This is a genomic window from uncultured Thiodictyon sp. (assembly GCF_903946935.1).
Classification (GTDB): Bacteria; Pseudomonadota; Gammaproteobacteria; order Chromatiales; family Chromatiaceae; genus Thiodictyon.
In genome coordinates this window covers 1-49,176 of sequence record NZ_CAJAXH010000256.1, presented here as the reverse complement: position 1 = coordinate 49,176, position 49,176 = coordinate 1, and the positions used below count along the sequence as shown (strand labels likewise).

Below are 49,176 nucleotides of genomic sequence, written 5' to 3'. Positions count from 1 at the left end.
TTGAAGATTAAGTTGCAGGCCGCCTTACAGGCACTGCAACAGAATACTGATCGTGTGAAATCTTTCTTTTATCTGCCAGATACATTATATGCTGCATAATTAATAGTTAGTCGTGATAACTCATTAGGCCGCTATAATATGGGGCGATTCTCACGCTGCTTCTTTGTATCGAGGATTGCTAAAGCAGAGTCTAGAATCTGGGTTTAATTTGGCGCAATATAACGCATCGGGCTGCCCTCCCGTTTTCGACTTCGACGTGGATAATCGTAAAAACTGCAAGGCTCTTAATGCATTTACTCTAAGAAAAATTATAATGAAAAAACCAGACATTGTTATATTGGCAGCATACTGGCTTTTGTATGACGGAAAACATGACGAGTCTAAAAAGCCATGGGGTTATTTGTCCGCCGAAAAACTAAGCAATACACTATCAATCCTTAAATCGTTAGGAATAAGAAAGATTATTATTGTGGGCCAGCTGCCAACCTATCGTCAGTCACAAACAAAGATTGGAGCAAGGGTTTTTGTTCCCAAAAGAACCAGGAGAACGTACTCGGGTTACGTTTATGAATCAAACAGCACAGACAATCGCATTCGCCAAGTGGCAGCGAATGATAATATTGATTTTATTTCTCCGATTGATGTTCTTTGCAATGAATCCGGCTGTTTGGTTTCGACGTCGACAGACGTGTTTAAGCCTTTAGCCTGGGACTATGGACACCTTACAACAGATGGTTCTGAGTATTTGATTGAGTCCTGTTTGCGAAGCCATTTAATTGAATTTCCGACCGACCAAGAGTAACTGAAGTTTCCGGCTTTGCCAGGGGGGGCGCAGAGCGGAAATAGGCGACGTACCACGGAATCGTTCGCGGGAAAACACTCGCTACCCGCCTGCCGCTATTTAAGAAATGGTAACTGTTCAGCCCAACCCTAACCATAACCCTAAAAAGAGAAGGGGGCTGGCTAAATTAAATTAGCTGGCAATCTGGGGTCTAGCCCGCATCGCTCACGAACCGGAAGCGCATACACATAATGGATGCATGAGGGGCCTGCCACCGCGACAGCAGGGGGTGCCGGCGACACGGCGCGGGCTATATCGATAGGGAATGGATCATCTTGGGTGCCAAGCCCGTGCGATAATGGTGGATATTGGGCCGTTTTGTCCGCGTTCGGGCATAGCCGCCCGTCAGCGCCGCCAAGCGGCACTGTCGCGGGCGATCAGGGCAGGGCGAGCGGTCGCTCAGGTGGCGATCACCCCCGGCGGCCCACCGCGGAGGTTGTGCAACGCCTGGCGAAACAACTCGACACCGGGGAAGCTCTCGGAGAACGAGACCCGTACCCGGCGCACGCTGATACGCACCTGCGCACCGATCTTCAGCAGCTTCAAGCGAATGGTGCCGCATTGGGCGCGGGCGAGTTCCGTTCCCTGTAAGCCGAGCCGGCGTACCGCACACAGCAGCACATAGGCGAAGGAGGAGAAATACAGGCGGTTCTGGTTGGCCCTCATGGTATGGCTGCTGGTACGGTCGGCGAACAGGTCCAGCTGCTGCTCCTTGATGCGGTTCTCCATGTCGCCGCGGGCGCAATAGAGGTCCTCGTAGAGGGTGCGGGCGTCGGCCCGCGTGGCAGGCAAGGAGGTGACGACGAAGCGCGGATTGGCGCCTTTGGCAAGGTGTTCGGCCTTGGCGACCACGCGTCGCTCTTGGCTCCAGCTATCGACGGTGCGGTAGCGCAAATCATCAAAGACCCGGCTGGCCTGCCCGTGTTCTTGATAGAGGCGCTCCGCCTCGCCCATGGCTTCCGCTATCTGCTTGAGCAAGCGTTTGTTTTTAGCCAGGCCAAGGACAAACTGGACGTCATTGGCCTCGCACCATGCCATGATGTCGTCGCGACAGAACCCGGAATCGCCACGGATGATGATTTCCACCTGCCCCCAGCGGGCGCGAATCCGGGCCACGATCCGCGTCAATTCCTCGACGCTGCCGGCCGCCGCATCAATGTCGGAGGCGCGCAGCCGTGCGCATAGCAGATGCTCGCCGCTGAAGATGTAGAGCGGCAGGTAGCAGTAGTGGCCATAGTAGCCATGGAAGAAACGCCCTTCCTGATTGCCATGCAGGGGGTCATCGGTGGCATCCAGGTCAATCCAGATCGAACGCGGCGCCGTCGGGTGCGCGTCGAGGAAGCAATCGACCAACAACGCGTCCATCCCCGCCGGGTGGGCGACGATCTTCTTATACCGCGCATCCGCCTTGGCGTCCTCGGGCGTCAACTCCAAGCGATTGAGCGTGCTGGAACTGGCCAACGCCTTACCCCGATCACGGGGGTGAAGCCGATCGGCGCCACTGGGGTCCGCCTTGCCGACCACCGCCGCCAGCAATGGATCCAGCCGTAACCGATCATGATCGTTGAGGTCTTCGTAACCCAATGCCAGCGCATACACCCGCTGCCCAACCAAATCCAGTACGGTGTGTTCGATGGCGTCCGGGTCACGATCGTCCGTGAACTGCTCGGTGAGCCGCGCGAGGATGCCGGTGCGCACCTCGGCCTCGCGCAGCAGCAGCCCGCCGCCGCCGGAACTGATCATGCCCCCATCGAACGCCGCGACCACTGGGCGCTTGCCCAGCGCGTGAAATTCCAGCTGTTCAGGTTTACACTCTGTCATCGAAGGGCCGCCCTCTCGCCGGCAAATAACATGTTGTTCGCACAACCGTTATGCCAGAGTTGGCGGCCCTTTTTCAACCCCACGGTGAGATATCCGGGCTAAGGCGGATGCCCGCAGGGCAATTCGCCATTGCCATGATCGCATACGTCAGCAGTGCCTGGGGCGTTCCCCCCTATACCCCGGAGGCAGGGTTACCGGGTTACGCCAAGCCACCGGCCTCCATTTGACGCTTGCCGGATGAGTCGCCGTGTTCGGGTGGCCACTACTCGCGTCAGCGTAGGATGGAAGAGCAAAATTAAATGGGTGATTGCTGCAGTGCGCGGCGCACCCCGTCAGGATCGCGGGCAATGACGGTTAAGTATGCCCGCGCCGGTTGATCCGGTTGCGTGCGGCCTTGTTCCCAATCGCGCAACGTCCCAAGAGGCACATGATAACGTGCCGCAAACTCTTCTTGTGTAAGACACAAGGCGCGGCGCAACGTCTTGATTCGGGGAATACGCCGGGCCTTTCGTAATTCGTCCTCGGCCATCGGTCGCGCGTCGGGGTCGGCCATGGCCGCCGCCTCAATCTCCGCCGCTGTCATGGGACGCATAGGCGTTTGCGCAAACCGGCGCTCGCGGCCATCTTCCAGCACTTCAACGACGTTGCCGTCAGATTGAATTTTCGCTGTAGTAGTAGTCTTGTTCATGTTTTTCCGCTCTTCTGGCTGCAATCACGCGGGTTCGATTATGGCGCTCGGTATAGGTCACATGGAGAAGAACGCCGTCGCACATGCCAAGCAGATTGATACGCTCTTCCACGTAACTCTCGCGGTCGTCTATCCACTCGACCGCAAAGTGATCGAGAAAAACCTTAATCGCGTAATCGAACGCTACGCCATGGTTGCGCCAGTTTATTGCGGCTTTGGCGTCATCCCACTCAAAAATATCATCTTGCATGACGCTACTGCTTACCCGTAGTTTTGTCAAGTGGCAGAGATCGACCTCGGTACGCTGGAAATCTCCAAGTATGCCCTGCACGACATCTGCGCGCGGACCAACGCGCAGATCAAGGGCGAGGTACTGACCCGCTTGGTGCAGTTGGCGTTGCGCCATATATACAGCCAGGAGCGCACCGCGACGCTGCGCGAGCACTTGGCCCTGATGCGGCAGATCGGCGACCAGACCACCGCGTCAGGCTGGGATCCGGTGGGAGCGGCTTCAGCCGCGACGCGAGCTCGCAGGCGGGCGTGGGCTCGTCGCGGCTGAAGCCGCTCCCACTCCGGGGCAGTTTACGAGCGATCCAAGAGCAATCAGTGACGTCTGCGCGCCGGACCGGCTAAAGCCTCGACCTCCAGTGGCCGGAACGACGATCAAGGCCCCGCTGATCAACCGCGTTTGCTTCACCACTGGGGTACCTCAATGAGCCGTTTTCGGTTTCTTACTGCCTTTATCTTCTGCTTGGTGTGGAGTCATGTCATGGCCATCGAAGAGCCCCCGTACACCGTGGACCGCGTGGACGATAGCGTGGAGGTGCGCCACTATGCGCCGTATCTGGTGGCGGAAACCCGCGTCAATGCGCCTGTCGATGAGGCCGCAAATCAGGGCTTTCGCATTCTGGCGGGGTACATTTTCGGCAAGAATAAAGGGTCTCGCAGCATCGCGATGACCGCACCGGTCGCGATGACGCCGACGAAGATCGCGATGACGGCGCCGGTGTCGCAGAGTGCCGGCGTCGACGGGTACCTGATTGCCTTCGCGATGCCCAAAGAATGGACCCTGGAGACCCTTCCAGAGCCAACCGACCCGCGCGTGACGTTGCGCGCGATCCCGGCGAGAACAGTCGCCGTCATTCGCTACTCCGGCACCTGGACACAGAGTCGCTATAACGATCACTTGAAGACGCTGCAAGGCATCCTCACGCAACGTGGCCTCAAGTGGCATGGCGAGCCGGTGTGGGCGCGCTATGACCCGCCGTGGAAGCCCTGGTTCTTGCGCCGCAATGAGATCTGGCTTGAGCTTGATTGAGGGCCGAGCGGGTGCCGTGTCGGCCGCTCCGACCGGGGCCTGTCGTCCTTGGTCATCATGCTGGCCACCGCGCTAACGCCGATGCCGTTGGTCCGCGCAGCGGACCCTAGCAGCCTGTCGGACTTGATGGCGTAACCGATTGATTAAACAGGAAAACGACTTTTTGGCGCAAAAGAGGAAACTCTTTGCATTCAATCGGTTGCATCACTAAGTCCGACAGCCTGCTAGGGCTGAATGAGCAGACACCGCGCTGGGGCTTCCAGGTGTACCGCGATCTTCGCCTGGGCCAGGTCGCACAGGCCGCACTGACGGCAGGCGGCGCTGCCGTGGGGGCTTAAGGGGAGCAAGGCGCGCAGGCGCCGCCCACTCGCGGCACTGAGGTCGCTGTCGGCCGGGTGGGCTTCAAGCAACTGCTGCGCCTCGGCGCTGAACTGGGCGATGACATCCTCCAACTCCTGGCAATGTTCGCGCTGTCCGGCGGCGTCGATCAGGCTGTTCAGGCAATCGACGAAGGCGCGGTTGCGGCGGTCGGTCTCTGCATCACCGCTGCGATAGCGGCTGATCCAGCGGATGGGGCGCATGCTCCGGCTCCATTGTGGTTTTCAGGTTTCCGGTGCGGCCAGACCCCATCAGGGCGTCCCACTCGCGTCGCCCCCGTCTGGGGTGCCAACGGCGCAAAATACGCCGGCCCCGATCCAGAAGTCCAGGTTCTTTTCCAGGAACTCGTCCCAGCGCATGTAGTGTGAGCCGTCGCAAGAGAAGATGAGCGAGACGATACCGTTCATGACGTTGAGCGAGCCGGCGCGCAGGTAGATGTTCTCGTCCATGAAGCGCAGGTCGCGAAAGGCGCGCAAGATTCCGAACACCTGCGCGGCCGGTATCATGGCGTCGTCCGCATAGTCTCGGCGTGGATAGGCGAGACAGATGCCGGGGTTGTTCAGGTCCTCGAAGTCGAGCACCCGGTAGCGATAGGGGTCGTCGAAGAGCCAGAGCGTGGCCCTGGAGCTTGAGAAATGCAGCTTGGCATGGAACACGCCGTGGGCCAGTACCAGCTCGGTGACGAGGTCGAGCACTGCGTCGATGCGGCTATCCATCAGGCTTTCGACGCGCTGCTGGTAGAACAGCCCGCCGCGGATGGCCGGGTCCCCCTTCATCTGGAGCCATTGGTCCGGTTGGCGGTAGAGCTCGCGGGTGAGCGGCAGGTCGCGCAGGTCGAAGTCCGCCCCCAGGAACCCGAGCAGGGTGCCATCGGCGTTGGTCAGGCGCTCGACCGCGGTCAGTGAGGGTCGGCGCTGGTTGCGGCTCAGATAGGCCGCGGACAGTGAGAAGGGCGCGCCGGCCAGGGCCTCGGCCAGATAGGGGCGCTGGCTGCGGTCGCGGCCAAGGTTCTCGGGCAGGACCCCCTCGTGGGAGAGGTTGGCAGTCACCTGATGCGCCTGGCGATCCAGCAGGTAAAGATACTTGCAGTAAGGGAGCGTCCGCAAGGCTTCTCCGAGCAGGCGCTCCAAGGCCCCCCGGTCGCCCCAGTCAGCGCGACAGGAGGTCCCCAAGCGAGCCAGGACGCCGGCCAGGCGCCCATGCAGCAGCATGCGTTGACGTGCAACCGCGGCCTGTAATGCATCGCTCATGACAATCGTGTTCCCGATGTATTCGCTAACCTGGTGCGGTGCGCCGGCACCACACCAGCGTCCGGTTGTTGACGGGCATGGGGTGGTCGGCCCGCAGTTCCAGACCCGCATGATCCGCCAGCGTTCGCAGGGCGTCCAGATCCCGCACCCCCATCCGCACATCCCGGGCCTTGAGCGACGCATCGAAGCGGGCATTGCTGTCGCTGGTATGGCGCCCGCCATCGCTGAACGGTCCATAGAGTGCGAAGGGCGCTCCAGGTGCCAAGCATCGACCGACGCCCTGGAACATCAGGCCAACCTCGGGAAATCCCATAATGTGGGCGGTATTGGCACTGAAGATGCCGTCGAACGGACCAGCGGGCCAGTCGCCGGTCACATCCAGGCTCAGGGGCTCCGGCAGGTTGGGCAGTTGTGCCTCCGCCAACCATTGCCGTATCCCTGGGAGATGGGCCGGGACATCGCTGGTCTGCCATATCAGGTGGGGCAGCCGGGCGGCGAAGTACACGGCATGCTGGCCAGTGCCGCTGCCGATCTCCAATACCCGGCTGGCCTTGGCGAAGAGGGGGGCGATGATGTCAAAAATAGGCGCCTGGTTCTCCTCGCACGCCAGCGAGAAGGGTTTTTCTTGAAGCGAGTCGGTTGCCATGGTTTTATCCGCGCGGCGGATCAATTGCCCCCGTCCACGAAGGTCAGGACAAAACTCACCGGCACGGCGTTGCTGATGGCCGCGAGCCCGGCGACCTCCCGCAGCTTCTCGACCCCCTCGGTCATACCGAATTTGGCCGCATCCACCACCACCGGCTTGACGCTCGCCACCATCAGGGTGTTGCTTGCGACCTTCGCGGCCTGCACGACGAGTGTGACGGGTTGCGTCTGTCCGTGCAGGGACAAGGTGCCCTCGGCGGTGATGTCGGCGATCTCACCGACCGCCATCGCCTTGATCCGCTCCGGATCGATCTTAGCGGTGAACACGGCGTCCTTGTAGTCGGCCGTATCGAACAGGATCTCCCGCATCCGCTGGTTGCGGATGGGGACCAGGGTCTCGACGCTGTCCAGCATCAGGGCGATATCGGCCTTCCCATCGGGGGCGATGCGGCCCTTGATCTCGTTGAAGGTGTGGACCTCGGCCACGTCCTTGGCCTTGATGGAGACAAAGGCCAGGTGCGAGCGGGCCGGGTCAAGCGTCCAGTCCGCCCAGGCGGGTGCGGCGGCCACGGCAGAGGCGAGTGCGGCGACGATGGCGAGGCGTAGGGCGGAACGGTTCATGAGGCTACTCCGGTGTCAATGTAATGCCGGAAATGGCACGTCGGGCGCGGATTGCAAGGGTCTGCTGGATGAGTCTGCTTTGGGCGGTTTGCTGACGGATAATTGATTTGTAAAATTATTTTTTCTGGCGCGAGGACGCTGGGCGCGGGGGGGGTTAACGAGGCGTGTTATAGCATCTCGCGGCTCCGTGGTGGGGCCGCGCAGGTCGTGATGTTGAAAGTGAAAGTCGCGCCGGGATCGCGGTCCCATTCACCCTATCCCTCTGGGGGAGGGCGGGGTGGGGGAATGGCCAAGGCGCCCGCCACTTTCATCTTGCGGGGTGATGCGGGCGCCATGGCAATTAGTCGGCGTGCGATAAGCCGTTACCCGACCGAGCCCCCCAGTGCGTAGGGCACCAGCGGAACCAACATGATGCCGATGGCCAGCCACATCGCATGGTTGCTACGGGTAGTGAGTTCTTTGTCACTCATGATCTTCACCTTACTTGAGTATTGGTTTACCGTTATCCTGTAGCACATCGGGCAGTCTGTTGTACCTGTGGGAGCGATCCAACGACGCCTTGGTGTGCCTACGGTTGCGAAGATACAGACCGCGCCGACCAAGCTGAAATGGGTATTTCCGACTGCAACGATAGGTTTCCGCCTCATCTTGCAACAGCAACGAATTTTTCCCAGTGTAGGAGGTGAGACATGACGGCGGTTGATGGAGATCCGCGGCTTGGCCGCACAAGCCCAACCAACCTTGGGGCATCCACGCAGCAGGAGGGCGCTGGTATGCGCCAAACCCTGATCGCCGCGTTCATTTCGGCGTCCGCCTGCGCGCTCTTCGCGCTGGTGCTCTGGGTCTTGGCGATGCGTGAGCCGGGTCTGGTCCTGATCGTCGGCGCGGCCCTCACCACGAGTCGGGCCATCACCGCTGCCCTCATTGTCGCCGGGGTCCGTCTCGCACGCCACCATACGGCGGACTTCCCGGAGGGCCTGTACAAACTTGAGAACCTGCTGGCGCTGGCCATCGGCTGCTTGATCGTGTTGGGCGCCTACGAGCTCGGTCGTGTTGCGCTCGTGGCCGCCATGACGGGCCGCGATCTGATTGCGGACCCGCGTCAGTCGCTCGTCTTCATGGCGGTCGCCAGCGTCCTCGCACTCGGGCTGGGCATCTACAAACAGGTTACGGCGCGGCGCACCGGCAGTGTGGCGCTGCGTGCAGACGCGACTCACTCGTTCGTCGATTTCGTGGCTGGGGTGGCACTCTGCGGCGGTCTTGCACTCGACCTTGCCGGTGTTCCGGCCGCTGATTCCTTCGCCGCCCTGGTGGCGTCGCTCTTTGTCCTATGGGCTGGCGCCACCATCAGCTATCAAGCCGTTCGGGTATTGCTCGATGCATCCCTGGAGCGCGAGCTGCTGGACGAGGTCGCCGTCATCGCGGCGGGGGCGCCCATGGTGAGCAAGGTACTGGCGGTCGCTGGGCGCAACTCAGGCAGTTTCCGTTTTCTCAACTTGCGTCTTGCGATCGCCGCGGACGATCTCAATCAGGCCGAAGCGGCCACGGCGGCGCTCAAGGCCGCGATCCGTGCGCGCATCACCAATGTCGATGCCATCATTGTTGAGCTCGTCAATGCATCGGCTGCTGAACCGGCGGTGGTGCTGGCGGCGACCGCGAGCCCAGCCGCAGGGGTGGGAACCTTGGTTGGCCCACCGATCCATGCGCACGGGCCCCTATACCTGTCTGCGACCGAGCGGGCGGAGGCCGTCTCGGCGCTCGTGTCGGTCGTCATGGCGGCGGCGATGCTGATCGTGGCCAACATGACCGGCAGTCTCTCCATCCTGGCGGAAGGCATCGACACCGTCGTCGACGTCGTTGCCGCCTTGGCCGTGCTCGCGGGTATCAGGCTCGCCGCGCGGCGCACCGACGGCTTCCCGCTCGGGCTCTACAAATTGGAAAACCTGGTCGCGACCGGTATCGGTGTACTGATCCTGTTCAGCGGCTATGAGCTTGCCCGCGAGGCCATCGGTCGCATGGTCTCAGGGGCGGGCGTCGTCGACAATCCGTTGTTAATCATCGTCGTGATGGCCGCGGTGACGGCGACCACCGCGGGTCTGGCCGCCTATAAGTTCCGGGTCGGTCGGGTCCATGGCTCGCCCGGTCTCCAGGCCGATGCCCGTCACGCTTGGATCGACGCCTGCGCCAGTGCCGGGGTGGCACTTGGCGTCGGTCTTCAGTGGGCCGGCATCCCCTATATGGACAGTGTCACCGCCTTGGTGGTGGTGGCGCTGTTGGTGTGGGGCGGCGCCGAGTTGACGCGCGACGGCTTGCGCGTCCTCCTCGATGCCTCGCTGGAGGAGGATGTTTTGCAAGCAGTCAGAGGTGAGGCGCAGGCCCAGCCTGGCGTGAATCGCGTGGTTGCGGTGACCGGACGGAACTCGGGGAGCTATCGCTTCGTGACCGTGCAGATTGTACCGGCGAGCGGTCGCCTGGCCGCGGCCGAGTCCACCGCCGGGCGCGTCGCGGCCGCGGTGCGTGAGCGGATCGAGCGTATCGACCAAGTGTCAGTGGAATTGCTGGCCGCTTAGGTCGTTAATCAGAGGTCTAAACGCATGGACTCACAGCGGGAACTTAAGATTTTAGGACTGCTGGATAGTCTGCTGGCAGACGAACAGCGGGTTATTCAGAGGCAGACCAAAAAGCGGGCCGCCATCTATCTTGCTGGGTGGATTGGACTGGTCGTCGCGTTTTCCATCGTTATCTTGAAGGGGGATCTGGCTGGCATGGTTGCTGCGGTCATTGCCGCAATCTCAGGGGCCTTGGGGGGGATTGCGCTATTTGCCAAGGACGCGGCTAAACAATGGCCGGTAATAAAACCGCATATCGACCAAAAGAGTATTGCGGACCGCATTAAGAAATTAGAGTCGTAACGATTGGGCGGCGGCACATCGGGGTACAGGGTAATAGGGATCGGCCACGTTTTATTTGATGTCACCGGTCGAGTAGACGGGCGACGATCCCGCGCAGGGTCGCGACCACCTGCTCCTGGCCCGATGCGCCGCAGACCCCCACCAACTCAGTCACTGGCCGCAACTGGGCGGCGGCGGCGACCAACAGGGCGGCCTCGCCCGGGTCAATCTGGCGGCCGATCAGTGCGGGGCCGAGTCGGCGCCGGGCCAGGGCGGCGAGGGCGGGTAGGGCGGCCTCCAGGGTGCGGTGCCCGGCGGCAAATGAGTTCAACTCCAATCGAGCCCAAGGGTCTTGGGCGGTCGGCGCGCCGTATCGGCCCAGCGCGGCGATGACCGCCGCGGCCACCGCCGGGTCGAGTCGGCGCAGCGGCCCGGGCAGCAGCACCCCCAGCCGCTCGGCGAACCGGGACGCGGCGGCGGCCCGGAAGGCCCAGCCGCGCGGGCTGGCCGGGCGCAGCATCGCCAGCGCGCGCTCGCCGCTGGCGGCGTTGCGGCTGGTGCCGAGCTGCACCGGGCGATAGCCGGCGGCACGCCAGAAGGCGATCAGGCCGGGTGTGCCGCCAAAGCTCGAGCCCAGCAGGTCGATCCCCTCGCCCCTGGCCTCCACGAACAGCGTGCGCAGCAGCCGGCGGCCCAGGCCGCGGCGGGCGAGTGTTGGGTGGATGGCGATGCGGATCACCCGCAGATACTTGAGACGCGGCGCATCCGGGAGCCCGGCATGGGCGGAGAGTGTGAGCGGGAGCAGGTGCCCGCGCGGTCGGCGCCGCCCGTCATAGATCGCCTGCAACAGGTCCGGGTCGGTCATGCCCCCTTCGGCCACCGCGATTAGGGTGCCGACGATGAGTCCGCCCGCGCGCAGGACCAGGACGCGAACGGCGGGTGCATCGAGCAGCAGGCGCAGATCGAGCGGCCGGGTCTGGTAGTGGGCCAGGACCAGTAACCCGAAGACCTGGCCCAGGGTGGCGTCGTCGCCCGCTAAGGCGTCGCGGTCCAGTCGCTCGACTCGGCAGGTGGCCGGATCGAGGCCCTGCAACGCGTCGGCCGTGGCCGGCGCGGCGTCCAATAAGAGTGCGCGAAAGACCAGCGCCTCCAGTGGGTCGTCGGCCATCCAGCGGATGGGGGTCGCCAGGGTGAGTCCCCGCCATAGCGGCGTGCGGCGGTCCAGGGTCGCGCGAAAGCGCAGATCGAAGCCGCGTCCGGTGCCCTCATAGCCGTGGACCGTGGTCGCAAAGATCACGCGCGGATAGTGCTCCAGCAGTTGCGCCAGCAGCGGGGCAGGGATGCCGGCCGCCTCGTCCACCAAAAGTAAGTCGGCTTCCGGGTGGTCCTGGCAGAGCGCGTCCGGGGCCATGAACTCGATGCGCTGTTCACCGGCGGCGAGCCCGCTGCCGACGGCCCGCGCCCCCGGCCAGGCCAGGGCGGCGTGTGCAAAGAGTGCGGCGACGGCGGCGCGGCGCGGCGCGGTCACCAGACAGCGGTAGGGGGCGTCGGCCGCGGCGAGCAGGCGGGCGGCGGCGATCCCCAGGGCGGCGCTCTTGCCCCGCCCGCGGTGGGCGGTGAGCACCAGCGGGCGCCGGGCGCGGCCGCGGGCGTGGCGCAGGATGGCCGCGATGGCGCGCTCCTGATCGGGGGTGGCGGCTTGGCTGGGGTGGCGGGTGTCGTTCGGGTCGCCGCCCAGACCTTCCGCACTGGAGGTCGAGGCTTTAGCCGGACCAGCGCAGTGCAGATGCGATGTCGACCGGCTAAAGCCTCGACCTCCTGTCTCCTTGCCAAGGTCAGCGTGGTCGGGGGCGGCCGGGTGCGGTTGCACGGCCCCGTCGTCGACCGCCTCTTGGGTGAGGATACAGGTCCCGGGCTGCCCGCGCAGCACCCGCACGAGCCGCGCGATAAAGCGCCCCCGCACGGCCGCGGCAGCCCCCGGCCAGGGGGCGATACGCCCGGCCTGGGGGTCGGGCAGGTCCGGCCAGTCCGCGAGCGGCGGGCAGAGCAGGATCAGCAGCCCGCCACCGCGCAGCGTCCCGGTGGCCGCCCCGAAGCCGTCGGGGTCGAACCCGGACCAGGCGTCATAGACCAGCAGGTCGCACTCCCCGCCCAGCAGTTGGGTGGCGGTGGCGAGTGGGCGGGCAGCGGCAAGCGGCCGGTCGCTGAGCCATACCGGGGTGCCCGCACCGCAGTCCCGGGCGGCGGTGCGCGCCGCCTCCAAAGTCCAGTCCGGGGCGCCGGCGAGGACCAGGGTGAGGCGATGGTGAGCGGTCCGCGCCGCGGTGAGCAACCGACGGGCCAGGCGCTGGACGCGCTGGACGCGCTGGTCCGGGTCCAACATGGTGGGCTGCATCGGCATTGACTGACGTGATGGACGTGGTGCCGGTCAACGCTAGCACAACACGCACTGTCGTCGCCAGTCGGGCATCTTTCTTGATCTCGGGCGCCACCAGGATATCCCGCTTTGTGGTTCGTCGCACCCGATCTGTGGCCTTGACGGGTTGTGGGTCTTGTATTAGCCTGCATCGTATTGGCGTCGGCATTGGGGCAGTCGTGGGCGCGAGCCGGATAAGGGGAGCAGCGTTCGAGTTGATTTCGGCCATGCCATCCCGAAATGGATTCGAGCTTGACCCCTGTTGCTGTTCGTGGTGTCTTTAGGTAATTGGATTTGGTTTGTCCCCGATGTTTCCGTTCCCGATCTTCGCATCATCAGGAGATTATAAATAAATGTCGCAAAATAACAGCTTGATATTCAGAAGAGCAGAAACAACGGAAGATTTTCAAAAGATATTTGACCTTCAAAATAGGAATCTAGTTACATCTTTAAGTGAGAGTGATCTTAAGGATGGCTTCTTGTCTGCATCGCCAGCTTTAGGTGAGCTTCAATCAATGAATGACAATATTTGTATTATGACATGTTTTTCTGGCATGGATTTATGTGGGTATCACGTTGCAACGACACCGGAGTTTAATAAGAATTCAGCGTTGCTGGCAGCTATGATGCGGCAATTTAGTCAGATTGCTTATAAGGGTAAAAATATTTCCGAGTACGATTGCTTCATTGCTGGCCCTACTTGTATTGAAAAAAGATATCGAGGGCAAGGTATTTATCCACGGCTTATAGCGGCACTATTTGATTTTCTTGGGAATACGTTAAATCCAGCCAGACTGAGAATTTCTTTTGCATCAAAATCTAATCCAAGATCTTTAAATGCTCAGAAAAAAATAGGCTGTGAAATAATAGGCGAATTCCAATTTAACGCTAATGAATTTTTCATTCTTTGCCTTGATTTAGAAGAAAATCAATAAAATTCAATTGAAACGATGAGCAACGCCGCTGGTGGATGCGCTGCGCTTATCCACCCGACGTCTCAGACGCCACATCAGCCGTGCTCGCCCCCCTAAATGGATCCCAAAACCTTCGTCTCGTCCGCCTTGCTGCTGCTGGTGGTGGCCGCCGCCTCGGTGGCCCTGTTCCGCAAGGTCGGACTGGGCTCGATTCTGGGGTTGTTGGTGACCGGCATCCTGATCGGTCCGTACACGCCAGGCCCATCGGCCACCGGGTACGTGGAGGACTTACGCCGCTTCACCGAGCTGGGTGTGGTGCTGCTGCTGTTCCTGATCGGCCTGGAGATGCATCCGCGGCGGCTGTGGGCGCTGCGACGGACCCTGTTCGGGCTCGGCTCGCTGCAAATCCTGCTCTCGGGGCTGTTGATCGCCGCCTGGTTCCGGCTGTTCGAACCCGACTGGGAGCGGGCCTTACTGTTCGGGTTTGTCCTGGCGCTGTCCTCGACCGCGCTGGTGATGCAGATGCTGCACGAGCGCGGTGAGGTGGCGACGATTCACGGCCAGACCGCCTTCTCGGTGCTGCTCATGCAGGACATCGCGGTCGTCCCCTTGATCGCCCTGCTGCCGGTGCTGGCCGATACCGAAGCCGCGGCGGCCGGGGGGACGGTGCTGGTGCAGATCGGCAGCGCCGCCGGCATGCTGGCCCTGGTGCTGCTGGGTGGACGCTATGCCGTGCCGGCGGTGCTCGACTGGCTGGCGCGCAACCACAACCGCGAGGCCTTTGTGCTGGTCGTTATGACCGCCGTGTTCGTTGCCGCCTGGGCCATGGACCAGGCGAATATGTCGATGGCACTCGGGGCCTTTCTGATGGGGATGATGCTGTCGGGCTCGCGCTACAGTGTCCAGATCGAGGCCATCGTGGAGCCCCACAAGGGGCTGTTGATGAGCCTGTTCTTCATCGCGATCGGGATGTCCATCGACCTGGGGGTCTTGGGCGAGAGCCCCGGGCTCTTCGCGGTGCAGGTACTGGGCATCCTCGTCATCAAGGTGGCGGTCCTGCTCGGACTCTGCCTGCTGTTCGGCACCGGGCCCGCGGTCGCGGTGCGGGTCGGTTTTGTCCTGGCGCAGGCGGGCGAGTTCGGCTTTGTCGTCTTCGGCGCGGCCAAGGCGCTGGGCATCATCGATCAGCGCCAATTCATGACGATGGTGGCGGTGATTTCACTGACCATGCTCCTGACCCCGCTGCTCACCCGGCTCGCCGAGGCGATCACCCGCCGGCTGCCCGACGCGGCGGCCGCGGTCCATGCGTCGCTGGCCTACCCCGCGCAGGGCGGTCCCGGGGCCAAGGTGGTCATCGGCGGCTATGGGCGGGTCGGGCATGCCATTGGCATCATTCTGCAACAGCACGGGGTCGCGTTTATGGCCTTCGAGTCAGACGCCGAGTTGGTGGCCAGTTGGCGCAACGAGGGGCACCCGGTCTACTACGGCGACATCGGCGATCCGCACCTGCTCGATGTCGTGGACATCACGGCGGTGGCGCTGGTGGTCTTGACCATCGACAACAAAGCGGCGGCCATCCGCGCCACGCGGCTGATCCGTGCCCACGCGCAGACCGTCCCCATCATTGCCCGGGCCCGCGATCTGACCACCTGCGACGCACTGGCCCGCGCCGGTGCCACCCATGCCTTCCCGGAGACACTGGAGGCGACGTTGCGTCTGGCCGCCGTGACGCTGCGCGCGCTGGGCGTTGCGACCGATGAGGTGGATAGGCTGCTGGCCAACGTGCGCAATAGCGACTATGCACTGTTGGACCCGGAGCAGGTGGCGTAGGAGCGGCCCCCAGGCCGAGACGGCGTGCCGCGGGGCCTCTTGCTCGACCGCGGCCGGTGCCCTCGTCGCCGTCACCAAGACCACCCGTCCGGGTCCACGCCGGGCGGCTAGGCGGCGCCCTGGGGGATGCGGATCTTCTGTCCCGGGAAGATCAGGTCCGGGTCCTTGATGACCTCCCGGTTGGCCTCGAAGATACGCGGGTAAGCGTTGGCGTTGCCGTAGGCGTGCTTGGCGATCGCCGAGAGGGTGTCACCCTTCTTGATGATGTAGAAATCGACTGCGGCGGTCTGGGGCGGGGCACTGAGCTGATCGGTCTTGACCTCCGATACGCCGTGAATGTTGCCGGCGATCAGCACCGCCTTCTCCAGGGCCTCGGGGCTCGCCGCCGTGCCGGAGAGTGACACCACGTTGTTGTCGTAGCTCACTTTGAGTCCCGTGATGCCCGGATTGTCCTTCTCGATCTCCGCCTTGATCTTGTCGCCCGCCTCGGCGTCGCTGCCGAAGACCTTCTTGCCTACGTCTTTCACGAAATCAAACAGCCCCATGGCAGCCTCCACTGGCGTTGGTTGGTGGGATCGGTGTTCAGCCCGGCTAACGCTAGCACAAATCGGCCGCGTGCCTAAGCCCAATCCGGTCGACCCCCGGTGGCGAAAGGTGCTAATGTCGCGCGCCATCGCTAACGGTTGGGAAGTTGCTTAATGAATGAGATCAGATGCGCGATCACCGGTGCCGGCGGTCGCATGGGGCGTACCCTGGTGCAGGCAGTGACCGAGTCCGTTGGACTGGTGCTGGGGGCGGCGAGCGAGCGGCCGGACTCCAGCCTGATCGGGGCGGACGCAGGTGAACTGGCGGGGGTCGGTCGGTTGGGGGTCGCCATCGGCGCGGACCTCGCCGCGGTCACCGACGCTTTCGACGTGCTGATCGACTTCACCGCTCCGGCGGCGACCCTGGACCACCTGGCCCTGTGCCGCGCGGCCGGCAAGGCGATGGTGATCGGCACCACCGGGCTCGACGCCGGGCAGCGCGCGGCGGTGGCCGCGGCCGGCGGTGAGATTGGCATCGTCTTTGCCCCGAACATGAGCGTGGGTGTGAACCTGTGCTTCAAGCTGCTCGATATCGCCGCCCGGGTCTTGGGGGACGAGGTCGATATCGAGATCATCGAGGCGCATCACCGTCACAAGGTGGACGCGCCCTCCGGCACGGCGCTGCGCATGGGCGAGGTGGTGGCGGCGGCCCTGGGGCGGGATCTCAATGAGGTGGCGGTCTACGGTCGCCAGGGCCATACCGGGGCGCGCGAGCGGCGCACCATCGGTTTCGAGACCATCCGCGCCGGGGACGTGGTGGGCGAGCACAGTGTGTGGTTTGCCGCGGACGGCGAGCGGGTGGAAATCGCCCACAAGGCGTCCAGCCGCATGACCTTCGCCAAGGGCGCGGCGCGGGCGGCGCAGTGGCTTGGCGGCCGCGGGGCCGGGCTCTACGACATGCAGGACGTGCTGGGGCTGCGTGATTTCTAGCCCGGATCAGTCCTCGCAGGAATAGCCGTGGGCGATCAGCCCCTCTTCGAGGTCGTCCGAGACCATGGGATGGGCGATCAAATACTGGGCCGCGCGCACCGAATAGTCGCCGATGGCGTCGTCCACGGCGCCCTCCCAGTCCTCCAGGGTGTAGTCGCCGCGCCCGACCCACATCAGTGCGATCAGCTCGGCGCGCTGGCGCTGGTTCATCTCGCCGATGCACTCCACAAATTCCATAAGGGTGTAGTCCCCGCTGTGGTGTGCCAGGACTTGCAGCGCCCAGTCCTCGCTCGGGCTTGACGGGACATCGGGGATCACCACATCTTCCTTGGACTGGAACTCCCGGGCCTTGGCAATGATGTAACAGATGGTGTCGAGCGGTATGTGCAGCATGGGCGGCGGCTCCTTGGCGGTGATGCGGAACCGACCGGCGTGCTGTCCGGTGAGCCCCGTGGTCTTGTGCTTACTGTGAACGTCGCGCCGGGAGCGCGCCAATTCTCCCGCCCCCTTGGGGGAGGGCTGGGGAGAGGGACAGGCCAAGGTGCCTGCGGGTGGCGCGGGCGCCATGGCCGTTAGGCTGCCTAGTGTACTACGCCTGGCAGGGGATACGGACGGGGCGCGCGGCGTACCGCTTGTGGATGATGATGAGAATCCGCGATCATTGGGACTTCCACGCAACCCCCGGCCCTGGAGTGACCACCATGTTCAGCTCGAAGCCCCTTCGCGGCGCCGCGTTCGTGTTGACGACGCTCATGCTTGGCGCCTGCGCCACCGCCCCCGAGACCGGGCGCCAGCAGTTGTTGATGGTCGATACGGAGCGTGAGGCCCAGTTGGGCATCGGTGCCTTCGAGAAGAAAAAAAAGCAGACGCCAATCTCTAACAATCGCGATGCGAATCAACAGCTCCAGAGTGTCGGTCGGCGGCTCGCTCGGGTGGTTCAAGCGCCCAACGCCCATTGGGAATTTGTGCTCTTCGAGGATAAAGAGCCCAACGCCTTCGCGCTGCCCGGGGGCAAGGTGGGGGTGAATACCGGCATCCTGCCGATCACCAAAGACGAGGCGGGCCTGGCCACCGTGGTGGCGCATGAGATCGCCCATGTCAGCGCCCACCATGGGGCCGAGCGGACCTCCCAGGAGGTGGCGGCGCAGGTGGGCGGCTCGCTCCTGTCGATCGCCCTGAGTGCCACCGGCCTCGGTGGGCTGGGCGAGAATCTGGCGATGCAGGCCTTTGGGCTGGGGACCCAGTATGGATTGTTGCTGCCGTATTCGCGCATGCAGGAGTCCGAGGCGGACCAGATCGGACTACTCTACATGGCCCGCGCCGGTTATGACCCGCGGGAGGCGATCGCCTTCTGGCAGCGTTTCGATGTCTATAACTCCACTCATGGTGGCAATGGCCCCGAGTTCCTGAGCACCCATCCGCTGGACGCGACCCGGATTGGCGAACTCCAGAAGCACCTGCCGCAGGCCCTGGCGGAGTATCGCAAGGCGGGGGGGGCGGGCTGAACGCCGGCCCGGTGCGGCGCCGGTTTGTCTGCGGATTCCGGGCGTTTGCGGCGGGAATGACGGCGCTCGCCTGGCTGGCCGGGTGTGACTCCGGCCGTCAGGGCCAGGGGGGCGGCGATCAGTTCTTGGCCAAGGCCGAGGTGGGTCGGATACCCGCCTATCCCCAGCGTCCCGGCGATGCGCAGAAGGGTTATGACGTTCTGGTCAACCGCGCGGCCCTGACCTGCGGTCTGCCCTACAACGCCTATGCCAAGGCGGTGGCGAGGTCCAAGCCACGGGGCGCGCCGGGACCCCAATTTCCTGGGCGCAGCGGGCGTAATCGTGAACTGCCCTACATGCTGAGCGCGCACCAGGCCCCCAGCGGGGTGGAGCTGGTGAGTACCAACTGTCTCGCCTGCCATGCCGCGACGCTCGACGGCCGGCTCATCATGGGGCTGGGTAATGCCTTTCTGGACATGACCCAGGACCCGGCGGTTGAGATTGCGGCGACCGGGGCCTTGGTGACCGGCCAGGCCGAGCGGGCGCAGTGGCGGCGCTGGTCGGAGCGCATCACGCGCCTGTCCGGTGACCTGCTGACCGACACGGTGGGGGTGAACACCGCCGCTCACTCCACCCTCGCGCTGATGGCCCAGCACGATCCCAAGACCCTGGCCTGGAGCGATAAGCCGCTGCTGGCGCCGCCGCCGCAACCGGCCCTGCCGGTGGCGATACCGCCATGGTGGAACCTGCGCAAGAAGCACGCACTGTTCTACAGCGGGGAGGGGCGCGGGGACCTCGCCCGCCACCTGCTGCTCGCCAACACCACCTGCACCGACTCGGTGGCCGAGGCCAGCGCCATGGACCTCTGGTTTGTGGATATCCGCGCCTATCTGGCGACCCTGGCGCCGCCCAAGTATCCTTACGCCATTGATCAGGCTCTAGCGGAGCGGGGTTATTCCCTCTATCGGTCGCAGTGCCAAGGCTGCCACGGCACCAACGGCGAGGACTGGCGCTATCCCAATCTGGTGGTGCCCCTGGGCGAGGTGGGGACCGATCCGGCACTGGCCCGCGCGACTTACAATGACCTGGACCGCTTCCGCGCCTGGTTCCGGCAGTCCTACTATGGCGAACGGTCGCAGCTCACCCCCGCCCTGGGTTATGTCGCCCCGCCGCTCGACGGCGTCTGGGCCACCGCCCCCTATTTGCACAACGACGCGGTGCCGACCCTGGCCGCCCTGTTGGACCCGTCGGCGCGCCCGGCCTACTGGCGAGCGCGACGAACCGCCGACGGGGCGCCCATCTATGACCCCGAGTCGCTCGGCTGGGCCTACGACACCCTGTCCCAGGGCAAGTCCGCCGCCATGAGTTGGGACGAGTGCGATCAGGTCTACGACAGCACTGGCAAGGGGTATGGCAACGGCGGGCACCGCTTCGGCGACACCCTGTCGGCCGCCGACCGCCGGGCGTTGATCGAGTACCTCAAGACCCTCTGAGACATGGCAATCTTCATCAAAGCGTAAATAATGTTTGCACAGGTGGGCAGGCGTCTGTATACTTATTGGCTCAGATGCGGGGTGGAGCAGTCTGGCAGCTCGTCGGGCTCATAACCCGAAGGTCGTAGGTTCAAATCCTGCCCCCGCTACCATTATTGGAGATAATGGCCGTCAGCCAGCGGTTGTTATTCATTTTTTAGACTTGTTAAACAAAGAACAGATGCGGGGTGGAGCAGTCTGGCAGCTCGTCGGGCTCATAACCCGAAGGTCGTAGGTTCAAATCCTGCCCCCGCTACCAATTGAAAAGGCTTATCGGTGAACCCGATAAGCCTTTTTTTTGTCCGGCTCAAATTAAGAAGAGTGCGTTGGGGATGGCGCTAACGGCCGGGTGAAAACGGCATCGGCATCCGCTTGCCATTGATGGTGAGTCTCCCTTGGGCGAGCCGCAGGGCGCTGGTGACACGGCCGTCGCGGGCGGTGACCCAGCCGCCGTCGATCCAGGCCTTCAATTGGTCCTCGGCCGCGCTCGCTGGTATAGCGCCGGTCCCGGCGAGCCAGTTGACCGCGGTGGGTCGGGGAAGGGCCAGTTCGCCCTCGCCGGTCAGGGCGGCGGCGGGGTTGCCGCCGAGCAGGGCGCCGAGCAAGGCGGCGGTGCCAGTCGTGGGGCCGTCGCGGCCGGCGGCGGCGATCGACAGGTGCCCCGCGACTGGGCCATCCGGGCTGCTCGTGGTAAAGGGGTTGATCCCGATATTGGGGCCGGCGGCCAGGAAACGGGGCAGCACCTGGGCGAGCAGCGTAATCCCGATCATGCCGCGCATGTCCGGGGTCGTGGTGTCGGCCAGCAGCAGCCGCAGGCCGAAGAACATTTCGGTCAGTGTCTGGGCGTCCAGCGATTGGGCCGAGAGGCCGACCACCGGGGCGCGATAGTCGCTGCCGCCCAGCCGCAGTTGTTCAGCGGTTGCCTTCAATCGCAGGTCCAGCCGCAGGGTGGGGGCCGCTCCCTTGGGCACCTGATCCAGGGTCAGCGCCAGCCGGTCCAGGACGGTTTCATTAGGGGGCGTGCCCGCCTGCGGCTCCGCCCTCAAGCGGGCGGTGGCGATGTCGAGGGTCGCGTGGCCGCTGAAGGGTCCGCCGATCCAGTCAGTGAGTTCCGCCGTGAGCCGCGCGTCAGTCAGGCGCGCCGCCGAACCGTCGGGGTTGTCCAGTGCCAGCTCCGGGATATGCAGCTCGATCAGTGCATGGCGTGGGTTCAGGGTGAAATCGGCGGCGCCGGTGATCGCCTGACCATGCAGTCGAGAGGCGTCCGCCGGCTGGGCTGCACCGGGTGTTTGGTCGGTGGCCGGGATCAGCAGGTGCGTGCGCCCGGCGCCGTTCGCCCCGACACCGGTGGTGAGGATGAGTGGCGGTAGTGTGAGCGGTGCATCGAGCCATTCGACACGGGTCTGGACCCGGGCCACCGCGGGGAAGGGGCCGTTGCGCAACCCCCCGCTGAACCAGGACCAGGGACCCTGATCGATACGGCTGTCGAGCCGGAGGTGGTTGATGGCGGGGAAGAGTACACGAGCGTCCGTGGTGTGCCGGGTCAGTTCGGCGCTGGCATGCGAACTGAACCAGCCGCGGTCATAGTGTTCCACCAGGACCCACCCCGGGGATAGGGAGTCGACTGCGCTGCGCAGCAGGCTCTGATAGGCGCGCTGGGCGCCCGCGCCCAAGGCCCCGGGGAGGGCGGCCGACAGCAGGACGACGATCAGCCCAAGGGCGATCAGGACGCCTTTGGCTGAGGGCCTCAGCGGTTTCATCCGGCGCTCTGGGTCGACTCGCCGCACCCGGGTGCGGCGCTGCGGTCGATGTCCCCGATCATACGGCGATGGGGGCGGGGGCGAGCCGCAGGCCCAGGCGTTCCAGCTCGGCCTGGACGCGGGCGGCGATGCCGGCCGCGTCGAGTCCGCAGGCGGCGAGCTGGGCCGGGTGTTCGGCGTGCTCCACGTTGCGGTCGGGGAGCCCCAGGTGGATACAGCGCATCACCACTGCGTGCTCGGACAGCAGTTCGGCGACCGCGCTGCCGGCCCCGCCGGCGATGGCGTTCTCCTCCACGGTGACCAGGAAGTCATGGTTGGCGGCCAACTCCAGGATCAGGTCCGCGTCCAATGGCTTGATGAAGCGCATGTCGGCCACCGTGGCGTCGAGCCCCGCGGCGGCGGCCAGGGCCGGGGCCACCATGCTCCCGAAGGCGAGTAGGGCGCAATGCCGGCCGCGGCGCAACACCCGCCCGCGCCCGATGGCCAAGGCCGGGGCGGCGGGGTCGATCGCGGCGCCGCAGCCGCCGCCGCGTGGGTAGCGCACCAGTGCGGGGCCGGGGTATTCATAGGCGGTGCGCAGCATCGCCCGGCACTCGTTCTCGTCCGACGGGGCCAGGATCAAGAGGTTGGGGATGCACCGCCCAAAGGTCAGATCGATGCCCCCGGCATGGGTGGCGCCATCCGGTCCCACCAGTCCGCCCCGGTCCACGGCGAAGGTCACATCCAGGTTTTGCAGGCAGACATCGTGGATCAGTTGATCGTAGGCGCGTTGCAGGAAGCTGGAATAGATGGCCACCACCGGCTTGAGACCATCGCAGGCCATCCCGGCGGCCAGGGTGACGGCGTGCTGTTCGGCGATGCCGACATCGAAAAAGCGCTCCGGGTAGCGCTTGGCGAAGGCGGTGAGGCCGGAGCCCTCGCACATGGCCGGGGTGATCCCCACCAGGCGCGGGTCCTGATCTGCGGTGTCGGCGAGCCAACTGCCAAAGACCTGCGTATAGCTCGGTGAGCCCGCCGGCCCCTTGATCAGCCGGCCGGTGTGGCGGTCGAAGGGGGTCACGCCATGATAGGTGACCGGCTGGCCCTCGGCCGGCTCATAGCCGCGACCCTTCTGGGTGACGATATGGAGCAGGCGCGGGCCGGGGATGCCGCGCATGTTGCGCAGGGTGCGGATCAGGCCGGGGATATCGTGGCCGTCGATGGGGCCGATATAGTTGAAGCCCAGCTCCTCGAACAGGGTGCCACCCATCACCATGCCCTTCATGTGCTCTTCCCAGCGGCCCACGAACTCGCGCAGGTGGGGCATGGCCTTGAGCGCGGTCTTGCCGCCCTCGCGCACGGTGGTATAGAGCTTGCCGGAGAGCAGGTGCGACAGGTGGTTGCTGATGGCGCCCACCGGCGGGGAGATCGACATCTTGTTGTCGTTGAGCACCACCATCAGGTCGACATCGAGCGCGCCCGCGTGGTTCAGGGCCTCGAAGGCCATGCCGCCGCTCAAGGCCCCGTCGCCGATCACCGCGACCACCTGGCGCCGCTCCCCATGCTGGCGCGCGGCCAAGGCCATGCCCGCGGCGGCGCTGATGGAGGTGCTGGAGTGGCCGACGCCGAAGCTGTCGTAGGGGCTCTCGCTGCGCTTGGGGAAGCCCGAGAGCCCGTCCTCCTGGCGCAGCGTACACATGCGCGAGCGCCGACCGGTGAGGATTTTATGGGGATAGGCCTGATGGCCCACGTCCCACACTAAGCGGTCCCGGGGGGTGTCGAACACGTAGTGCAGCGCGATGGTCAACTCCACCACGCCGAGCCCGGCCGCCAGGTGGCCGCCGGTCTGGGAGACACAGTCGATGAGAAAACTACGTAGTTCGCCCGCGAGTTGGGGCAACTGGCCCTCGGCGAGTGCGCGCAGGTCTACGGGTGTGTCGATTGAATTCAGTAGCGGGTGCCGGTGAGGCATGATTCTGGTTGGTCGTCTTGCTGGCCGCGCCGGGGGCGCTTAAGGTCCCGCGCGGGCGCTAGCCGGCACGGGGGATAAGGCCGTCGGAGCGGGCGCCGCGCCTGGTCCGTCTCCGGGTGCAGGGGCGCTCGGTCGAGGCCGGCGGTAGCTCGCTAGTGTAGTCGATGCGCCCCGGCCGGGCACAGTTGAACATGACCGCGATGTTTTAATGGAATCTAGGCTAGGCCGACTATCTCACGCCAAGGCGCCAAGGTTAAGAATCTTGCTTGTCGCGTCAGGCACATCGCCGATCTCGCCGCTGCTGACAGTCAAGTCACGGCCTTCCACTAGTGCATTGTTTTCTTGGCGATCTTGGCGCCTTGGCGCCTTGGCGTGAGACTCGTGAGAAATTCGCGCTAGGCAGTCGGCACGCTCGCCGATGCGACGATGGGTGCGGCGATCCGGGGGGCCTCCTCGATCACGAAGTCGCGGAAGGCACGGGCGGCGGGGGAAAGTCGCTTGCCGCGCCGATAGACCAAATGCCACTTACGCGCCAGGGGGAAACCTTCCACGTCCAGGACCTTGAGCCGCCGGGTCTCCAGTTCCAGTTCGATGGTGTGCAGCGAGACGACACTCAGACCCAGGCCGGCGCGCACCGCCTGCTTGACCGCCTCGTTGCGGGTCATCTGCATGCCGTGGCGGATCGCCATCCCTTGCTCCTTGAAGAAACGCTCCATCGCCTGACGGGTCCCCGAGCCAGGTTCACGCATCACGAAGACCTCGTCAGCCAGGTGCGCCATCGGGATCGCGCGCGCGTCCGCCATGGGATGGTCGGGTGGGGCGATGACCACCAGCGGGTTGTCCATGAAGGATTCGGATTCCACATCGATGTCGGTGGGCGGCAATCCCATGATGGCTACATCGATGCTGTTGCTGTCGAGCAGTCGCATCAGGGTCTCGCGGTTGGTCACGTCCAGCCGCGGGGTGACGCCGGGGTAGCGCTGGTGGAAGGCAGCCAGCAGGCGCGGGGCGAAATAGTTGACTGTACTGGCCACCGCGACATGCAGCCGGCCCCGGTTCACGCCCTTGAGCGACTGCAGGACCTCGTCCAACTCTTGCAGCGAGCGGTTGATGCTGCGGCTGTAGTTGTAGATCTCGCGCCCCGCCTCGGTGAGTTCGATGCCCTTGCCCAGGCGCTCGAACAGTGGCAGCCCAGCGGTCTCCTCCAACTGGCGGACCTGCATGGAGACGGCCGGTTGACTCAGGTGCAGTTCCTCGGCGGCACGGGTGTAGCTCAGGTGCCGGGCGACGGCCTCGAAGACCCGGAGTTGGCGTAGCGTCAGATGCATCGGCGGTCTCTGGTGACGGGGGAGGGAGGCGGTCGGTCGCCGGTCGCGCCAGCCGGTTGGCCGGCGGACACCGGTGGGCTCGAGGCATAAGGCATCGCTTATGCGTGCTATAAAATACTTAGAATGTACTTATGTTGCAAGTCCGGGTAAATTGTCGTCCGACTTAAGTGCGCGGCGAAGTTGCCGACCAGACGCGAAAGCGGGCCGCGCGCACGGTACAATTTTCCGACCTCGGCCAACTCAACCACTGTAGGAACAATCCATGTCGCTTGACCAGTCCGCGCGTTACTCCGACCTTAGCCTGACCGAAGCCGACCTGATCGCGGGCGGCAAGCACATCCTTGTCGCCTATCGCATGAAGCCCAAGGGCGGCATCGGTTACCTGGAGGCCGCCGCCCACTTTGCCGCCGAGTCCTCCACCGGCACCAATGTCGAGGTCTCAACCACCGACGACTTCACCAAGGGCGTCGACGCGCTGGTCTATTACATCGACGAGGCCAAGGAGGACATGCGGATCGCCTATCCGCTGGAGCTGTTCGACCGCAACATCACCGACGGGCGCATGATGATCGTGTCCTTCCTGACACTCGTCATCGGCAACAACCAGGGCATGGGCGATATCGAATACGGTCAAATCCAGGACTTCTATGTCCCGGAGCGCGCCATCCAGTTGTTCGACGGGCCCGCCAAGGACATCTCCGACCTGTGGCGCATCCTCGGCCGTCCGGTCAAGGATGGCGGCTATATCGCCGGCACCATCATCAAGCCCAAGCTCGGCCTGCGCCCCGAGCCCTTCGCCCACGCGGCCTACCAGTTCTGGCTGGGTGGCGACTTCATCAAGAACGACGAGCCCCAGGGCAATCAGGTGTTCTGCCCGGCCAAGAAGGTCTATCCGTTGGTCTATGACTCGCTCAAGCGCGCCCAGGACGAGACCGGCGAGGCCAAGCTGTTCTCCGCCAACATCACCGCCGACGACCACTACGAGATGTGCGCGCGGGCGGACTTCATCCTGGAGACCTTTGGACCCGACGCGGACAAGGTTGCCTTCCTGGTCGATGGCTTCGTCGGCGGCCCTGGCATGATCACCACCGCGCGCCGTCAGTACCCCAACCAGTACCTGCACTATCACCGTGCCGGCCACGGCATGATCACCTCGCCGTCCTCACGGCGCGGCTATACCGCCTTCGTGCTGGCCAAGATCTCCCGCCTGCAAGGGGCCTCCGGCATCCACGTCGGGACCATGGGCTATGGCAAGATGGAAGGCGGCGCGGACGACAAGATCATCGCCTACATGATTGAGCGCGACGAGTGCCAGGGTCCGGTCTATTTCCAAAAGTGGTACGGCATGAAGCCCACCACCCCGATCATCTCCGGTGGCATGAATGCGCTGCGTCTGCCCGGCTTCTTCGAGAACCTGGGTCACGGCAACGTCATCAACACCGCCGGCGGCGGCGCCTACGGCCACGTCGACTCCCCGGCGGCCGGTGCGATTTCGCTGCGTCAGTCCTACGAGTGCTGGAAGGCCGGCGCCGACCCGATCGAGTTCGCCAAGGAGCACAAGGAGTTCGCCCGTGCCTTCGCGTCCTTCCCGCACGACGCCGACAAGCTCTTCCCGGGCTGGCGCGACAAGCTGGGCGCGGCGGTCGAGCACAAGTAAGCGGTTCGGATTGCTGAGACGGACCTGACGAAAGCCCCCGCCCAGCGGGGGCTTTTTGTTTTGGGCGCCGTGCCCTATCGTTGCCTATCGTTCAGGCCGACGAAGAGGTCTCACGCCAAGGCGCCAAGACGCCAAGGGAGGATTCGTCTTGGCGTCTTGGCGCCTTGGCGTGACATTTTTTCAGGCCTTTCGACATCACCTGTGACCCCGCGAGCCCTCATGAGTATCGACACCGAGCAGTACCGGATCAAAGACGCGCCCTTCTACCAACCCCAGGGCAATGAGATTACACTCTATGAGGCCGCCTATCAGCGCCGCCTGCCGGTGATGGTCAAGGGCCCCACCGGTTGCGGTAAGTCGCGCTTTATCGAGCACATGGCCTGGCGCCTGGGCAAGCCGCTGATCACCGTCGCCTGTAATGAGGACATGACCGCCTCGGACCTGGTCGGACGCTATCTGTTGGACGCCACCGGCACCCGCTGGCTCGACGGCCCGCTCACCGTCGCCGCGCGCATCGGTGCCATCTGCTATCTGGATGAGATCGTCGAGGCCCGCCAGGACACCACCGTCGTCATTCATCCCCTCACCGACCACCGGCGCGCCATGCCGTTGGACAAGAAGGGCGAGGTCGTCACCGCCCATCCCGATTTCCAATTGGTCATCTCCTACAATCCGGGCTATCAATCCCTGATGAAGGACCTGAAGCAATCGACCAAGCAGCGCTTTTCCGCCCTGGTCTTCGACTATCCCCCGGCGGACCTTGAGACCCAGATCGTCGCCACCGAGACCGGCACCAGCCTGGAGGTCGCAGGCGCGCTGGTTAAGATCGCCGCCGCCGCGCGCAACCTCAAGGGTCACGGGCTGGATGAAGGCATCTCCACCCGGCTCCTGGTCTATGCCGCCAACCTGATGGACGAGGGCATCGCGCCGCGCGAGGCGAGCCGGATGGCGTTGGTCGATCCGATTACTGACGATGAGGACATACGGTCGACGCTGCATCATGCGATTGATGCGGTCTTTCCATAAGAATTTTTTCGGCGGGCGCGCCGGGCGGTGTGCCTGCATTGAGGGTAGTGCCGCGCGCCCGCCGGAAAAATTCTTATTGGCATAATGCAAACAACAGCTTGGTGCAATATTCCGTAATGCGTTGATTGCTTGGTTCTTCTCGTTCCCACGCTCCGTGCTCCGCGTGGGAATGCAGTCTTGGCCGCTCCAGCGGCTCGCATGCGCACGCGACGCTGGAGCGTCGCAACTTGCTCCCACGCTGGAGCGTGGGAGCGAGAAGAATGCTTATTTTGAAAATTTTTCCGGAGGGTTTTATGGCTAAGAACGCTAGAGAGATCGTCGAGGATTATATCGAGGTGCTGGCAGAGCGGCTTGTCAATGATGATCCGGCTGTGACCAGCGTAATGGCAGAGACAAACGCCTCCGGTTTCGAGCTTGATAGCTATGAAATCAAATCGGCTGAATTCGCTGGCGACAGCAAAGAAGTTGTTTTCGACGTTAGACTTAGTCTCTCTGGAGACCAAGACCCAGAGTCTCCCCCTTGCGGAAGCTGCATTCAGGTCATGGTTTCTGGCTGCCTCGAAAACCAGGAAGGCAAATGGCAAATCAAGGCTTACGGAACGGAGTCGTGCAGTTTAAGTGATTTTTGATTTATTTCGCCCCAATCCTTTCCCCTGCCAATGGGTTTCTTCTCGTAAGCGTGTAGGGGGGCGAAGCCACCCCTGCCCGTTGTCGCCAGTGGGTATTCCCACTACTTATCGGTGTTTCCTTTCGCTCATCGAGTGATCTCGCCGCGAGGAACTCACTGTGGTTATTAAGCTGCTGATATTTCGGTGTAAGGTGGCGATATGGCATATGACGACTTCTCACTCGATGGTCACGGAAAGGTAGTTGCCTCAAAGGCGATTAATAAGGTAGTCTCCAACATCCGCTCTGTATGGGAACAGGTGTTCAATGAGCCAATGGAAATCCGTGGCTCTAGTCCGACGGATCGTTTTCGCAGCGTCCTAGAGCAACTTGAGTCTGCGCTAAGAAGAGATGACAAGGGGCGAATAACAGAAGTTTTGGATATGGATGAATCCAAATCTGTCATAGATATTATCGAAGAATTGGCAGAACCGGATGTTCAGCTAGTCACAGACGTGAGCGACCTAACGCCGAATCAGATCAAGCAGGCAATATATGAGGTTGCCAGGAGGCTCGGTAATGACGAGGAAAAGGTCGACGTAAACATGCAAGTTTTCTTGCGGAAGACTCTTGATCAGGTATTTGAAACAGCTTTGTTGAAAGGGCGCATCAACGTGGGTGAAAATCGTCATTTTCCGCGCCTTTTGCAGTGGCTAATGGAGTGCGAGGAGGAAACTGATTGGGGAGATAGCCAAGGTATACATATCCTCAACGCGGCTTTATCAGGCAGGGTTGCGAGAAATCCGACGAACCCGAGTAAGTTATTAGTCAGAATCGATCGCTCTTATCTCTGAGTCAGCGTTCGTAGGTTTGGTTAGCGTAGCGTAACCCGACGCTGAGCAGAGGGTTGTCACATGAAAGTACATTATGACGATGAAGTTGATGCTTTGTACTTGAGTTTCGGCGAACAATCGCCGGACGGAGTCATTGAAATCGCAGAAGGCGTCAATCTCGACACCGCGGCGGACGGAAAGATTTGCGGTATAGAGATGCTTAGAGCATCCGAGCGGCTCGATCTTGAGGCGATTATTTCTTATATGCTTGAATAGTAAAGAAAATTGGCCGGCTCCTTTTTCCTGTTAGCTCTAATTTTTTCCCGATGCTCTGGGGGGAATAGTGCGCAGACCACGTATACTTTTATGAACGAATAAGCGCATGAAAATTGATCGTCTCGTCTGGCCTGATGATCGTATTGAGCATATCGCACGTCACCATATAGCTCCCGCCGAAGTGGAGGAAGTCTGTTTCGGGCGGCCCCTGGTGTTACGAGCGAAATCAGAGGGTGCAAACCCGGTCTACTATGCTCTTGGGTTAACGGCCGCGGGACGGTGTCTATTTTGTGTGATTATACAATTTCCCGAAGGTACGGGTTATCCGGTAACGGCGCGCCCAATGACACAAGCCGAGAAACAGCGATTTATGCAGTCGAAAAGGCGATGAAAAAACAACAGCTTCCTTCTACTGATTCTATCGACGAGTTGGCGCAATTCTGGGACGCTCACGATCTGACTGACTTCGAGGATCAACTCGAAGTGGTTGCAGCGCCCGTCTTTGCACCTAAGGCCGAGGCTGTGATGAAAATACATCTGCGGCGCCAAGAGATCGCTGCCGTTACTCGCATCGCGCGGTCCAGAGGGTTGCCTAGGGAGTCATTGCTTCGAGAGTGGGTTCTCGAAAAGCTTCGCGAATAAGCTTTTGGCAAGGAAAGGGTCGCCTGACCAGATAATGTCGGCTTCACCTGGATTCCGCTACGCTCCATCCAGGCTACGACCTGATTATCCCGCGTCGGGTGGCGGGCCTTAATCATAAGTCGGACCGCGGGCCGCGGGGCGCAGAGCGCCCAACACATGCGTGACACCGTCGCAGCGGTGTCACGAGAGGGTCATGTGGTTCGGGTCCACTCTGCTCATCCCAACCTACGTTCCCTTGGCTTATGCTCAACCTGATCTGGATCGGCTTCTTTCTGACGGCCTTTGCCGCCGGGCTGTTCCAGTTATTGGTGGGCGGTCAGCCGGATGTCTTTGCGCGGATGATGAAGGCCGGGTTCGATAATGCCAGGCTGGCATTCGATATCGCGCTGGGGCTCACCGGGGTCATGTGCCTATGGCTGGGGGTGCTGAAGATCGGCGAGCGGGTCGGTGTTCTCGATGGACTCGCGCGTCTGTTATCGCCACTCTTTGCCCGACTCTTTCCGCAGGTGCCGGCGGGGCACCCGGCCCTGGGGTCGATCGCCATGAACATGGCGGCCAATCTGCTGGGGCTCGACAATGCGGCCACGCCGATCGGCATCCGGGCGATGACCCAATTGCAGACGCTCAACCCAGATCCGGACACGGCGAGTAACGCGCAGATCCTGTTTCTCGTGCTCAATGCCTCCAGTATCACGCTGCTGCCGGTGACCATCTTTACCTATCGGGCGCAACTGGGTGCGGCCGACCCGACCGATGTATTTATTCCAATATTGATGGCCACCTACTGCTCGACGCTCGCCGGCTTTGCTTTCGTCGCCCTGCGTCAGCGCATCCGGCTCGATCCGGTGGTGTTGGCCTGGATTGGGGGGCTCACCTTTGGGGTCGGCGGCCTGGCGGTCTATTTTGCCCGCCTGCCGGCCGCGGAGATGGGCGCGACCTCCTCGCTGCTGAGTAATTTTCTGCTGCTGGCGATCGTCATGGCCTTCTTGCTCGGGGCCTTGTGGCGCAGGGTCAACGCCTATGAGGCCTTCGTCGAGGGGGCGAAGGAGGGGTTTCAGACGGCCGTCACCATCATCCCCTATCTGGTTGCCATGCTGGTGGCGGTCGGCCTGTTGCGCGCCAGCGGCGCACTGGACGTCGCCATGCAGGCGGCGGCGGGGTTGGTCAGGGCCGCAGGCTTCGATGCCCGCTGGGTCGATGGCCTGCCCACGATGCTCATGAAGCCGCTCTCGGGCTCCGGTGCGCGGGCCATGATGATCGAAACCATGCAGATGCGGGGCGCGGACTCGTTTGCCGGCCGTCTTGCCTGTATCATTCAGGGCAGCACCGAGACCACCTTCTACGTGCTGGCCGTCTATTTTGGCGCCATCGGCATCAAGCGGGTCCGCTACGCGGTCGCCGGCGGTCTGATCGCCGACCTGGCAGGGTTCACGGCCGCCGTGTTTGCCGCCTACCTCTTTTTTGGCGGCGCGGGCGGGAGTCAGTGACCTGTAGCCGGGCTGGCGGGTGGTGGCAGGAGTGAGAACACGAATCAACAATAGGGTTAAGTAATGAGCAGTTTGCCCCAATGTCCCGAATGTGGTTCTGAACACACATACGAAGACGGCGCCATGTATGTGTGTCCCGAGTGCGCGCATGAGTGGGCGCGCGATGCGGTCGCGGGGGACGCCGATCAGGGTCTCGCGGTGCGCGATGCCTTTGGCAATGTGCTCAATGACGGCGACTCGGTGACCGTGATCAAAGACCTCAAGGTCAAGGGGACCTCATCCGTGGTCAAGGTGGGAACCAAGGTCAAGGTGATGCGGCTGGTCGATGGCGATCATAATATCGATTGCAAGATCGATGGCATTGGGGCCATGCAGTTGAAATCCGAATTTGTGAAAAAGGCTTAATTTCTGGGTGACTCGCCGGCCGCCGCCCGGTGTACCCTGCGCCCTTGACCTGCTCGTAAGAACGCCGCCGGAGGCCCCATGCTCGTCACGCTACCGCTCACCGCCGCGGCCCTCCAGCCCTACCGGGAGCAACTGCGCTGCAACTTTCCCCAGCTCGATCATGTGTTTCCCGACTGTATGGCGGAGGCGCAGCGGCTGTTGACCGCGGCGGGGATTAGGGACTATCTGGACGGGGCCTCGTTGATCTGCCGGATCGGGCGCGGTTTTGAGCCGGTCCTGGTCTATCTCCAGGAACTGCCGCGGGTCGCCGCCGATGTGGGTGAGGAGGCGCTCGCCATGGTCTCCCAGGCGGTGTGGACGATCTCGCGCAGTCCCAATGGCAAGGCGATCCTGCCCTTCTTGCAGAGTATTCCGGAGGCATCGCGGCGGCTGCCCTGTGCCGAACTGCTCAGTCGCTATATCGAGATCATCCTCGACTTCATGGCGCGGACCACCGGTTCCATTCACGGTTTTCATACCACGATTCCGAGCCCGAGCCTTCCCGACCTGCTGGAGCGGGTCCCTTATCTTCTGAGCCAGCTCACCTGCCGGGGCCTGGGCAACTGGATCGATTATGGCGTGCGGCACTATGGCGATCATCCCGACCGCCAGCGAGATTATTTCAGCCTGCAATCGGCGGACAGCCGCGCGGTGTTGCAGCGGGAGCGTCACGGCACCCTGTTCGTCGACAATGAACGCCGGCTCGATCTGTATCTGCGCGCGCTCTGGCGGGAGGGGTTGCCGCTGGTCCCGTATTCTGAAGGGTTCGATGAATTGCGCAAGCCGGTGCCCTATTTCGATCCCCTGGGGATGCGGGTCCCGGATGCCTATGACGATCGCGAGGGGGTGCCCGGCCTCGATCGCTACCGGGCGCTGCTGGCCCATATTGCCGCCCATCTGCGCTGGAGTCGCTCATTGGTGGCGGATAACCTGAGCCCCTTCCAACGGGTAGCGGTAGAGACCTTCGAGGACTGTCGGGTCGAGACCCTGGCGCTGCGCGAGTATCCGGGGCTGCGCGCAATCTTGCTCGCCTTACACCCGGCGCCGCAGGAGGATGCCTGCGATCCGGAGCGCGTGTCCTGTATCCGCCATCGGCTGGCGATCTTCTCGCGTGCCGTGCTCGATCCGAATCACGGTTATCGCAACCCGGACCTGCTCGAATTCCTCGCGCGTTTCCATGCTGAATTGGCCCAGGGCGAGTCCAGCACCCAGGCGATGGCGGAGCTGGCGATCGCCTATATCGCCCGCACCCGCCGCCAGCAAGACCTCTCGCCCAAGGTCTATTTCACCGATACCGAGGTCGACTACCGGGATGACAACCGGCACCTATGGCGTTATATCGAGCAGGGCGATGAGGAGGAGACCTTTGCGGAGCGCAAGCAGCGCCCACCCGAAGAGGCACAGACCCTGCCGCCGCGCCACTATCCGGAGTGGGATTACAAGAGCAAGACCTATCGCCCGGACTGGGTAAGCCTCTACGAGGGCCTGCACCCCGCGGGCGATCCGGCCTTCATCGACGCGCTCCTCGACAAGCACCGGATGCTGGCCAAGCGTCTCAAGCAGATCCTCGACCTGCTCAAGCCACAGCACTATGTGCGCCTGCGCTACCAGGAGGAGGGCAGTGAGCTGGACCTGGACGTGGCCATCCGGTCGCTGATCGACTACCGGGGCGGGGCGACCCCGGACCCGCGCATCAATATGAGCCACCGTCACGACGGACGCGACATTGCCGTCATGCTCCTGCTCGATCTGTCCCAGTCACTGAATCAGGTGCCGGACGGGTGTACCCAGAGTATCCTTGAGCTCAGTCAGGAGGCGGTCGCCCTGCTCGGTTGGGCCATCGACCATCTGGGGGATGAGTTCGCTATCGCCGGCTTCTCGTCCAATACCCGCCATGAGGTTCGCTACCAGCATATCAAGGGTTATAGCGAGGACTGGGGCGACCAGGTCAAGGCCCGGCTGGCGGCGATGGAGGCGGGCTATTCCACCCGCATGGGCGCGGCCTTGCGCCATGCCGCCCATTATTTGGAGGCCCGTGTGGCGGAGAAGAAGCTGATGCTGATCCTCACTGACGGCCAGCCCCATGATATCGACGTGGATGACGAACGCCTGCTGATCGAGGACACCCACAAGGCGGTACAGGAACTCGACCAACAGGGCATCTACACCTATTGTATCAACCTCGACGCCCATGCCGATGAGTATGTCCGCGACTGCTTCGGCAATCGCTTCACCGTCATCGACCGGGTCGAGCGGCTGCCGGAGCGTCTGCCGCAGCTCTTTATGGCCCTGACGAAATGACACCAGTGCATAGCAATCCGGTCGCGCGACCGATCAAAGAGGACACCTTTTGGTGATGGTGAAGACTGTGACACTGCGGGACGCCTGGTCCGGCGAGGCGGACTGCCGCAACTGCTCGTTGCGTGATACTGTGCTGTTTGCGGGGCTGACTGAGTGCGATTTCGAGCGCATCCACGACCCTATCGACCAGTTTACCCTGAAGCCGGGAAGCTCGCTGTACCGCGCCGGCGACAGCGGTGACTTTATGTTTACCGTGCGCAGCGGCGCCTGCAAGTTGATGCAGTCGCTGGCCGATGGCAGTCAGCGCATCGTCCGCATCGCGCGCACTAGCGATGTGTTGGGGTTGGAGGCGATCCTCGGGGAGCGCTATCAGCACGAGGCCGTGGCCTTGCAGCTCACCGAGGTGTGCCGCTTTCCGGCGCGCATGGTGCGCGACCTGGGTAACGACAATCCGACCCTGCATCGCGAGCTGATGGCCCGCTGGCAACGCGCACTTACGCAGGCGGACGCCTGGCTCACCGAGTTGTCGACCGGCTCGGCGCGGCAGCGGGTCGCGCGCCTGGTGCTGCGCCTGGTGCGGGACGAAGAGCGCGGCGAGTGTCAACTGTTCGGCCGCGAGGATATGGGTGCCATGATCGGTGTGACGACCGAGACCACCAGCCGGACCATCGCCGAGTTCCGGCGTCAGGGGTTGCTGGTAGAGACCGCGCCCAACCTGTTCCGGCTGGATATCGCGCAGTTGCGGCGGATTGCCGAGGAATAGCGTCGCGCGATGCCGGTGTGCCAAAGGATTTGTACACGTGCGCGGTCACCGCGACTATTGACCATTATTAAGGTTCAGGATGCCGCTGGGGCTTAACCTGAACCCTTGCCCTTCGCTCGGGAGCTGAGATGCGTATCGCTGTCACTAGCCAGAATTTCAAGTCCATCACCGGCCATGCCGGAAAGGCGTGTCGTTTCCTTGTCTATGAGGTGGACGGCGCCGACAGCCCGCCATTGGAGGTGGATCGACTCGATCTGCCCAAGGAGTTGTCGGTCCATGAATATCATGGGGATGATCATCCGCTCTTCGGGCTGGGGCTCTACGCCCTGGTGACCCAGGGGGCCGGGGCGGGGTTCGTGCAGCGCCTGGCCAGTCATGGCATCGTGGTGCATGCGACTAGCGAGGCGGACCCACTGGTCGCCGTCGTGCAGGTGGCGAACGGGCAGCCGCTCGCCGCGGCCCTACCGCATGACGACGACCACCATCATGATCGGTCGCCGGTGTTGATCCGTATTCAGGAGCCCTGAACGCATCAGGCCCATGCACCTCGCGGCGCAGGGGCCTGAACATGCCCGGGCGGGAGGCTTAGAACTTCCAGCCTACGCCCATCACGCCAGTGAAGTCCTGCGGCGAAATCTTGACTTGTTGGGTCTGGGTTTGTGACGTGATGCCCAGCGCTGCGGCCGCACCGTTGGGGGCGCAGGCGCTGCTCATGCCCTTGGTCTTGGAACCCATGCCGGTCCACATGATTTCGGCGAAGAAATACAGATTCTCAGTCTGAAGGTGCCGCATACCGGCGCCGAGACCGAAGCCGGTCTGGTGGTTGGTGAATGAGTTTTCTACGGCACCCGTGGTGCCACCCATACCGCACGAATCCGCCGCGGTCGACACGCTATAGTCGGCCCAGTTGGCGGAGAACTTGGCATAGGGGTGCGTCCGCCAATTGGGGCCGACGTCCAGGCTGATGCCATAGCGGTTCTTCTCTTTCACCCTCAGGGTGCTGTAGTTGAACCCCGACCCTCCGGGTATGCTCGATTGTGCGATGTTGAAGGTGGTCGTGGCCGTGTTGCTGCCGGCCAAATCGGCGAACAGGCCAATGCCCACCACCAGTGGTCCAGGGGCCCAGCGCCAGCCGGCCGAGATCTGACCCAGGAAATTCGATGCGCCGAGATCATTGCTGCCGCTCACCGCGCTCTGGTAGGTGAATGTTGGGGCAGTTTCATAATAGGAACTGAAGTTCGTGGCCTTGTATTGGGTGTTGCGGAACCCGAGTGCGCCATCGACATAGAAGCCCCCCCAGTTGAACGCGTTGTCGGCGGCGACGGGGGTTGCCGCGCCGAGGAGCAGGCCGGAGACCAGGGTGGAGGTGACGATGACTGTTTGCGCGCGCATGCTTTGTGTCTCCTGGAATCTTTCGCCCGATGGGGCGTTTGTTATTCGTTGATGCTTGAATCACGGGCCTTTGTTGACCCTGGCGCTGTGTCGTGGCGCACGCCGACCGGCCGACCGGCGAGTGTTGCGGGTCAGCAAAAAATAGCCTAACGGCCTGGGGCTGTGTTGTCAAGGCCACAAGAGGGCTATATTGGTCTTTTGTGTCTCGATGTGTTGTGGTGATGATACACTAGCCCGACAAGCGACCTTGACTCCGAGCCGAGATGAAAGATCCCATCCGCCGCCGCGATGACCCCCAGGCCAGCCTCGGGCGTGCCATGCTGATCGCGGCCTGGGTTGTGGGCTTGGCACTGCTGGCGTTCTTCTTCAAGGGTGTCATTGAGCGCCAGACCAACCCCAACCCGGCCCCGATCGCCGTCGCGGGCCAGGGCGGGGTGGCGCAGGTGGTCCTGCGGCGCAACCGGGCCGGTCATTACGTGGCCGGGGGGCACATCAACGGGGAGCCCGTGGTCTTCATGCTGGATACCGGCGCCACGGACGTGGCCGTGCCGCTGGCGCTGGCGCGCCGGTTGGGTTTGCCGTTGCGCCCCGGGGGTCTCAGTCAGACCGCCAACGGGACGGTCGAGACCTGGGCGACGCGCCACAGCGTGGAACTGGGCGGGCTGGTGGCCCGCAATCTGCGCGCGAGCGTCCTGCCGGCGATGGCGGGGGATGAGGTCCTGCTCGGCATGAGTTACCTTAAGCACTTGGAACTGATCCAGCGTGGCGACACCCTAACCTTGCGGACCCATAGGTGATTGTCGGACTTCAAGCATAATGTGTTAGACCCATGACTCAAGAAACCGCCAATGGCTCACGCCAAGTCGCCAAGACGCCAAGGAAAACAGATGAGCCCCTGCATTCTGCGAATCGCTCGACCGGTCACGGCCCGGTCGCTGACGGCGCGCTGGATCATCTTGGCGCCTTGGCGTCTTGGCGTGAGAGCGACGCGCCTCAGGATGCCCCGACCCTGCTGGCGGACCTGCGCGCCATCGTCGCGGGCTTCGCTGTCGGCGCTGAAACGTGCCCCATCGCGCCTTTGGGGCGGGGCCTGATCAACGAGACCTTTGCGGTCACCACCTCCGCCGGGCGCTATGTCCTGCAGTGCGTCAACCAGCGGGTCTTTCCCGACCCTGAGCAGATCATGGCGAACCTGGCGGTGCTCGGCGCCCATGCCGCAGAGCAGGCGGGGCTGCGGGTGCCGGCCCTGATCCCGGCGCGCGACGGCCGCCCCTTCCTGCGCACCCCGGCGGGCGAGCTGTGGCGGCTCATGGAGTTCATCCCGGACGCGGTGACGCTGGACCGGTTGGCGGGCGTCGAGCAGGCGCGCCAGGTGGGCCTAGCGCTCGGGCGCTTCCATCGCCTGACCCGCGACCTGGAGCCGACGCGACTGGGGGTCACGCTGCCCGGGTTCCACCGCACGCCAGACTATCTCGCCCGCCACCTGGAGCTGCGCGCGGAGCTACCCCCGCGCGATGGCGGTGAGTCGGACTGCATGGCCTTCATCGATGCCCGGGTTGGGATGGTCGGGGTACTGGAGCAGGCCCTGGCCGCTGGTCTGATCCCGCTGCGGATCACCCACGGCGATCCCAAGCTCGACAATATCCTGTTTCATGCCGCGGCCGGTCACGCGCTGGCCCTGATCGACCTGGATACCGTCCAACCCGGCCTGATCCAGCACGACCTGGGCGACTGTCTGCGCTCCTGCTGCAACCGCCTGGGTGAGTCCGCTGAGGGGCAGCGGGTGTACTTTGACCTGGCCTTCTGTAACGCGATCCTGACGGCCTATGCGCAGGAGACGCGCGATTTCCTGGGCCGCGGCGAGGTGGCGACGATCTATGACGGCATCCGTCTCATGCCCTTCGAGTTGGGTCTGCGCTTCCTCAATGACCACCTGGAGGGTGACCGCTATTTCCGGGTCACCCATCGCGGCCAGAATCTGCTCAAGGCGAGCGTGCAGTTTGCTCTGGTGGCGGACATCGAGGCCCGCGAGTCCGATATCCGTACACTGATCGATCTGGCCTACCAGGGTGGTGGATGATCGCCCCTGTTCAGTCTGCGTTCAGGCACCAGCGCCTAGTCTAGTGCCAACGGTGAGGGCGCTGGGCCCCGCCGACCTTCTTGAGGGCAGCGACCATGAGTAAGAGACACACCCAAAGCACCTTGGCACTGGCGGCCCTGCTGGCGGGGGCGCTGGCCCTGCCGGGGTTGGCCGCGGCCGATTGGGACCGCGATGGGGGCGGTGGCGGGCGCGGCGATCGGCATGGCGAACGCCATTACGATCACGACGGAGGGCGCGGCGAACGGCGCCACGAAGGCGGCGATCGGCACTGGGGTGAGCGGGGGCACTATGACCATGACCACTGGCGCCACCATCGCGACTATCGTGAGCGGGAGGTGGTGGTGGAGCGACCGGTCTATCGTCGCCCCCCCTTGCTGCCCGGCCTCTCCGTGTTCTTCAACGGCTCATGGTAGGCGGTGCCGCACCCGGCGGGGCGGCCGTCCCGTCCGCGCCGGAGGTGTCGCCGAGTCAGTCGGCCTGAACGCTACAACGGTGATGAATCGATGTTGACCAGTGCCACCGCGCTCCTCGCCCTGTCTCTGGGCCGTCCCAGTCACGCGCCGGTCGGCGGCGCGGTGCCTGCGCCGCCGCTCCTGTTCGCCGGGGCGGCCTCCGCGGCGGAGGCGGCGGAGGCGGCGCGCCGCCAGACCGGCGGCCGGGTGCTCTCGGTGGAGCGCAGCGGCGGTGGCTATCAGGTCAAGGTCCTGACCCCGGCCGGTGAGGTCCGGGTCGTCTTCATCCCGGCCGCCGGCGGCTGATCGCGCGGGTTATCCATGCGCATCCTGGTGATCGAGGACGAGGCCGCACTGCGTACACAACTGGTCGGGCGGCTGGTGCGCGAGGGCTTTCGGGTGGACCAGAGCGGGGACGGGGACGAGGCCCTCTATCTGGCGACCGAATACCCCTGCGATGCCTTGGTGTTGGACCTAGGTTTGCCGGGCACCCCGGGTCTCACCATCCTGCGCCGTCTGCGGGCGGCCGGAAACCCGCTGCCGGTGCTGGTGCTGACCGCCCGCGGTCGCTGGCAGGACAAGGTCGAGGGGCTGGAGGCCGGAGCGGACGACTACCTGGCCAAGCCCTTTGAGATGGATGAGTTGCTGGCCCGCCTGCGCGCCCTGCTCCGGCGCGCGGCCGGGGCGGCGAACCAGGCCATCGAGGCGGGGCCGGTGCGCCTGGACCGCGCCGGGCAGCAGGTGTGGGTGCGCGGTGCCCTGGTGGAGTTGACGGCCTACGAGTTCAGGCTACTGGAACGGCTCATGTCGCAGCAGGGTCGGGTCCTGTCCAAGCGTGAATTGGCGGACTATCTCTATCCGCACGATGAGGATCGCGACAGCAATGTGCTGGAGGTCCTGGTCGGGCGCCTGCGCCGCAAGCTGGACCCGGAGGGTCGGCTGGCCCCCATCGAGACCCTGCGCGGGCGCGGCTACCGCTTCGCGCTGAAGGATACCGGCGCTTGAAGTCGCTCCAGGCACGGGTCACGCTCGCCGCGGCCCTGGTGCTGGTGGTCTTTATCGTACTCACCAGCCTGGCCCTGGAGCGCGCCTTTCAGTCCAGTGCCAGCGCCGCCCGGGAGGCGCGCCTGCTCGGGCAGGTCTACCTACTGATGGCCGCCGCGGATAGTCAGGGCGATGCACTGACGCTGCCCTCCAGCCTGGCCGAGGCGCGCTTCAGCCTGCCCGGTTCAGGGCTCTATGGCCAGGTGAGCGATGTCGCCGGGGTGCCGGTCTGGCGCTCGGTCTCCGTCCTCGGCCAGGCCGTCCCATTCGATACCGGGCTCGCCCCGGGGGTGCGCCGTTTCCACCGGGCGCGCGATGCGAGCGGGCGCGCCTACTTCGTGGAGAGCTACGGGGTGATCTGGACCGTCGGCCCCACGCCGCGCGGCTATACCTTCAGCGTGGCCGAGGACCTGGCGGAGTATGGCCGTGAGTTGGCCGGCTTCCGCACCAGCCTGGCGGGCTGGCTGGGGGGCATGTCAGCGCTCTTGCTCGTCGCCCTGCTCGTCGCGTTGCGCTGGGGGTTGGCTCCCTTGCGGCGGGTTGCGGACGAGGTCGCCGCCGTGGAGGCCGGTCACCGGGAGCGGCTGCGCGGGCGCTATCCACGCGAACTGCGCGCACTCACCGACAACCTCAATGCACTGCTCGCCCATGCCTCCGCCCGCCAGACCCGGCTCGGCAACGCCTTGGCTGACCTGGCACACAGCCTCAAGACGCCGCTGGCGGTGATGCGCGGGGCGCTCTCCCCAGCGTCGAGCGATCCGTCGGACGATCCGTTGGCCGAGCAGTTGACTGAGCAGATCGGGCGCATGGAGGCGATCGTCGCCTATCAGTTGGAGCGCGCCCGCGCCGGCCCGGTGCTCACCCTCAGCCCGCCGGTGGCGGTGGCCCAGGCGGTCGGGCGGCTGGTCGCGTCGCTCGCCAAACTGCACGCGGAGCGTCAGGTCGAGGTCGCCGTGGGAGTGGCAGCGGACTTGAGTTTTCGCGGGGTGGAGGGCGATCTCCTGGAGGTGCTGGGCAACCTGCTCGACAACGCCTATAAGTGGTGCAGCGCCCGGGTCGCGGTGGGCGGGCGACGGGAGGCCGGGGTGCTGCTGCTGTGGGTGGAGGACGACGGCCCCGGCATCCCGGCGGCCCATGCCCGTGCCGTGCTGGAGCGCGGCGCTCGGGCGGACTTGGCCACCCCCGGCCATGGCATCGGGCTCGCGGTGGTGCGCGAGATCGCGATCGCCTATGGCGGTGAATTGGAGATCGCCGCCAGTCCACTGGGTGGCGCCTTGGTGCGGGTAAGGCTGCGGGCTTGAGCCCGGAAAGAGCAGTTGTCACGCCAAGACGCCAAGACGCCAAGACGCCAAGAAGAAACAAAGCGAGGTGCGCCGCATCGGCATCACCCTGCGGGTGAGTCGCCGAACGCCGATGACGTTTTGAAAAACCTTGGCGAGCTTGGCGCCTTGGCGTGAGCAATGCCCGGGTTTCGGTTGAGTGACCAGGCCGGTTGATTGCCTCAGCGGGGATGGGGCAAGAGGCTGTAGCCGACCGCATATTTAATTGCAAAGGCGATCAGAAGAACCAACACACTGACCAGAAAATTCAGCCCAATCAGCAGCAGCAGGGCGATCATCGCGTTGCCTTTGCGTGCCAGCGGCTCGGCAACCTCGTCGCGCTCCCTACGCCGATAATCTTTGCCGATAAACAGGACCACATAGAATCGGTAGGCCAGCAGGCCCACCCAAAATCGCAGATCGACCAATTTGGCGGCGGGTTTCGGGATCGACTCTCCCAGCAATTGCTTGACCGCCTCCAGTTGCGGTGCGGTAAAGCTCGATCGCAGCGCCGGGTCCAGCCTTTCCAGATAATACTCCGGGGTCCTTTCGCGATAGTGCGTTGGCGCGTCGTCTGCCGGCTTTGGCGCATTCTTAGTCATATCCGCCTCGCTTGCGGGTTCAGTCATTCTGGCGGCCGCGTTAGAGTTGTGACCAGTTGGCATCGCGATGCCAGTGCAGCGGTCGCCCAGTGAGCAGGTTCTCCAGGTTGTTGGCGACAGAATTGGCGATGAGCAGGAAGAACAGTCCCCACAGCAGCGGCAGCAGGATCACTGCCAGGCTGGCCGACCGGGAGCGGGTACTCAAGCGCTGGATGCTGACCCCGGAGAAGGCCGCGAGCAGCAGGAACTCGAGGACGATGAAAGGATAATAGGTGTCCTGCACCAACTCCCGCAACCCGGTCGGCCAGTCTCCTGCATTGGTCCAGAAGGTGGGTTCTTCGCGCAAATAGGAAAATGCCATCAGCACGATCAGGAGCAAAAAGTTGAACGCCGCACCGGCGATAAACAGTGGTGCGTCCGTGGCAGAGCGATGTCGGGCGCGGTGCTTGCGCAAAATAAGTCCAATGTAAAAGCCTAAGAATTATCGGTTGACTCTACTACAGCGTGGTAGTCGCGGCAAGTCGCCGGGCCGCAGTCGGCTTGGCGGCCGTCGGGTCCGTGCATTCCCGTTTTCACCCTGCAAGGTTGCTGGCTTGACTCAGTCTCGCCGATGGTGTAAACCACACGCGCACGCAGAGGGTGTTCGGACGCTCGACGGTGCAGTGTGTGGCGCGGCGTCTTGACTGACAGGACGCGGCCCGCGGCGGTCCCCGGGAAGCAAAATGAGGAGCGACTTGACTCTCATGAACAATGACCAGGCCCCGACGATTTCACTCGTCGTCTTCATCGACGCACTTGGCTGGGAGGTGTTGAAGGGGCGACGCTTCATGGAGGCGCGCTTGCCGTTTCGGCGCAAGTTGCGTTCCGTGTTCGGCTTCTCATCCGCGTGCATCCCCTCGATCCTCACCGGACTGATGCCGCGCGAACATCGCCACTGGTCGTTTTTCTATTATTCGCCCAAGACCTCCCCGTTCAAACCGTTGCGCCTGCTGGGGTGGCTGCCGCGCTCACTGGTGGACCGCGGGCGGGTGCGCAATGCGATCAGCAAACTGATCAAACGGCTGTATCGCTACACGGGCTATTTCCAACTCTACAATATCCCGTTTAAGTACGTAGACAAGTTCGATTATTGCGAGAAAAAAGACCTGTTCGTACCCGGCGGTATGAACGGGGGAGAGAACATCTTCGATCACCTGCAACGCGCCGGGATTCCTTACCACGTATCCGACTGGCGCCAGTCCGAAGCGATCAATCTGGAGTCGCTCAAGGCCGATCTGAGCCAGGGCAAGATCGCCTTTGCGCTCCTGTATATGGCGTCCATGGACGCACTCCTGCACGAGGTGGGCAAGGGTAGTCCGCAGGTGGATCAAAAGCTTGCCTGGTACGAGACCCAGCTCGAAGAGGTCATGCGGGTGGCCGAGGCGCATTATGCGCAGGTACGACTGTTCGTCTGCTCCGACCATGGCATGGCCACCATCCATACCCAGTTGGACTTGATGAGCAAGATCGAGGGGCTCGGGCTCACATTCGGCCGCGATTACACCGCCACCTATGACTCCACCATGGGGCGGTTTTGGTTCCACAACCAGGCCGCCCGCGAGCGCATCGGTGCGCTCCTGGAGCAGGTGCCGCAGGGGCGCATCCTGCGCCAGCCGGAACTCCAGCAATTGGGCTGCGATTTCGTGGGCGATCAGTTCGGTGAGCTGATCTTTCTGGTCGACGCGGGGGTCTTGATCCTCCCCAGTCACATGGGACTCAAGCCCATTACCGGGATGCACGGTTATCACCCGGATGATCCGGACTCGAATGCCTCACTGCTCTCCAATGTCGAACCGCCAAACGACCCGCAGTCGATTACCGATATGTTTCATCTCATGCGCGCCGAATCGGGCGCGTAACTTCACCCCAGCATGGCCGACCGCCTCCTGCTGGTGGGTGGGGATGAAGACTCCCATCGGGAGCTTTGTGCCGACCTGCAAGGTCGCGGTTATGCGGTCGCCACCGCCGCGGATGGCCGGACGGCCGCGCGCGCGTTGGCCGCCGCGCCCCCTGACCTGATCCTGTTGGAGTCCCCCTGGCCCGCCGATGTCGGTGCCGCCCTGATCGAGCGCTGGACTCAGGATTATCCGCTGCTGGTCTTGTGCAGCGAGACCGCGATCGAGACCGCACTCCAGACCCTGCGCCTGGGGGCAACCGAGTTTCTGGTCCGACCGATCGATCGGGATGAACTGGCGGGGGCGGTGCGGCGGATCATCGACAATGCCTTGCTGTATCGGCGCGGTGAGTTCTATACCAGCGTCGTGCGGCAGGAGGCGCCAAGCCTGCTGGTGGGCGAGAGCGGGCCGCTGCGCCAATTGCTCGCCGACCTGAAGTCCGTGGCCCCAACCGAGGCGACGGTGTTGATCCTGGGCGAAAGCGGGGTCGGCAAGGAGAAGGTGGCGCAGGAGATTCATCGCCTCAGTCCGCGCTCCGAGGGGCCGCTGGTGGCGGTGGACTGTTGTTCGCTGCCCGAAACGCTCTTCGAGTCCGAATTGTTCGGGCACGAGCGCGGGGCCTTCACCGGTGCCGCACAGCGCAAGCCCGGTCTGATCGAGCAGGCCAGCGGCGGCACCCTCTTTCTGGATGAGATCGGCGAGATCCCCGCCCCGATCCAGGCCAAGCTGTTGCGTGTACTGGAGACCAAGCGCTTTCGGCGGCTGGGCAGCGCGGTGGACCTGCCGGCGGAGGTGCGCATCGTCGCCGCCACCAATCGGGACCTGGACGGCATGTCCCAGCGGGGTGAATTCCGCCAGGACCTGCTGTATCGACTCAACTCATTTGTGGTGACAGTGGCCCCGCTGCGGGAACGCCGCGCGGACGTCGCGCCGCTGGTGAGACACTTTTTGGCCCACCCGGGATTTTCCAAGCGGATCGTCAAGCGGCTGAGCGAGGCGGCGATGCAGGCGTTGCTGGACTACGCGTGGCCGGGCAATGTCCGCGAACTGCGCAACGTGATCGAGCGCGCGATCATCCTGTCCGGCAACAAGCTGAAGATCGATCCGGAGCACCTCACCCTGCCGCGCGCCGCCGCGTCCGCGTCCGCCACCGCGACCACCGGGGTGACGCTGACCTTCGACCACGAGCCGACCCTGGCGGAAATCGAGCAGCGCTATGTGCAACTGCTGCTGGCCCGGCACCCGGGGTCCCGTGCCGCGGTGGCGCGGGTGTTGGGGATTGGTGAGCGCACGCTCTATCGGCTGTTGGCCGATCTCAAGGTCGACGCGGCGTCCCGCCGCTAACGCCGGCCTTGATCATCAGGCCGGCCACCAGCCTTTGCGGTAACCCGTCGCGGCCGGGGGCCGCTCCTACGGCGTAGGAGCGGCCCCCAGGCCGCGACCAATGCCACCCAACGGTGGCTGGAATAATGAGCAAGGCCTGTTGCGCAGCCCGATGCCTAAGGCTGGAAGATCAGTGGTTGGACCATCTTGCTGACATACCAGTCAGTGGCGGTTGTGCCGCCACTGACGGCCCAGGGGATGAAGTTCGGATAGGCCCCGGCCACGTTGTTCCACTCGGTCGGATACCGCCAGGTCTCGGGTACGTCGAGCGCCCAGGGCTCGTTGGCGGCCGTGCGATAGGTGCGTCCCTGGGCCGGATTGGAGGTATCGTCCAGGGTGCCGAACAGCTTGGGGTCGGCCTTGGCGGTCGGCGGATGATCCACCAGATGCACCTCCAGGCCCCGCTTGGTGGTCCGATAGATGAACGGGTTGAAGGGGGCGTTGCCGAGCTGCGCCGTCGTCAATGGCTGCTTGAAATGGATGTTGAGCTCCATGGGCACCGCCGGTGTGCGGGGGCACTTGGCCACGCTGTTCATCATCGAGCAGGGGAAGGGCTGGCCGGTGGCGGTGAGTGGTGTGACATTCGGCGAGAGGATGAAGACCGCCTCGGTCTGGCCGGTCTCCACCGGTAGCGCCACCGGGGCCTGATTGTTGATGGTCAGGGTGGTGGCCGTCGCATCGATGGCGTCGCGACTTACACCCGGGAGATGGATGCCGAACCCATTGTCCGAGCCGGCGCCACGCGCCCTGATCTCGTACGTCAGCTTGAGGTCGACGATCTCGTTTTGCGCATTCAGGACCTCGGTCGAGCGATAGGCGACCACCAGGTCATTCATGTCGAAGTCGCCCTTCTTCGGCCACAGGTCTTCAAAGGCCAGCGAGCCGAAGCCGGTCGCACTCGGATAAAAGCGCCGCGCCGCCCGCGTCGGGTCTTGCGGGAAGGCGTCCAGTGCGTCCGGGATGCCATCGCCGTCGCTATCCAACACCACCGGGGTCGCGGCCTTGACCAACGGCTGTACCAGGCTGCGGTCGACGGCGGAGAAGGGGGTCACCTTGATGGCGATCACGACGTCGTTGAAGTCGTGATCGCCGCCGGCACGATTCTGATCCTCGAACGCCAACACCAGCAGCCCATCCTCGGGCTTCGACATCAGGACGGTATGTGCGTTGATGTTCGGGTTGGCGGCTGTCGGCTTTTCCGGGTTCAAGGCCTTCAGCGTGGTAAAGATGGAGGCCGGGTTCTGATAGCGGTTGACCTCTTTACCATTCCAACCGTCTGCCACAACGGTGAACCCAACAGCGCTGCCGGCCTTGAATTTACCCAGATACACGCCATCGCCGTACCTCATTTCGCCTTGCGGTGGTAAAGAGAAATTGGGAAACATGATCTTGGTGATCAGTTCACTGAACGCCTTGGGCTTGTTGGCCGGATCGAAGGTGAAATAACCCACCGCATTTCGGTAGCCGGCCCCCTCGTCGATGAAGGCCACCGTGATCTCCGCGTCTTCGAGCAGCGAGATGTTTGCCCCCAGATCGTCGGTGATCAGCTTGGGGTCGTTGGTGCTGATATTCTTGTATTCCGGCAGCCGTTTACGAATGTCGGCCAGGAGGGTGGCCGGCAGTTCGCTGTTCATATCCACCAGCTTGGTAGGAAGACCCAGCCCATCGTAGGTGTCGAGATACTGCCAGGTGTACGCAGTGGCTGCCAGGCTGGGCTGAACGACGGCGCCGAGCGCCAGGGCAGCCAGTGAAGACGCAAGGGGATGACGGTAGTTCATGGATAATGCCCTGTTATTGCTATTGGAAGATCGGCGTTGCGCGGTCGGCCGTCGCTTCACTGTGCCGACCCGAACTGCACCATCACCGTGTCGCTGCCCGCGGCGAGTTTCACCCCCGGGTTGCCGCTGTGCAGGAGGATGCTGACACCGCGCTCGCTGTAGAGCCACAGGTCATCGCTGCTGACCACCGTCGGCGGTGCGTCGGCCAGCTCGGTCACAAAGGGGCCCTCCAGGTCGGTGAGGTTGGCGAGCCCGTAGACCTCGCCGGTGACCGTCACCTTGAGTCCCTTGGCCCCGCCGACGCCCAATCCGTTCACCATGACGTCGTAGGACTGCTGCCCCGTGGTGAGGATTGCCTGGTCCAGCGGGGCGCCGCCGCTATCGGTCAGCGTGATGGTTGGAAAGGCGAGCAGGGCGGTGGCGGCCGGCGCACCGTAGGCGCCGGCGCTGATCAGGAGCGCCAGGGCGGCGCCGCTCAACTGTTTGATAACGCGCTTGTTCAACATGGCTTTGGTCTCTTGAAGGTCGGCGACAACTTATTCAGTGTAGGTGATCGATTGGTCGGTGACGGCCAAGGTGAGGGTCTCCTGCCGCTCGGCGGTATGCACGACGACCACGACCTGGTTGAGATGGGCCGGCAGGCGCAGGTCGCCCACATAGCTGCCCCGCCCGTCGGTGAATGCATTCTCCAACAGCCGCAGCCCGTTGGCCCCCTCGCTGTAGAAACTCAGCAGGGCGGGGCCGCCATCGGTCGCGGCCAGCGCGATGTCGACCGTCGCGGTGTGGCTGTTGTCGTAGCGGAATTGGGCGCCGGGTGCGTTGGTGGCCGACACCGTCGCGCTGTAGCTGCCGGCGGCCAACACCAGCGCGGTCAGGATCGAGTAGACCAGGGAGGTACGAAGGGTTTGACGATTGTACATGGTAGAGGTCCTGAGGCGGCAGTCTGGGAGGCACTTGCCGAAGCGATACAAAGTCCGTGCCAGGTTCGCGAAAAAGCATCTAAGATAATGATAAAAATGTAAAAAGCGATTTTCGACGGGTGCCTGGAAGGCCGCCGGATGGTGGCGCGACTGCCATATCGGCAGTCATCGTGGATTGGCGGCTGCCGCAATGGCAGTGGGCGCCGTCAAGCGGCCGCAGGCCTGCAAAAATGCCAGGTCAGGGCGCTGGGTGAGCGGATGCGTGAACTGCCAAATCGGCAGTAGGGCTGGTCCCGCCTGATTCGGGGACCCATCGTGGCCACCGCGGTCCGTCATTCGGGCCGGGACGCCGGAATCCAGGCGAGGGACGGCAACCGCTCGGCCAGCCGCGATCCGGTCGCACCCAGAGGTCGAGGCTGGCCGTGACAGTCGCGCCGCAACCCGGTGGGAGCGGCTTCAGCCGCGACGCGACCTCGCAAGCCGCCGTGCCCTCGTCGCGGCTGAAGCCGCTCCCACGGGGGAGTTGGATGCGAGGGTGAGACCATTATCTCCCCGAGAGACCGTAGGAGCGGCCCCGGCCGCGACAGGTTACCGCAAGCGCTGTTGGCCGGAATTGTGCTCAAGGCCAGGTTGGGGGCCGATCGCCGCGTCGCACAGGGCACCACTGCCCAAGTTGAACAACCCGACCATGCGACATTGCGGAAACCCCAGCCCCGGCGCCTGAGTGGCGGGCTGCGGCCACGGGATCTGGTTGGCCCGGGTGTCGGGCATCGACAGCGTTGTGCCGTCGACCATCCACACCCGACGGGTCAGCCACCGCCAGTGGTTCGGAATCGCGTTCGACACCAGCGCGCCGGTCTCACGCGCCAGCGTTCTGGTGATGTCCGTCGGTAGGCGCTGGCGCGCTTTGCAATCGGATCGGAGAGTAAGCCGGGTTCTCATCGCAGGTTAGACAGACGTTGGTGTTCTCTGTTGCCGCCTGGTTTCCCGGCGGTGCCACAATATCTCTGCCATACAGCGATTCGTTCCCGGCT

General features: G+C 63.7%; 49 protein-coding genes and 2 tRNA genes. 31 read left to right on the top strand and 20 right to left on the bottom strand.

What is annotated here, in order from left to right:
• Window positions 1-133 precede the first annotated feature (133 nt).
• Window positions 134-802 (top strand): SGNH hydrolase domain-containing protein, encoded by a 669-nt coding sequence (locus QZX93_RS22865; protein ID WP_366761039.1) that lies wholly within the window; start codon window positions 134-136, stop codon window positions 800-802.
• A 438-nt stretch (window positions 803-1,240) separates the two neighbouring features.
• On the opposite strand, the gene QZX93_RS22860 is transcribed toward QZX93_RS22865, so the two are convergent.
• The 3 genes from QZX93_RS22860 to QZX93_RS22850 all read right to left on the bottom strand — a co-directional run bounded on the left by QZX93_RS22860 (window position 1,241) and on the right by QZX93_RS22850 (window position 3,600).
• A complete protein-coding gene (locus tag QZX93_RS22860; protein WP_295388564.1) occupies window positions 1,241-2,662 on the bottom strand; it encodes an IS1380 family transposase in 1,422 nt (473 codons plus the stop codon).
• A gap of 295 nt (window positions 2,663-2,957) precedes the next feature.
• Window positions 2,958-3,350, bottom strand: coding sequence for a helix-turn-helix domain-containing protein (locus QZX93_RS22855; RefSeq protein WP_295388561.1), 393 nt, complete (start codon window positions 3,348-3,350; stop codon window positions 2,958-2,960).
• Entirely contained in the window at window positions 3,313-3,600 is a 288-nt protein-coding gene (locus QZX93_RS22850) for a BrnT family toxin (protein WP_295388559.1), read from the bottom strand. The genes QZX93_RS22855 and QZX93_RS22850 overlap by 38 nt, the downstream gene beginning before the upstream one ends.
• A 30-nt stretch (window positions 3,601-3,630) precedes the next feature.
• On the opposite strand from QZX93_RS22850, the gene QZX93_RS22845 reads away from it, so the two are divergent.
• Together QZX93_RS22845 and QZX93_RS22840 are read left to right on the top strand one after the other, a co-directional pair.
• Window positions 3,631-3,909 carry a hypothetical protein gene (locus QZX93_RS22845; RefSeq protein ID WP_295388558.1) on the top strand — a complete coding sequence of 93 codons (279 nt, stop codon included), beginning with the start codon at window positions 3,631-3,633 and terminating at the stop codon, window positions 3,907-3,909.
• A gap of 210 nt (window positions 3,910-4,119) precedes the next feature.
• A complete protein-coding gene (locus QZX93_RS22840; RefSeq protein WP_295388557.1) occupies window positions 4,120-4,668 on the top strand; it encodes a heme-binding protein in 549 nt (182 codons plus the stop codon).
• Between the two features lie 224 nt (window positions 4,669-4,892).
• On the opposite strand, the gene QZX93_RS22835 is transcribed toward QZX93_RS22840, so the two are convergent.
• Genes QZX93_RS22835 through QZX93_RS22820 form a run of 4 tightly spaced genes read right to left on the bottom strand, consistent with a single transcriptional unit; the run spans window position 4,893 to window position 7,562 of the window.
• Window positions 4,893-5,249, bottom strand: coding sequence for a hypothetical protein (locus tag QZX93_RS22835; RefSeq protein ID WP_295388556.1), 357 nt, complete (start codon window positions 5,247-5,249; stop codon window positions 4,893-4,895).
• A 48-nt stretch (window positions 5,250-5,297) separates the two neighbouring features.
• Window positions 5,298-6,296: a PDC sensor domain-containing protein gene (locus tag QZX93_RS22830; protein ID WP_295388554.1), complete on the bottom strand. Its 999-nt coding sequence runs from the start codon at window positions 6,294-6,296 to the stop codon at window positions 5,298-5,300.
• A 25-nt stretch (window positions 6,297-6,321) separates the two neighbouring features.
• A complete protein-coding gene (locus QZX93_RS22825) occupies window positions 6,322-6,942 on the bottom strand; it encodes a DUF938 domain-containing protein (RefSeq protein WP_295388553.1) in 621 nt (206 codons plus the stop codon).
• Between the two features lie 20 nt (window positions 6,943-6,962).
• Entirely contained in the window at window positions 6,963-7,562 is a 600-nt protein-coding gene (locus QZX93_RS22820) for a YceI family protein (RefSeq protein ID WP_295388551.1), read from the bottom strand.
• A gap of 773 nt (window positions 7,563-8,335) precedes the next feature.
• Here QZX93_RS22820 and QZX93_RS22815 point away from each other — a divergent pair.
• A complete protein-coding gene (locus tag QZX93_RS22815; protein WP_295388549.1) occupies window positions 8,336-10,132 on the top strand; it encodes a cation diffusion facilitator family transporter in 1,797 nt (598 codons plus the stop codon).
• 24 nt (window positions 10,133-10,156) lie between these two features.
• Entirely contained in the window at window positions 10,157-10,474 is a 318-nt protein-coding gene (locus QZX93_RS22810) for a hypothetical protein (protein ID WP_295388547.1), read from the top strand.
• Window positions 10,475-10,535: 61 nt separating this feature from the next.
• On the opposite strand, the gene QZX93_RS22805 is transcribed toward QZX93_RS22810, so the two are convergent.
• Complete coding sequence (locus tag QZX93_RS22805) at window positions 10,536-12,854, bottom strand: GNAT family N-acetyltransferase (protein WP_295388543.1); 2,319 nt, start codon at window positions 12,852-12,854, stop codon at window positions 10,536-10,538.
• 368 nt (window positions 12,855-13,222) lie between these two features.
• On the opposite strand from QZX93_RS22805, the gene QZX93_RS22800 reads away from it, so the two are divergent.
• Window positions 13,223-13,804: a GNAT family protein gene (locus tag QZX93_RS22800; protein ID WP_295388541.1), complete on the top strand. Its 582-nt coding sequence runs from the start codon at window positions 13,223-13,225 to the stop codon at window positions 13,802-13,804.
• Between the two features lie 96 nt (window positions 13,805-13,900).
• Window positions 13,901-15,613, top strand: a complete 1,713-nt coding sequence (locus QZX93_RS22795; protein ID WP_295388539.1) for a cation:proton antiporter — start codon at window positions 13,901-13,903, stop codon at window positions 15,611-15,613.
• 107 nt (window positions 15,614-15,720) lie between these two features.
• On the opposite strand, the gene lysM is transcribed toward QZX93_RS22795, so the two are convergent.
• Entirely contained in the window at window positions 15,721-16,158 is a 438-nt protein-coding gene (gene lysM, locus QZX93_RS22790) for a peptidoglycan-binding protein LysM (RefSeq protein WP_295388536.1), read from the bottom strand.
• A gap of 153 nt (window positions 16,159-16,311) precedes the next feature.
• On the opposite strand from lysM, the gene dapB reads away from it, so the two are divergent.
• A complete protein-coding gene (gene dapB / locus QZX93_RS22785) occupies window positions 16,312-17,127 on the top strand; it encodes a 4-hydroxy-tetrahydrodipicolinate reductase (protein ID WP_295388535.1) in 816 nt (271 codons plus the stop codon).
• Between the two features lie 6 nt (window positions 17,128-17,133).
• On the opposite strand, the gene QZX93_RS22780 is transcribed toward dapB, so the two are convergent.
• Complete coding sequence (locus QZX93_RS22780) at window positions 17,134-17,520, bottom strand: DUF3775 domain-containing protein (RefSeq protein ID WP_295388567.1); 387 nt, start codon at window positions 17,518-17,520, stop codon at window positions 17,134-17,136.
• A gap of 308 nt (window positions 17,521-17,828) precedes the next feature.
• On the opposite strand from QZX93_RS22780, the gene QZX93_RS22775 reads away from it, so the two are divergent.
• The 4 genes from QZX93_RS22775 to QZX93_RS22760 all read left to right on the top strand — a co-directional run bounded on the left by QZX93_RS22775 (window position 17,829) and on the right by QZX93_RS22760 (window position 20,402).
• Window positions 17,829-18,632, top strand: a complete 804-nt coding sequence (locus tag QZX93_RS22775) for a M48 family metallopeptidase (protein WP_295388532.1) — start codon at window positions 17,829-17,831, stop codon at window positions 18,630-18,632.
• Between the two features lie 56 nt (window positions 18,633-18,688).
• The gene (locus QZX93_RS22770; RefSeq protein WP_295388531.1) at window positions 18,689-20,104 is read left to right on the top strand and encodes a cytochrome c; all 1,416 of its coding nucleotides are present in this window, start codon (window positions 18,689-18,691) and stop codon (window positions 20,102-20,104) included.
• 75 nt (window positions 20,105-20,179) lie between these two features.
• Window positions 20,180-20,256, top strand: a tRNA-Met gene (locus QZX93_RS22765).
• Window positions 20,257-20,325: 69 nt separating this feature from the next.
• Window positions 20,326-20,402, top strand: a tRNA-Met gene (locus QZX93_RS22760).
• Between the two features lie 79 nt (window positions 20,403-20,481).
• Here the strand turns inward: QZX93_RS22760 and QZX93_RS22755 are convergent.
• From QZX93_RS22755 to QZX93_RS22745, 3 genes are all read right to left on the bottom strand, one after another.
• Complete coding sequence (locus tag QZX93_RS22755) at window positions 20,482-21,903, bottom strand: DUF945 family protein (protein WP_295388529.1); 1,422 nt, start codon at window positions 21,901-21,903, stop codon at window positions 20,482-20,484.
• Window positions 21,904-21,961: 58 nt separating this feature from the next.
• Window positions 21,962-23,854: a 1-deoxy-D-xylulose-5-phosphate synthase gene (gene dxs, locus QZX93_RS22750; protein WP_295388526.1), complete on the bottom strand. Its 1,893-nt coding sequence runs from the start codon at window positions 23,852-23,854 to the stop codon at window positions 21,962-21,964.
• Window positions 23,855-24,249: 395 nt separating this feature from the next.
• Window positions 24,250-25,182 carry a LysR family transcriptional regulator gene (locus QZX93_RS22745; protein ID WP_295388522.1) on the bottom strand — a complete coding sequence of 311 codons (933 nt, stop codon included), beginning with the start codon at window positions 25,180-25,182 and terminating at the stop codon, window positions 24,250-24,252.
• A 262-nt stretch (window positions 25,183-25,444) separates the two neighbouring features.
• On the opposite strand from QZX93_RS22745, the gene QZX93_RS22740 reads away from it, so the two are divergent.
• From QZX93_RS22740 to QZX93_RS22690, 11 genes are all read left to right on the top strand, one after another.
• Window positions 25,445-26,839, top strand: coding sequence for a ribulose-bisphosphate carboxylase (locus tag QZX93_RS22740; protein ID WP_295388519.1), 1,395 nt, complete (start codon window positions 25,445-25,447; stop codon window positions 26,837-26,839).
• Between the two features lie 219 nt (window positions 26,840-27,058).
• Complete coding sequence (locus tag QZX93_RS22735; protein ID WP_295388517.1) at window positions 27,059-27,865, top strand: CbbQ/NirQ/NorQ/GpvN family protein; 807 nt, start codon at window positions 27,059-27,061, stop codon at window positions 27,863-27,865.
• Between the two features lie 260 nt (window positions 27,866-28,125).
• On the top strand, window positions 28,126-28,494 hold the full coding sequence (locus QZX93_RS22730) for a hypothetical protein (RefSeq protein ID WP_295388515.1): 369 nt from the start codon (window positions 28,126-28,128) through the stop codon (window positions 28,492-28,494).
• Window positions 28,495-28,692: 198 nt separating this feature from the next.
• Complete coding sequence (locus QZX93_RS22725) at window positions 28,693-29,325, top strand: hypothetical protein (RefSeq protein WP_295388512.1); 633 nt, start codon at window positions 28,693-28,695, stop codon at window positions 29,323-29,325.
• 60 nt (window positions 29,326-29,385) lie between these two features.
• Entirely contained in the window at window positions 29,386-29,580 is a 195-nt protein-coding gene (locus tag QZX93_RS22720; RefSeq protein WP_295388511.1) for a DUF2283 domain-containing protein, read from the top strand.
• Between the two features lie 387 nt (window positions 29,581-29,967).
• Window positions 29,968-30,222 carry a CopG family antitoxin gene (locus QZX93_RS22715; protein ID WP_295388508.1) on the top strand — a complete coding sequence of 85 codons (255 nt, stop codon included), beginning with the start codon at window positions 29,968-29,970 and terminating at the stop codon, window positions 30,220-30,222.
• A gap of 242 nt (window positions 30,223-30,464) precedes the next feature.
• Complete coding sequence (locus tag QZX93_RS22710; protein ID WP_295388505.1) at window positions 30,465-31,709, top strand: nucleoside recognition domain-containing protein; 1,245 nt, start codon at window positions 30,465-30,467, stop codon at window positions 31,707-31,709.
• 63 nt (window positions 31,710-31,772) lie between these two features.
• Complete coding sequence (locus QZX93_RS22705; RefSeq protein ID WP_295388501.1) at window positions 31,773-32,114, top strand: zinc ribbon domain-containing protein YjdM; 342 nt, start codon at window positions 31,773-31,775, stop codon at window positions 32,112-32,114.
• Window positions 32,115-32,192: 78 nt separating this feature from the next.
• Window positions 32,193-34,454 carry a VWA domain-containing protein gene (locus QZX93_RS22700; protein ID WP_295388499.1) on the top strand — a complete coding sequence of 754 codons (2,262 nt, stop codon included), beginning with the start codon at window positions 32,193-32,195 and terminating at the stop codon, window positions 34,452-34,454.
• Window positions 34,455-34,509: 55 nt separating this feature from the next.
• Window positions 34,510-35,217 (top strand): Crp/Fnr family transcriptional regulator, encoded by a 708-nt coding sequence (locus QZX93_RS22695; RefSeq protein WP_295388496.1) that lies wholly within the window; start codon window positions 34,510-34,512, stop codon window positions 35,215-35,217.
• Window positions 35,218-35,345: 128 nt separating this feature from the next.
• The gene (locus tag QZX93_RS22690) at window positions 35,346-35,744 is read left to right on the top strand and encodes a nitrogen fixation protein (RefSeq protein ID WP_295388494.1); all 399 of its coding nucleotides are present in this window, start codon (window positions 35,346-35,348) and stop codon (window positions 35,742-35,744) included.
• 58 nt (window positions 35,745-35,802) lie between these two features.
• On the opposite strand, the gene QZX93_RS22685 is transcribed toward QZX93_RS22690, so the two are convergent.
• Window positions 35,803-36,609 carry a hypothetical protein gene (locus tag QZX93_RS22685; RefSeq protein ID WP_295388492.1) on the bottom strand — a complete coding sequence of 269 codons (807 nt, stop codon included), beginning with the start codon at window positions 36,607-36,609 and terminating at the stop codon, window positions 35,803-35,805.
• A gap of 263 nt (window positions 36,610-36,872) precedes the next feature.
• Here QZX93_RS22685 and QZX93_RS22680 point away from each other — a divergent pair, with 263 nt between their 5' ends.
• From QZX93_RS22680 to QZX93_RS22655, 6 genes are all read left to right on the top strand, one after another.
• The gene (locus QZX93_RS22680; protein ID WP_295388489.1) at window positions 36,873-37,406 is read left to right on the top strand and encodes a TIGR02281 family clan AA aspartic protease; all 534 of its coding nucleotides are present in this window, start codon (window positions 36,873-36,875) and stop codon (window positions 37,404-37,406) included.
• A 32-nt stretch (window positions 37,407-37,438) separates the two neighbouring features.
• Entirely contained in the window at window positions 37,439-38,689 is a 1,251-nt protein-coding gene (locus QZX93_RS22675; RefSeq protein WP_295388487.1) for a phosphotransferase, read from the top strand.
• A 95-nt stretch (window positions 38,690-38,784) separates the two neighbouring features.
• Window positions 38,785-39,123, top strand: a complete 339-nt coding sequence (locus QZX93_RS22670; protein ID WP_295388484.1) for a hypothetical protein — start codon at window positions 38,785-38,787, stop codon at window positions 39,121-39,123.
• A gap of 90 nt (window positions 39,124-39,213) precedes the next feature.
• Window positions 39,214-39,468 (top strand): hypothetical protein, encoded by a 255-nt coding sequence (locus QZX93_RS22665; RefSeq protein WP_295388482.1) that lies wholly within the window; start codon window positions 39,214-39,216, stop codon window positions 39,466-39,468.
• A gap of 15 nt (window positions 39,469-39,483) precedes the next feature.
• Window positions 39,484-40,167, top strand: a complete 684-nt coding sequence (locus QZX93_RS22660) for a response regulator transcription factor (protein ID WP_295388480.1) — start codon at window positions 39,484-39,486, stop codon at window positions 40,165-40,167.
• Window positions 40,164-41,507: an ATP-binding protein gene (locus QZX93_RS22655; RefSeq protein WP_295388477.1), complete on the top strand. Its 1,344-nt coding sequence runs from the start codon at window positions 40,164-40,166 to the stop codon at window positions 41,505-41,507. The genes QZX93_RS22660 and QZX93_RS22655 overlap by 4 nt, the downstream gene beginning before the upstream one ends.
• Window positions 41,508-41,707: 200 nt before the next feature.
• On the opposite strand, the gene QZX93_RS22650 is transcribed toward QZX93_RS22655, so the two are convergent.
• Window positions 41,708-42,154: a hypothetical protein gene (locus tag QZX93_RS22650; RefSeq protein ID WP_295388474.1), complete on the bottom strand. Its 447-nt coding sequence runs from the start codon at window positions 42,152-42,154 to the stop codon at window positions 41,708-41,710.
• A gap of 13 nt (window positions 42,155-42,167) precedes the next feature.
• A complete protein-coding gene (locus QZX93_RS22645; protein ID WP_295394958.1) occupies window positions 42,168-42,581 on the bottom strand; it encodes a hypothetical protein in 414 nt (137 codons plus the stop codon).
• 289 nt (window positions 42,582-42,870) lie between these two features.
• Between QZX93_RS22645 and QZX93_RS22640 the strand changes: the two genes are divergently transcribed.
• A complete protein-coding gene (locus QZX93_RS22640) occupies window positions 42,871-44,025 on the top strand; it encodes an alkaline phosphatase family protein (protein ID WP_295388469.1) in 1,155 nt (384 codons plus the stop codon).
• A gap of 12 nt (window positions 44,026-44,037) precedes the next feature.
• Window positions 44,038-45,405 (top strand): sigma-54 dependent transcriptional regulator, encoded by a 1,368-nt coding sequence (locus QZX93_RS22635; RefSeq protein ID WP_295388467.1) that lies wholly within the window; start codon window positions 44,038-44,040, stop codon window positions 45,403-45,405.
• Window positions 45,406-45,560: 155 nt separating this feature from the next.
• Here the strand turns inward: QZX93_RS22635 and QZX93_RS22630 are convergent, their stop codons facing one another.
• The 4 genes from QZX93_RS22630 to QZX93_RS22615 all read right to left on the bottom strand — a co-directional run bounded on the left by QZX93_RS22630 (window position 45,561) and on the right by QZX93_RS22615 (window position 48,988).
• The gene (locus QZX93_RS22630) at window positions 45,561-47,222 is read right to left on the bottom strand and encodes an LruC domain-containing protein (RefSeq protein ID WP_295388464.1); all 1,662 of its coding nucleotides are present in this window, start codon (window positions 47,220-47,222) and stop codon (window positions 45,561-45,563) included.
• Between the two features lie 56 nt (window positions 47,223-47,278).
• Window positions 47,279-47,728 (bottom strand): hypothetical protein, encoded by a 450-nt coding sequence (locus QZX93_RS22625; protein ID WP_295388461.1) that lies wholly within the window; start codon window positions 47,726-47,728, stop codon window positions 47,279-47,281.
• A 30-nt stretch (window positions 47,729-47,758) separates the two neighbouring features.
• The gene (locus QZX93_RS22620) at window positions 47,759-48,142 is read right to left on the bottom strand and encodes a hypothetical protein (protein WP_295388458.1); all 384 of its coding nucleotides are present in this window, start codon (window positions 48,140-48,142) and stop codon (window positions 47,759-47,761) included.
• A gap of 588 nt (window positions 48,143-48,730) precedes the next feature.
• Entirely contained in the window at window positions 48,731-48,988 is a 258-nt protein-coding gene (locus tag QZX93_RS22615) for a hypothetical protein (RefSeq protein ID WP_295388457.1), read from the bottom strand.
• Between the last annotated feature and the right edge of the window lie 188 nt (window positions 48,989-49,176).

Bases quoted from the DNA above. Each gene is read 5' to 3' on its own strand.
- QZX93_RS22730 (WP_295388515.1), top strand. From the start codon at position 28,126: ATGCTTATTTTGAAAATTTTTCCGGAGGGTTTTATGGCTAAGAACGCT.
- QZX93_RS22850 (WP_295388559.1), bottom strand. From the start codon at position 3,600: ATGCAAGATGATATTTTTGAGTGGGATGACGCCAAAGCCGCAATAAAC.
- QZX93_RS22855 (WP_295388561.1), bottom strand. From the start codon at position 3,350: ATGAACAAGACTACTACTACAGCGAAAATTCAATCTGACGGCAACGTC.
- QZX93_RS22620 (WP_295388458.1), bottom strand. From the start codon at position 48,142: ATGTACAATCGTCAAACCCTTCGTACCTCCCTGGTCTACTCGATCCTG.
- QZX93_RS22715 (WP_295388508.1), top strand. From the start codon at position 29,968: ATGAAAAAACAACAGCTTCCTTCTACTGATTCTATCGACGAGTTGGCG.
- QZX93_RS22805 (WP_295388543.1), bottom strand. From the start codon at position 12,854: ATGCCGATGCAGCCCACCATGTTGGACCCGGACCAGCGCGTCCAGCGC.
- QZX93_RS22670 (WP_295388484.1), top strand. From the start codon at position 38,785: ATGAGTAAGAGACACACCCAAAGCACCTTGGCACTGGCGGCCCTGCTG.
- QZX93_RS22640 (WP_295388469.1), top strand. From the start codon at position 42,871: ATGAACAATGACCAGGCCCCGACGATTTCACTCGTCGTCTTCATCGAC.
- QZX93_RS22815 (WP_295388549.1), top strand. From the start codon at position 8,336: ATGCGCCAAACCCTGATCGCCGCGTTCATTTCGGCGTCCGCCTGCGCG.
- QZX93_RS22755 (WP_295388529.1), bottom strand. From the start codon at position 21,903: ATGAAACCGCTGAGGCCCTCAGCCAAAGGCGTCCTGATCGCCCTTGGG.
- QZX93_RS22710 (WP_295388505.1), top strand. From the start codon at position 30,465: ATGCTCAACCTGATCTGGATCGGCTTCTTTCTGACGGCCTTTGCCGCC.
- dapB (WP_295388535.1), top strand. From the start codon at position 16,312: ATGAATGAGATCAGATGCGCGATCACCGGTGCCGGCGGTCGCATGGGG.
- lysM (WP_295388536.1), bottom strand. From the start codon at position 16,158: ATGGGGCTGTTTGATTTCGTGAAAGACGTAGGCAAGAAGGTCTTCGGC.
- QZX93_RS22840 (WP_295388557.1), top strand. From the start codon at position 4,120: ATGGCCATCGAAGAGCCCCCGTACACCGTGGACCGCGTGGACGATAGC.
- dxs (WP_295388526.1), bottom strand. From the start codon at position 23,854: ATGCCTCACCGGCACCCGCTACTGAATTCAATCGACACACCCGTAGAC.
- QZX93_RS22725 (WP_295388512.1), top strand. From the start codon at position 28,693: ATGGCATATGACGACTTCTCACTCGATGGTCACGGAAAGGTAGTTGCC.
- QZX93_RS22630 (WP_295388464.1), bottom strand. From the start codon at position 47,222: ATGAACTACCGTCATCCCCTTGCGTCTTCACTGGCTGCCCTGGCGCTC.
- QZX93_RS22685 (WP_295388492.1), bottom strand. From the start codon at position 36,609: ATGCGCGCGCAAACAGTCATCGTCACCTCCACCCTGGTCTCCGGCCTG.
- QZX93_RS22770 (WP_295388531.1), top strand. From the start codon at position 18,689: ATGACGGCGCTCGCCTGGCTGGCCGGGTGTGACTCCGGCCGTCAGGGC.
- QZX93_RS22825 (WP_295388553.1), bottom strand. From the start codon at position 6,942: ATGGCAACCGACTCGCTTCAAGAAAAACCCTTCTCGCTGGCGTGCGAG.
- QZX93_RS22830 (WP_295388554.1), bottom strand. From the start codon at position 6,296: ATGAGCGATGCATTACAGGCCGCGGTTGCACGTCAACGCATGCTGCTG.
- QZX93_RS22745 (WP_295388522.1), bottom strand. From the start codon at position 25,182: ATGCATCTGACGCTACGCCAACTCCGGGTCTTCGAGGCCGTCGCCCGG.
- QZX93_RS22690 (WP_295388494.1), top strand. From the start codon at position 35,346: ATGCGTATCGCTGTCACTAGCCAGAATTTCAAGTCCATCACCGGCCAT.
- QZX93_RS22665 (WP_295388482.1), top strand. From the start codon at position 39,214: ATGTTGACCAGTGCCACCGCGCTCCTCGCCCTGTCTCTGGGCCGTCCC.
- QZX93_RS22780 (WP_295388567.1), bottom strand. From the start codon at position 17,520: ATGCTGCACATACCGCTCGACACCATCTGTTACATCATTGCCAAGGCC.
- QZX93_RS22735 (WP_295388517.1), top strand. From the start codon at position 27,059: ATGAGTATCGACACCGAGCAGTACCGGATCAAAGACGCGCCCTTCTAC.
- QZX93_RS22635 (WP_295388467.1), top strand. From the start codon at position 44,038: ATGGCCGACCGCCTCCTGCTGGTGGGTGGGGATGAAGACTCCCATCGG.
- QZX93_RS22820 (WP_295388551.1), bottom strand. From the start codon at position 7,562: ATGAACCGTTCCGCCCTACGCCTCGCCATCGTCGCCGCACTCGCCTCT.
- QZX93_RS22680 (WP_295388489.1), top strand. From the start codon at position 36,873: ATGAAAGATCCCATCCGCCGCCGCGATGACCCCCAGGCCAGCCTCGGG.
- QZX93_RS22705 (WP_295388501.1), top strand. From the start codon at position 31,773: ATGAGCAGTTTGCCCCAATGTCCCGAATGTGGTTCTGAACACACATAC.
- QZX93_RS22720 (WP_295388511.1), top strand. From the start codon at position 29,386: ATGAAAGTACATTATGACGATGAAGTTGATGCTTTGTACTTGAGTTTC.
- QZX93_RS22810 (WP_295388547.1), top strand. From the start codon at position 10,157: ATGGACTCACAGCGGGAACTTAAGATTTTAGGACTGCTGGATAGTCTG.
- QZX93_RS22675 (WP_295388487.1), top strand. From the start codon at position 37,439: ATGACTCAAGAAACCGCCAATGGCTCACGCCAAGTCGCCAAGACGCCA.
- QZX93_RS22800 (WP_295388541.1), top strand. From the start codon at position 13,223: ATGTCGCAAAATAACAGCTTGATATTCAGAAGAGCAGAAACAACGGAA.
- QZX93_RS22695 (WP_295388496.1), top strand. From the start codon at position 34,510: ATGGTGAAGACTGTGACACTGCGGGACGCCTGGTCCGGCGAGGCGGAC.
- QZX93_RS22860 (WP_295388564.1), bottom strand. From the start codon at position 2,662: ATGACAGAGTGTAAACCTGAACAGCTGGAATTTCACGCGCTGGGCAAG.
- QZX93_RS22835 (WP_295388556.1), bottom strand. From the start codon at position 5,249: ATGCGCCCCATCCGCTGGATCAGCCGCTATCGCAGCGGTGATGCAGAG.
- QZX93_RS22660 (WP_295388480.1), top strand. From the start codon at position 39,484: ATGCGCATCCTGGTGATCGAGGACGAGGCCGCACTGCGTACACAACTG.
- QZX93_RS22625 (WP_295388461.1), bottom strand. From the start codon at position 47,728: ATGTTGAACAAGCGCGTTATCAAACAGTTGAGCGGCGCCGCCCTGGCG.
- QZX93_RS22650 (WP_295388474.1), bottom strand. From the start codon at position 42,154: ATGACTGAACCCGCAAGCGAGGCGGATATGACTAAGAATGCGCCAAAG.
- QZX93_RS22740 (WP_295388519.1), top strand. From the start codon at position 25,445: ATGTCGCTTGACCAGTCCGCGCGTTACTCCGACCTTAGCCTGACCGAA.
- QZX93_RS22795 (WP_295388539.1), top strand. From the start codon at position 13,901: ATGGATCCCAAAACCTTCGTCTCGTCCGCCTTGCTGCTGCTGGTGGTG.
- QZX93_RS22775 (WP_295388532.1), top strand. From the start codon at position 17,829: ATGTTCAGCTCGAAGCCCCTTCGCGGCGCCGCGTTCGTGTTGACGACG.
- QZX93_RS22700 (WP_295388499.1), top strand. From the start codon at position 32,193: ATGCTCGTCACGCTACCGCTCACCGCCGCGGCCCTCCAGCCCTACCGG.